The organism is Mesorhizobium sp. CA5 (assembly GCF_020165105.1).
GTDB lineage: Bacteria > Pseudomonadota > Alphaproteobacteria > Rhizobiales > Rhizobiaceae > Mesorhizobium.
Map to the genome: position 1 here is coordinate 1 of NZ_JAIUHJ010000019.1, position 57671 is coordinate 57671.

General features: G+C 62.9%; 51 protein-coding genes and 2 pseudogenes. 32 read left to right on the forward strand and 21 right to left on the reverse strand.

Going from position 1 to position 57671, the window contains the following annotated elements:
• Together LB529_RS22275 and LB529_RS22280 are read left to right on the forward strand one after the other, a co-directional pair.
• Positions 1-767, forward strand: a 767-nt coding sequence (locus tag LB529_RS22275) for an autotransporter outer membrane beta-barrel domain-containing protein (protein ID WP_224712358.1), incomplete at its 5' end; no start/stop codon positions are given.
• Positions 768-938: 171 nt separating this feature from the next.
• On the forward strand, positions 939-1427 hold the full coding sequence (locus LB529_RS22280) for an invasion associated locus B family protein (RefSeq protein ID WP_224608165.1): 489 nt from the start codon (positions 939-941) through the stop codon (positions 1425-1427).
• A 6-nt stretch (positions 1428-1433) separates the two neighbouring features.
• Here the strand turns inward: LB529_RS22280 and LB529_RS22285 are convergent, their stop codons facing one another.
• The 10 genes from LB529_RS22285 to LB529_RS22330 all read right to left on the reverse strand — a co-directional run bounded on the left by LB529_RS22285 (position 1434) and on the right by LB529_RS22330 (position 11444).
• Positions 1434-1640, reverse strand: coding sequence for a hypothetical protein (locus LB529_RS22285; RefSeq protein ID WP_224638825.1), 207 nt, complete (start codon positions 1638-1640; stop codon positions 1434-1436).
• A 523-nt stretch (positions 1641-2163) separates the two neighbouring features.
• Positions 2164-2979 (reverse strand): IclR family transcriptional regulator, encoded by an 816-nt coding sequence (locus LB529_RS22290; RefSeq protein WP_224608208.1) that lies wholly within the window; start codon positions 2977-2979, stop codon positions 2164-2166.
• 63 nt (positions 2980-3042) lie between these two features.
• Positions 3043-4242 carry an aminotransferase class V-fold PLP-dependent enzyme gene (locus tag LB529_RS22295; RefSeq protein ID WP_224608160.1) on the reverse strand — a complete coding sequence of 400 codons (1200 nt, stop codon included), beginning with the start codon at positions 4240-4242 and terminating at the stop codon, positions 3043-3045.
• Between the two features lie 24 nt (positions 4243-4266).
• Positions 4267-4758, reverse strand: a complete 492-nt coding sequence (locus tag LB529_RS22300) for a RidA family protein (RefSeq protein ID WP_224544535.1) — start codon at positions 4756-4758, stop codon at positions 4267-4269.
• Between the two features lie 15 nt (positions 4759-4773).
• Positions 4774-5769: an ABC transporter ATP-binding protein gene (locus tag LB529_RS22305; protein ID WP_224608153.1), complete on the reverse strand. Its 996-nt coding sequence runs from the start codon at positions 5767-5769 to the stop codon at positions 4774-4776.
• Positions 5766-6773, reverse strand: coding sequence for an ABC transporter ATP-binding protein (locus LB529_RS22310; protein WP_224608206.1), 1008 nt, complete (start codon positions 6771-6773; stop codon positions 5766-5768). The genes LB529_RS22305 and LB529_RS22310 overlap by 4 nt, the downstream gene beginning before the upstream one ends.
• An 8-nt stretch (positions 6774-6781) precedes the next feature.
• The gene (locus LB529_RS22315) at positions 6782-7999 is read right to left on the reverse strand and encodes an amidohydrolase/deacetylase family metallohydrolase (RefSeq protein WP_224608150.1); all 1218 of its coding nucleotides are present in this window, start codon (positions 7997-7999) and stop codon (positions 6782-6784) included.
• Positions 7999-8862 carry an ABC transporter permease gene (locus LB529_RS22320; RefSeq protein WP_224608147.1) on the reverse strand — a complete coding sequence of 288 codons (864 nt, stop codon included), beginning with the start codon at positions 8860-8862 and terminating at the stop codon, positions 7999-8001. The genes LB529_RS22315 and LB529_RS22320 overlap by 1 nt, the downstream gene beginning before the upstream one ends.
• Complete coding sequence (locus LB529_RS22325; RefSeq protein WP_224608144.1) at positions 8862-9803, reverse strand: ABC transporter permease; 942 nt, start codon at positions 9801-9803, stop codon at positions 8862-8864. Before LB529_RS22325 ends, LB529_RS22320 begins: the two co-directional genes overlap by 1 nt.
• A gap of 111 nt (positions 9804-9914) precedes the next feature.
• Positions 9915-11444, reverse strand: a complete 1530-nt coding sequence (locus LB529_RS22330; protein ID WP_224608142.1) for an ABC transporter substrate-binding protein — start codon at positions 11442-11444, stop codon at positions 9915-9917.
• A gap of 454 nt (positions 11445-11898) precedes the next feature.
• Here LB529_RS22330 and LB529_RS22335 point away from each other — a divergent pair, with 454 nt between their 5' ends.
• From LB529_RS22335 to LB529_RS22355, 5 genes are all read left to right on the forward strand, one after another.
• Positions 11899-12606 carry a 4'-phosphopantetheinyl transferase gene (locus tag LB529_RS22335; RefSeq protein WP_224608140.1) on the forward strand — a complete coding sequence of 236 codons (708 nt, stop codon included), beginning with the start codon at positions 11899-11901 and terminating at the stop codon, positions 12604-12606.
• Positions 12607-12706: 100 nt separating this feature from the next.
• Complete coding sequence (locus LB529_RS22340; RefSeq protein WP_224712359.1) at positions 12707-19024, forward strand: non-ribosomal peptide synthetase; 6318 nt, start codon at positions 12707-12709, stop codon at positions 19022-19024.
• Positions 19017-20714 carry an AMP-binding protein gene (locus LB529_RS22345; RefSeq protein ID WP_224608135.1) on the forward strand — a complete coding sequence of 566 codons (1698 nt, stop codon included), beginning with the start codon at positions 19017-19019 and terminating at the stop codon, positions 20712-20714. The genes LB529_RS22340 and LB529_RS22345 overlap by 8 nt, the downstream gene beginning before the upstream one ends.
• A gap of 152 nt (positions 20715-20866) precedes the next feature.
• The gene (locus LB529_RS22350) at positions 20867-21925 is read left to right on the forward strand and encodes an alpha/beta fold hydrolase (protein ID WP_224608132.1); all 1059 of its coding nucleotides are present in this window, start codon (positions 20867-20869) and stop codon (positions 21923-21925) included.
• Positions 21926-22245: 320 nt separating this feature from the next.
• Positions 22246-22608 (forward strand): hypothetical protein, encoded by a 363-nt coding sequence (locus LB529_RS22355; protein WP_224608129.1) that lies wholly within the window; start codon positions 22246-22248, stop codon positions 22606-22608.
• Between the two features lie 494 nt (positions 22609-23102).
• Here the strand turns inward: LB529_RS22355 and LB529_RS22360 are convergent, their stop codons facing one another.
• From LB529_RS22360 to LB529_RS22380, 5 genes are all read right to left on the reverse strand, one after another.
• On the reverse strand, positions 23103-23921 hold the full coding sequence (locus LB529_RS22360; protein WP_224601177.1) for a transglutaminase-like domain-containing protein: 819 nt from the start codon (positions 23919-23921) through the stop codon (positions 23103-23105).
• Positions 23915-24205, reverse strand: coding sequence for a DUF1488 domain-containing protein (locus tag LB529_RS22365; protein WP_224601174.1), 291 nt, complete (start codon positions 24203-24205; stop codon positions 23915-23917). The genes LB529_RS22360 and LB529_RS22365 overlap by 7 nt, the downstream gene beginning before the upstream one ends.
• A 124-nt stretch (positions 24206-24329) precedes the next feature.
• On the reverse strand, positions 24330-24554 hold the full coding sequence (locus LB529_RS22370) for a hypothetical protein (RefSeq protein ID WP_318012005.1): 225 nt from the start codon (positions 24552-24554) through the stop codon (positions 24330-24332).
• An 83-nt stretch (positions 24555-24637) separates the two neighbouring features.
• A complete protein-coding gene (locus LB529_RS22375; protein WP_411962569.1) occupies positions 24638-24988 on the reverse strand; it encodes a hypothetical protein in 351 nt (116 codons plus the stop codon).
• A gap of 11 nt (positions 24989-24999) precedes the next feature.
• Positions 25000-25260, reverse strand: coding sequence for a hypothetical protein (locus LB529_RS22380; RefSeq protein ID WP_140721212.1), 261 nt, complete (start codon positions 25258-25260; stop codon positions 25000-25002).
• 492 nt (positions 25261-25752) lie between these two features.
• Here LB529_RS22380 and LB529_RS22385 point away from each other — a divergent pair, with 492 nt between their 5' ends.
• The 5 genes from LB529_RS22385 (at position 25753) to LB529_RS29230 (ending at position 29388) form a co-directional block, all read left to right on the forward strand.
• Positions 25753-26091: a co-chaperone GroES gene (locus LB529_RS22385; protein WP_224544547.1), complete on the forward strand. Its 339-nt coding sequence runs from the start codon at positions 25753-25755 to the stop codon at positions 26089-26091.
• 56 nt (positions 26092-26147) lie between these two features.
• Positions 26148-27782: a chaperonin GroEL gene (gene groL, locus LB529_RS22390; RefSeq protein WP_224544548.1), complete on the forward strand. Its 1635-nt coding sequence runs from the start codon at positions 26148-26150 to the stop codon at positions 27780-27782.
• 23 nt (positions 27783-27805) lie between these two features.
• Positions 27806-28021 (forward strand): hypothetical protein, encoded by a 216-nt coding sequence (locus LB529_RS22395; RefSeq protein ID WP_224601169.1) that lies wholly within the window; start codon positions 27806-27808, stop codon positions 28019-28021.
• A gap of 356 nt (positions 28022-28377) precedes the next feature.
• Positions 28378-28518, forward strand: coding sequence for a hypothetical protein (locus tag LB529_RS22400; protein ID WP_224601168.1), 141 nt, complete (start codon positions 28378-28380; stop codon positions 28516-28518).
• 747 nt (positions 28519-29265) lie between these two features.
• A complete protein-coding gene (locus LB529_RS29230; RefSeq protein WP_411962570.1) occupies positions 29266-29388 on the forward strand; it encodes a DUF6527 family protein in 123 nt (40 codons plus the stop codon).
• Positions 29389-29622: 234 nt separating this feature from the next.
• Here LB529_RS29230 and LB529_RS22410 read toward each other — a convergent pair whose 3' ends face one another.
• Positions 29623-30600 carry an AraC family transcriptional regulator gene (locus LB529_RS22410; protein ID WP_318012578.1) on the reverse strand — a complete coding sequence of 326 codons (978 nt, stop codon included), beginning with the start codon at positions 30598-30600 and terminating at the stop codon, positions 29623-29625.
• A 12-nt stretch (positions 30601-30612) separates the two neighbouring features.
• Here LB529_RS22410 and LB529_RS22415 point away from each other — a divergent pair.
• From LB529_RS22415 to LB529_RS22460, 10 genes and pseudogenes are all read left to right on the forward strand, one after another.
• Positions 30613-31362, forward strand: a pseudogene (locus tag LB529_RS22415) (SDR family oxidoreductase).
• A 203-nt stretch (positions 31363-31565) separates the two neighbouring features.
• Positions 31566-31811, forward strand: a pseudogene (locus tag LB529_RS22420) (SDR family NAD(P)-dependent oxidoreductase); the annotation flags it as partial.
• Positions 31812-33040: 1229 nt separating this feature from the next.
• On the forward strand, positions 33041-34087 hold the full coding sequence (locus tag LB529_RS22425) for a DUF3991 and toprim domain-containing protein (protein WP_224608197.1): 1047 nt from the start codon (positions 33041-33043) through the stop codon (positions 34085-34087).
• A 44-nt stretch (positions 34088-34131) separates the two neighbouring features.
• Positions 34132-34731, forward strand: coding sequence for a DUF1419 domain-containing protein (locus tag LB529_RS22430; protein WP_224608120.1), 600 nt, complete (start codon positions 34132-34134; stop codon positions 34729-34731).
• A gap of 11 nt (positions 34732-34742) precedes the next feature.
• Positions 34743-35141 carry a DUF3085 domain-containing protein gene (locus tag LB529_RS22435; protein ID WP_224544558.1) on the forward strand — a complete coding sequence of 133 codons (399 nt, stop codon included), beginning with the start codon at positions 34743-34745 and terminating at the stop codon, positions 35139-35141.
• A gap of 82 nt (positions 35142-35223) precedes the next feature.
• Positions 35224-40332, forward strand: coding sequence for an N-6 DNA methylase (locus tag LB529_RS22440; RefSeq protein WP_224712360.1), 5109 nt, complete (start codon positions 35224-35226; stop codon positions 40330-40332).
• A gap of 315 nt (positions 40333-40647) precedes the next feature.
• Entirely contained in the window at positions 40648-42318 is a 1671-nt protein-coding gene (locus LB529_RS22445) for a ParB N-terminal domain-containing protein (protein ID WP_224638816.1), read from the forward strand.
• Between the two features lie 508 nt (positions 42319-42826).
• Complete coding sequence (locus LB529_RS22450) at positions 42827-43414, forward strand: hypothetical protein (RefSeq protein WP_224608111.1); 588 nt, start codon at positions 42827-42829, stop codon at positions 43412-43414.
• A gap of 590 nt (positions 43415-44004) precedes the next feature.
• The gene (locus LB529_RS22455; protein WP_224712361.1) at positions 44005-44190 is read left to right on the forward strand and encodes a hypothetical protein; all 186 of its coding nucleotides are present in this window, start codon (positions 44005-44007) and stop codon (positions 44188-44190) included.
• Positions 44191-44459: 269 nt separating this feature from the next.
• A complete protein-coding gene (locus LB529_RS22460; RefSeq protein ID WP_224608194.1) occupies positions 44460-45389 on the forward strand; it encodes an ArdC family protein in 930 nt (309 codons plus the stop codon).
• A gap of 168 nt (positions 45390-45557) precedes the next feature.
• Here LB529_RS22460 and LB529_RS29235 read toward each other — a convergent pair whose 3' ends face one another.
• Entirely contained in the window at positions 45558-45773 is a 216-nt protein-coding gene (locus LB529_RS29235; protein ID WP_411962572.1) for a hypothetical protein, read from the reverse strand.
• Between the two features lie 150 nt (positions 45774-45923).
• On the opposite strand from LB529_RS29235, the gene LB529_RS22465 reads away from it, so the two are divergent.
• Positions 45924-46250, forward strand: a complete 327-nt coding sequence (locus tag LB529_RS22465) for a DUF736 domain-containing protein (protein ID WP_224608085.1) — start codon at positions 45924-45926, stop codon at positions 46248-46250.
• Positions 46251-46324: 74 nt separating this feature from the next.
• Here the strand turns inward: LB529_RS22465 and LB529_RS22470 are convergent, their stop codons facing one another.
• Entirely contained in the window at positions 46325-46585 is a 261-nt protein-coding gene (locus LB529_RS22470) for a helix-turn-helix transcriptional regulator (RefSeq protein WP_224638814.1), read from the reverse strand.
• A 95-nt stretch (positions 46586-46680) separates the two neighbouring features.
• Between LB529_RS22470 and LB529_RS22475 the strand changes: the two genes are divergently transcribed.
• The 3 genes from LB529_RS22475 (at position 46681) to LB529_RS22485 (ending at position 48234) form a co-directional block, all read left to right on the forward strand.
• Positions 46681-47349: a hypothetical protein gene (locus LB529_RS22475; protein WP_224638799.1), complete on the forward strand. Its 669-nt coding sequence runs from the start codon at positions 46681-46683 to the stop codon at positions 47347-47349.
• A 131-nt stretch (positions 47350-47480) separates the two neighbouring features.
• Positions 47481-47675 carry a transcriptional regulator domain-containing protein gene (locus LB529_RS22480; protein WP_224544569.1) on the forward strand — a complete coding sequence of 65 codons (195 nt, stop codon included), beginning with the start codon at positions 47481-47483 and terminating at the stop codon, positions 47673-47675.
• A 178-nt stretch (positions 47676-47853) separates the two neighbouring features.
• Positions 47854-48234, forward strand: coding sequence for a DUF2285 domain-containing protein (locus tag LB529_RS22485; protein WP_224608097.1), 381 nt, complete (start codon positions 47854-47856; stop codon positions 48232-48234).
• A 278-nt stretch (positions 48235-48512) separates the two neighbouring features.
• Here the strand turns inward: LB529_RS22485 and LB529_RS22490 are convergent, their stop codons facing one another.
• Entirely contained in the window at positions 48513-48962 is a 450-nt protein-coding gene (locus tag LB529_RS22490) for a cupin domain-containing protein (protein WP_224608094.1), read from the reverse strand.
• Between the two features lie 110 nt (positions 48963-49072).
• Here LB529_RS22490 and LB529_RS29145 point away from each other — a divergent pair, with 110 nt between their 5' ends.
• The 4 genes from LB529_RS29145 to LB529_RS22510 all read left to right on the forward strand — a co-directional run bounded on the left by LB529_RS29145 (position 49073) and on the right by LB529_RS22510 (position 55026).
• Positions 49073-50239: a helix-turn-helix transcriptional regulator gene (locus LB529_RS29145; protein ID WP_224712362.1), complete on the forward strand. Its 1167-nt coding sequence runs from the start codon at positions 49073-49075 to the stop codon at positions 50237-50239.
• Positions 50240-50872: 633 nt separating this feature from the next.
• Complete coding sequence (locus LB529_RS22500; protein WP_224608085.1) at positions 50873-51199, forward strand: DUF736 domain-containing protein; 327 nt, start codon at positions 50873-50875, stop codon at positions 51197-51199.
• A gap of 317 nt (positions 51200-51516) precedes the next feature.
• Positions 51517-51645, forward strand: coding sequence for a DNA -binding domain-containing protein (locus tag LB529_RS22505; RefSeq protein ID WP_224608191.1), 129 nt, complete (start codon positions 51517-51519; stop codon positions 51643-51645).
• A 210-nt stretch (positions 51646-51855) separates the two neighbouring features.
• Complete coding sequence (locus LB529_RS22510) at positions 51856-55026, forward strand: CheR family methyltransferase (RefSeq protein WP_224608088.1); 3171 nt, start codon at positions 51856-51858, stop codon at positions 55024-55026.
• 7 nt (positions 55027-55033) lie between these two features.
• Here LB529_RS22510 and LB529_RS22515 read toward each other — a convergent pair whose 3' ends face one another.
• Positions 55034-55519, reverse strand: coding sequence for a response regulator (locus tag LB529_RS22515; protein WP_224532377.1), 486 nt, complete (start codon positions 55517-55519; stop codon positions 55034-55036).
• Between the two features lie 679 nt (positions 55520-56198).
• Between LB529_RS22515 and LB529_RS22520 the strand changes: the two genes are divergently transcribed.
• Complete coding sequence (locus LB529_RS22520) at positions 56199-56525, forward strand: DUF736 domain-containing protein (protein ID WP_224638795.1); 327 nt, start codon at positions 56199-56201, stop codon at positions 56523-56525.
• A 102-nt stretch (positions 56526-56627) separates the two neighbouring features.
• A complete protein-coding gene (locus LB529_RS22525; protein ID WP_224638793.1) occupies positions 56628-56942 on the forward strand; it encodes a DUF2285 domain-containing protein in 315 nt (104 codons plus the stop codon).
• Between the two features lie 250 nt (positions 56943-57192).
• Here the strand turns inward: LB529_RS22525 and LB529_RS22530 are convergent, their stop codons facing one another.
• A complete protein-coding gene (locus LB529_RS22530; RefSeq protein WP_224532376.1) occupies positions 57193-57498 on the reverse strand; it encodes a hypothetical protein in 306 nt (101 codons plus the stop codon).
• Between the last annotated feature and the right edge of the window lie 173 nt (positions 57499-57671).

Sequence of the window (57671 nt, forward strand, 5' to 3'; positions counted from 1 at the left end):
CCGACTACGACGTGACGACCTGGAAGCTCAATGCCGGCGTCGACGGCCTGCTGCATGAGAGCGAGGCCGGCATCCTGTTGGGCGGCATCACCGTCCATTACGGCACCGTCTCGTCGGACGTGTCGTCGACCTTCGGCACCGGCTCGATCTCGGCAACCGGCTACGGTGTCGGCGGCACGCTGACCTGGTTTGGCAACAGCGGCTTCTATGTCGACAGCCAGGCCCAAGCGACCTGGTATGACAGCGACATCAACTCGGCCGTGCTGGGTAAGCTTGCCGACGGCAACAAGGGCTTCGGCTATGGCTTGAGCATCGAGAGCGGGCAGAAGATCGCGCTGCGCTCCAACTGGTCGCTGACCCCGCAGGCGCAGCTTTCCTACTCGGCCGTCGACTTCGACAAGTTCACCGATCCGTTCGGCACGATCGTGTCGCCCGGCAGCGGCGACAGCCTGATCGGCCGCCTCGGCATCTCGGCCGACTATGAGGACCAGTGGGCCGACAGCGCCGGCCAGGTGAGCCGGGCGCATGTCTACGGCATCGCCAACCTCTATTACGACTTCCTCGGCGGAACCGATGTCGATGTCTCAGGCGTCAAGCTTTCCAGCCAGAACCAGAAATTCTGGGGCGGCGTCGGTCTCGGCGGCTCGCTCGACTTCGGCGACGGCAAATACTCGGTCTATGGCGAGGCGCTGGCCAGGACCAGCCTGGCGAGCTTTGGCGAGAGCAATGTCATCAGCGGCAAGCTCGGCTTCAGCGTGCGCTGGTAGCGGCATCGACGAGGCACCGGCATAGCTTGGTTAAGCAATACAATGCGCGCTGTTGTGCGCATTCTCTGTAGTTCGCATTCCCGGCGGTCCGACTTTTTGAGAGATGGAAACGAGATGAAACGAAACAGACGAATTGGACGTGTCACTCTGGTAGCGGCAAGCCTGCTCTCAATGGCAGCCGCATTCGCGCAAGAAACCGCGGCTCTGCCCGGAGGGGCGACCTCACTCAGGGAAGGGCATGGCGACTGGGCCGTCTCTTGCAATCTTGCCGCCCAGAACGGCACCAACGTGAAAGTCTGCGCGCTGTCGCAGGAGCAGACCGACAGTCAGTCGCGTCAGCGCGTGGTGGCGATGGAGTTGCGCCCGGCCGCAGAGGCCGTCCAGGGAACGCTGGTGCTGCCGTTCGGCCTGGCGCTCGACCAGGGCGTGACGCTGCAGATCGATGACGGCCCGACCCTGCCGCCGCTGCGCTTCCGCACCTGCCTTCCCGGCGGCTGCCTGGTGGATCTGAATTTTGATACCGATACGTTGGCGACCCTTCGTGAAGGCAAAAGCCTCAAAGTCAAGGTGGTCGCCGACGGCGGCAAGGAGACCAATCTGGCGCTCTCGCTGAACGGCTTCCCCAGCGCGGTCGACAGGACGGTGGCACTGTTGAAGTAGACGTTTCTATTTCCCGTATCGCTGCTCCAGGGCTTCGGCAATGTGTTCGCAAAGCAGGTCTCCGGTGACGATGGTGACGTGGAGACGGATGCATGCACCCTGCGGATCAACCATCGTGACCACCGCGCCGCCGTCGGAGTATTCGAACGTGTCCAGAACCTTGTGAATGACGAACTCAGCTATATTGGGCGCAGAGCCTGCGGGATCTTCCACGGCCTTCCTCCATCCCGAAATCAGCGGGTCATGCCTTGGTCAACAATCGTGTATCGACGCGGTCTCCTCCGACAGCTGCCCGATCTTTAAATATGTAGCGGATTGCCCTAGCGTCCAGGAGAGTACGCGCCATCGCGCACACCTGTTGAGCGGGGAGTATCTCTTTGCTCACAAGGGCAAAGGGTAAGCGTTCCGCAAGAGCGGCGTGAAAATGCTCGCGGCGCGTTGAACCAAGGCGGCTCGGTGAACCGGAAGTGGCACCAGGGACAGGGTGCGCTCGGCCTCAAACCGGCGCTGGCAGGGCAGACGATCGTGTGGTGGAGCAGGACCTAGCCGCGACGCTCGCGCTCGCGAGCCGCGTCTATATTAAAAGCAGCGGCCATATCGCCCACGAAGTGCCGGCCGCCGAGCTCAGGAGTCAACTGGACCTGCTGCAGCGCTGTCTTGGCGTCTAGTCCAGGTCGAGGCGCGGTTGCCAGCAATGACGGACGCGCGTGCGATGCCGATCGGTCGCCGTTGTTGGTCACCTTACACTGCGCCAGCCCAACCGTGATTCGATGCGCGAGGCGCTAGCTTTGACCAGATGGATCAGATCCGGGTTCTTCTGTTTCAGCTTGATATCGGGAACCACGATAGAGATCGTCGCCCTGCAAGCCCCCTCGCCGTCGCATATGGGGGCGGCGATGCAGGCCACAGAGAAGTCGGATTCACCGGCCTGGATCGAGAGGCGTTGTTCGAGCGCCGCGGCGGCCGTGCTCGCCAGCACCTTCTCATCCGTTTCGGCTCGGCCGGTCGGGGAAGCCGTTGCGGAGCGCGCAAAAATGGCGCGGCGTTCCTCTTCCGGCAAGTGGCCGACCAGCATGCGGCCGGAGGCGGTCCAGTTGAGGGGGCTGCGAGTGCCTACGCGCGAGGTCACCTGGAAGTGGTCCTTGCCCTCCTTCATGGCGAGCACCACCATGTGATCGCCATCGCGCCCGCAAATCTGGATGGTCTCGCCCGAGTTCTGGGCGAGCTCGTGCATCTCCTGGATCGCGACGTTGAGAAGATCAAGGGTGCGGGCATAGGTCAAACCATAGTGGTAGAGGCGAGGCCCGAGCCACAGGAGCCCGTTGTCCTGCCGGTCAAGCAACTCCTTCTCCACCAGGTCGTCAACGATCACATAGATGGTCGACAGCGGCGCGCCTATGTCGCGGGCGATCTCGTAGGCGGTCGCCGGTCGCTCCACCTTCTGCAGATAATCGAGGATCTGCAGCGCCCGGTCGATGCCGCTGGTGCGCGAGCGGCGCGGCTCAGGCGCCGCAATTGGCGCCGCTTCGATTTGGGCCACTATCCTGGTCATTGGTTCGGACATCTTTCTCAAGGCGAGTGTAGAACGGGATGGCTGTTTGCGATACCTGATACATCAATCCGGCCATTTCAGGATCGCCGCTTCCCGTGCGCGCAGGCGCTCCTCAAAGGACATGGCGGCCATCACGTTCGACTTGCGCGCCTGATCCAGTTCCACGGCCAGCCGCTTTGCCACGACAAGCTCCTCACCCGGATGCAGATTGCAGGGGTCGAGGAAGAAATAGCCGTGCTCGACCTCATGGTCGCGCACGACGACCGGAGGGTCGCCGGCAGCCAGGCGGTCGGCCAGATCCCAGGCGGCAATGCGGGCTTCAGCAGGGTTGACGGAAACTTTCAGGCGATCGAGCGGATTTTTGGTCGGATCCGGGGCGATTTCGGCGATTATACCCGGTCGGCCATCGAGCGCCTCGACCCAGCAGTCGAGCGCCTTGCGTTCGCGGGCGCGGATGCCGTCATGGTCACGTGTTTTCCATGCCTGAAGTGCCGCCACAGCGCCGACGATGCCTTCCTTGCCCACCTTCATGCCGCGGCCAATGCCGCGATTTTGCAGATAGACGTCGCGCACCCTTGCCTTGGATCCGGCAACGATGCCCGAGGTTGGGCCGCCGAGAAACTTGTGACCGGAATAAAGAACCAGGTCGGCTCCATCGGCCAGGAAGCCCTTCAGGTCGTATTCCGACGCCGCATCGACGATCACCGGTACGTTGCGCGCGTGGGCCACTTCGGCGAAAATGTTCAAGGGGATTTGCGCGTAGCCCACCACGTGGTGTGACACGACGTAGACGGCGGCCGCGGTGTTTTCGGTAAGGGCGCCGGCGAGTTGATAGGCCGCGGCACTTGTCGCCTGGCCGACCGGCACGACCTTGGCTCCGGCAATGCGGATCGCCTGCTCGATAGGCGCGCCGTAGCTCACCATATGGCCGGACTGGATGACCACCTCGTCCTTCAGCCCGGCCGCGTCGGGCAGGCGTTCGATCGCGACCAGATCAGGTCCGGTCATGCAGGCTGCCACCGCCAGGCTGATCGCCGCCGAGCAGGACGCCGTGACAAAGCCGGCTTCGGCGCCGGTCAGGTCGGCGATCACGGCGCTGGCGCGACGTTGTAAGTCACTCATTTCGACGAATTCGCTCAGGATCGCCGCCACTGCTTCGACGGCATCCGGCACCACGATGGAGGCGCCGAGCCCAGTCATCGTGCCGGAAACATTGATGACCGGTCTCAAGCCAAGGCGGCGACGAATGTCCTCAATCGGCATGGCGGTGCTCTCCTTAGTGGGAATTCAATCGATGGCGATGATGGCTTCGATCTCGACGGTGATTTGGCCAGGCAGCGAACCGTGCCCGACGGCCGATCGCGCGTGAATTCCGGCCGGACCGAAGACGTCGATGAACAGATCCGAGCAGCCATTGATGACGGCAGGATGGTCGGCGAAATCGGGCACGGCATTGACCATGCCGAGCAGTTTCACCACACGCCGCACACGGCTCAAGTCGTGGAGCGCGGATCGCATCACGGCAAGCAGGTTGATACCGGTCAGCCGTGCATGTGCATAGGCCTGCTCCACCGTCACGTTGCCGCCGACCTTGCCGGTGTGCTGCATGCCGTCAGCCTCGGTCGGCCCCTGACCGGACAGGAACAGAAGCTTGCCTTCCTGAACGTGGGTGACAAAATTGGCGATTGGAGGTGGTGCCTGGGGCAGGGTGATGCCCAGCGCCTTCAGGCGGTCATTGGGCGAGCTTTCCGATCGCTTCATCGGCTCGGAAAAAGTCATGTAAGCGAACTCCAGTCAGTCATTTCTTTGGTCGTGGCGAATGCAGGCCACATGATGTCCGCCGCCGATGGGCGAGACCGGCGGGATTGCCGCGGCGCAGGCTTCGATCGCTTCCGGACAGCGAGTGCGAAAGACACAGCCCGATGGCGGATCAATCGGGCTGGGAATATCGCCCAGGAGCGGGACCCGAACGCGCATGCGCGTTGGATCCGGCACCGGTGCGGTTGCCAGTAACGCCCTGGTGTAGGGATGCCGTGGCGCCGCATAGACCAGCCTGCTTGGACCACGCTCCATCACCCGGCCGAGATACATGACGACGACTTCGTCGCACAAATATTCAACCACCGACAGGTCATGCGCGATGAACAGCAGCGTCAGGCCAAGCTGCTTTTGCAGATCGCCAATCAGGTTGAGCACTTGGGCCTGCACCGAGACGTCGAGCGCCGAAACCGGCTCGTCGGCAACAATGAATTCTGGTTCCACCGCAAGTGCCCGGGCAATGCCGATCCGTTGGCGCTGGCCACCTGAAAATTCATGCGGGTAGCGAGAGGCATGATCGGGTGAGAGGCCGACAAGCGCAAGAAGCTCGGCAATGCGGTCCTGCCGCGCCTTGCCACGCAAATAGCCGCGCGCGTCGAGAGCTTCGCCGAGTATCGCGCTGACACGCAGGCGCGGATTGAGGCTGGAGAAAGGGTCCTGAAAGACGATCTGCAGCTTTTGCCGATAAGCGCGCATCTCGCGCGCCGACAGCGAGAAGAGATCGACGCCATTGAACAGGGCTTTGCCGCTGGTCGGCTCGATCAGACGCAAAATGGCGCGACCGGCGGTGGTCTTGCCGGATCCGGATTCACCGACCAGACCGACCGTCGAGCCGCGCTTGACCTCGAAACTGACGTCCTCCACGGCGTGCACGACACGGCCGTTGCGCGCGGGAAACCGCTTTGTCAGTGCCTGGACGCTGAGCAGGGGGGCTGCTTGTGTCGTGTCGTTGGTTTCAGCGTCGGCAATCATAGTTCGGCGCTCCGGATGCAGCGGGAGAACCCTGCCGAGCCCGCCGGCATCAACGGTGGCGGGGCGGCCCGGCACGGGGCGATTGCGTAATCGCAGCGCGGCTCGAAGGCGCAGCCGGGCGGCAGGGCGGTGATCGCCGGCACGCTGCCGGGAATGGAATAGAGTATTTTGCGCTCGCCGGCCGCATCGACGTCGCGCGCCGCATTGGGAGTGCAGGCGAGCAGGCCGCGCGTATAGGGATGGCGCTGATGCGCGAACAGATCGTTGACGGGCGCCTGCTCGACGACGCGGCCGGCATACATGACCACGACGTTGTGCGCGATCTCGGCGACGACACCGAGATTGTGAGTGATGAACAGGATCGACATGCCGAACTGCTGCTGCAGCCGTCGCAAGAGATCAAGAATTTGAGCCTGGATCGTCACGTCGAGCGCCGTCGTCGGCTCATCGGCAATCAGCAGCGAAGGATTGCAGGCAAGCGCCATCGCAATCATCACGCGCTGGCGCATGCCTCCTGACATCTGATGCGGATAATCATCGAGACGCGATGCGGCATCGGGAATTTCCACATGCCGCAGCATCTCCAGCGCCCGCTTGCGCGCTTCCTGCCGGCCGACCGGTTCATGCAGCGCGATCATCTCGCCGATCTGGTCGCCGACGCTATAGAGCGGGTTGAGGCTGGTCATCGGCTCCTGGAAGATCATCGCGACCTCCTTGCCGCGGATGCGGCGGAAATCCTTCGCCGTGAAGCCTGCGAGATCGTCGACTTTGCCGGCCCGGTTGCGAAACAGGATTTTGCCGCCGGCAATACGGCCCGGCTTCGACAGCAGCCCCATGATCGACAAGCTGGTGACCGATTTTCCCGAACCGGATTCGCCGACCACGGCCAGCGTCTCGCCGCGCTTTAGCTCGAAGGTGACGCCGTCGACCGCCTTGGCGGTGACGCGCCGGGTCACGAACCAGGCCTTGAGGTCCTGGACCGAAAGGATCGTGTTCTGGGCCAGCGCCTCGCTCAAGCTTTCCATCCGCAATGAGGACAAGCGCCGTCACCGGCATCCGTGGCGGGCACATGCCGGTGGGCAGGTATCGCGTTCGCGCCCAATATTGCGTAGCGCGGTTCGAACAGCTGGTGCAGCACGCTCGTCGCACCCTGGGAGTCTTTCACCGTCAGTTCGGCATCGGCCAGTTCGAACAATGTGAATTCCGCCGGCTTGCCCTTTTCCAGCAAGCTGTCGGCTGGCAGTCGGATGGCCCGGCGTGGTGCCACAGTCGACGCTGTCACTACGTCCTCGAACGCCATGCCCAGCGGCAGAAGCTTCGACATGGTCGTCGCCATGTCCCACACGGAACCGTCGAGCGAGCGGTTGTGCAGATCGGTCGAGATCGTCTTCGGCGGCAGGCCGCGTTCCAGAGCGGCCTTGGCGACATCAAACGAGAAGGATGCCCCGCCATGGCCGACATCAAGCACGATGCCGCGCGACGCCGCGTCCTCGGCCAGACGGTAGAGATCGTCATCCTCGAGGATCGAGCCGCCGGCCTTGCCATTGAAGCAATGGGTGACGATGTCGCCTTCGGTCAGCAGGCCGAGAATGTCGTCATAGAGCGGCGGCGGCTCGCCAACATGCACCATCACCGGCAGCTTGACGATGCGGCCGAGCTTCTTGGCCAGCCTGACCGGCGTCAGATCCCAGCCGCCGGTGATGACGTGGCTTGCCCGCACCTTCAACCCGACGATGACGTCGCGGTTGGCTTCGATGGTGGCGATGGTTCGGTCGATGTCGATCGAGCGCATGTCGATCAGTTCGCTCACCCGGTTGCAGGCGACAAGCCCGATCGAGCCGATGTTCAAGAATGCGTAGATGTTCTCCTGTGCCGGCTCGACGATGAATTCGCGAAAGCCGTGGAAATTCGCCTCGCCGGCAGAGCCTGCGTCAACCATGGTGGTGACGCCGCTCGCGGCACCACATTGCTGGGGCCGAATGGAGATATCAGTGCCGCCATACCAAACATGGACATGCAGATCGGTCCAGCCGGGCGACAGGAAGGCGCCGTTCGCCTCCACCACCTTGACGTCGTCGCCGGCGCCAATCATCGAGCCGATCTCCGCGATGCGCCCGTCCTTGTCGACGAGCACGTCGATGGCGGGACCGAAACGATCGCCGAACGCCACGGGCCTGGCGCCCCTAATCAGCAGCGGCTGCTTCATTTCGAGAAAACGATTGCCGAACATCAGATGTCCTTTGCCAGACGGGGATCGAGAAGGTCGCGCAGGCCGTCGCCAACCAGTTGCAGGGCCAGCACGGTGATGACGATGGCAGCGCCGGGGAACATCATGATCCAGCCGGCCTGGTCCATGTACTGACGGCCGACCGCAATCATCGTGCCCCAGGTCGGGATGTCGGGAGAGATGCCGACACCGAGAAACGATAGCCCGGCTTCGGCCAGGATGGCGTTGGCGAAGATGAAGGTTCCCTGCACCAGGATCGGCGAGGCGACGTTGCGCAGCACGTGACGCACCAGGATGACCGGCGTCGGCACGCCGAGCGCGCGCGCCGCTTCGACATAGGGCAATTCGCGGATCACCAGCGTTGAGGCGCGCACGACCCGCGCCAGCCTCGGCGCGTAGACGATGCCGAGCGCGACAACTACGTTGACTGCCGTGGCGCCGAGTGCCGCCACCAGGGCGATGGCAAGCAGAATATCGGGAAACGCCATCATGGCGTCGATCAGCCGCGAAAGCGGGGTGTCGAGCTTCCTGAAGAAGCCGGCCATCAGACCAAGGACGATGCCGATCGCCGATGAAAAGACGACGACTGAGAAGCCGACGGAGAGGGAGGTGCGCGCGGCATAGAGCATGCGCGTGAACACGTCGCGGCCGAGATCGTCGGTGCCGAACAGATGCTCGAGGCTTGGCGGATGCAGCCGGCTGGCGATCGAAAGCTTGGTCGGCGCATAGGGCGCGATGATCGGCGCCAGGATCGCCGCCAGTGCGATGACGACGAGCAGGGCCAGCCCCACCGCCGCCGTCGGGCGGCCGAGCAGCCGTGACAGAAGGTTGGGCTCCTGCTGCAGCGGGGTTGCGATCGCGGCCATCAGTAGCGCACCCGCGGATCGATGAGGATGTAGAGCATGTCGATGACGAAATTGACCAGCACGTAAAGGCCAGCGATGACCAGCAGCGCGCCCTGGATGACCGGATAGTCGCGCCGCAGCACCGCCGAGACGACGAGGCTGCCGACCCCCGGCAGGCCGAACACGGTCTCGGTGACGACGGCTCCCGAAATTAGCAGCGCCGCCGTCAGGCCGATCACGGTGAGGATAGGGATAAGCGCATTCTTCAGCGCGTGTTTGAGCACCACGCGCCACTCGCTCATGCCCTTGGAGCGCGCGGTGCGGACGTAATCGTCGTTGAGAACGTCCAGCATCGAGGCGCGCGTGAAGCGCGTGATCAGGGCCGAACTGACAAGGCCGAGCGCCAGCGCCGGCAGCATGAGATGAGCGATGCGATCGCCGAACGAGGCGCCGGGTCCGCCATATCCCGACGTGTCGAACCAGCCGAGCCTGACGGCAAAGACCTGGATGAACAGCAGGCCGAGCCAGAAGCTCGGCACGCTGGCCGCGAACATGGCGATCGTGGTGGCCGCCTGGTCGAAAAGCGAGCCGCGCCTGTAGGCGGATAGGATGCCGACGGGCAGGGCGATCACAGTCGCGATCATGAGCGAGAACACGGTCAGAAAGAAAGTTGGTTCGGCGCGCTGGAGGAGTGCCGTGGTGACCGGCTCTTTGAGGAAGATTGACTGGCCGAAATCTCCCTGCATAACCCCGGCGAGGTAGTGCAAGAACTGTTGCGGGATTGAACCATCAAGTCCCAGTTTGGTGCGAAGGGTAGCGATGTCGGCGGCCGTAGCGTCGGGACCGAGCATGACCGCGGCCGGGTCGCCCGGCGTCACCCGCACGATCACGAAGACGATGGTGGCAACCAGCGCCATCACCACGATCATGCCGAGGAGCCTGTTGAGAACCGAGCGCAGCATCCGCGTTGATATCTCCGGGGCCGGTTTTGCGGGAATGGCCGCCGGACCGCGGCGCCTCCCGGATCATGCCAGGCTGCCTTCCCGCGACGGAGCGGGAAGGCAGGGGATTGGCTATTTGCCTTCCAGGTAAGCGTTCCAGAAATAGGGCCAGGGCGCCGGCGTGACGCCCTTGAGGTTCGGCGCCTCGGCAGCGAGCGCGTTGAAATCGCCGACCTTGTAAACCGCCGCTTCGTCGTAGATCACCTTCTGCACGTCTTCGTAGAGCTTGGCGCGCTTGGCCGGGTCGGTCTCGGAGTTGAAGGCATCGAGCACCTTGTGCTTCGCATCGCTCGACCACCAGCCAGGCGTGTTGTCGGACATGAAGCCGTTGAGCGACGGTTCGGCGAGAAACGGACTGTGGGTGATGTAGATGTCCCACAGCGCCGGATCGGTGCGGTTCTTGGTCAGTGTCGCCCATTCGACGACATCGAGCTCGACCTTGAAGCCGGCCTGCTCCAGATAGGCCTGAGCCACTTGTGCCATCTTGTAGTGGAACTCGTACTGGCGGCTGGTCAGGATGCGCAGCGGCTTGCCGTCATAGCCGGCGTCCTTGAGCAGTGCGGCGGCTTTCTCGGTGTCGCCCTGGGGCTTGTAGGCCTCGGTACCTGTGTTCGAATGCCAGGCGAAGCCTTCCGGATACATGGCACCATCGACCGCATAGAAATCCTTGGACCCGAAGGCGGCGAGCAGCATATCCTCAGGCGCCAGCGCCGCCTGGATGGCCTTGCGGATACGGATGTCGGAATTCAGCCCCTGTTTGGTGTTCATCACGAACACGGGCCAGCCGAACGGCTTCAGGATAAGCGGCTTTGTCTTGCCGCCGGAAATCTTGTCGTAGGATTCGACAGGAAGAGAATCGGCATAGGCGAACTGGCCGGCGACGGCGCCCTCGACGCGCGTATTGGGATCCGGAACCGGCACGAAGCGAATTTCGTCCAGATATTGTTTCCTCGCCCCACCATAGCCATCCGGCTCTCCGTCGCGGGACCTGTAGCCATCGAAGCGGGCGAGTTGGATGAACTGATCCGGCTTACGGTCCTTGAGCATGTAAGGCCCGGTTCCGATGAACTTTGTCAGCGGATCTTCGTCGGCATTCTCAGAGGGGATGATGATGGCCGCCGCATTGTTCAACGACAGCAGCGACAGCAGCGGCGCGTAGGGTTTCTTCAGTGTAATCTTGACCGTCTTCTCGTCGAGGGCGTCGAGTGAGCTTATGACGTCCGCCGCCTGCTTGCCGCGCGTCGCCACCTTCATCCAGCGTTTCAGCGAGGCCATGACATCGGCCGATCTCATATCCGAACCGTCGTGGAACTTGACGCCCGTCCTTAGCGGGATCGTGTAAGTCAGGCCGTCCGGCGATATCGTGGGCATGTCGGCGGCCAGGAGCGGCGTGATGCCCCACTTGTTGTCGAACGTATAAAGCGTCTCGTAAATGTGCTGGGTGATGATGCCGACCAGATCGGCGGTCGATGCCATTGGATCCAATGTCGGAGGCTCGCCGACGGTGGCGACGTCGATCACTCCCCCCTTCTGCGGTTCAGCCCATGCCAGCGCCGGCAGCAATGCGGCGAACGACGCGACGACTTGCAGTACGCGCTTCATTCGTTCTCCTCCAGGTTCCATTTTTATGGAATATATAGTTTAGTTACGCACTAAGCTTACGCCGATGGCTCGTCGCGTCAAGCGGCGAAGCCATTGCTGGTCTCGGGGCAAACAGGCGAGTTTGCGCCAGAAGCTGTCCCTGCCGGGTCGATCGCACAAAGTCAGCCGCAAGCGGACGGGAGGTGGATGTGTCGATATAAAGCTGCTTCCGGTTTGAAGGCCGGTTCATTACGCACTACCCGGCAACTATTGCCGTCCGCTGCGACTGGCTATCCATTCGGCTCCGCGCCAGATTCTTAACGTCGCCGCGCCAGCCGAGCTCTCGTCCCGACCCACCATGGCCCAGCGAACGGCCGGGTGACCTCTGCTAAATGAATGTCGTTGGCGACTTTGCGTCGACGTTCTGGTATAAGGCTAGACAGCATAAAGGACTGCGGTTGGGGCCGGCAAAGAAATGGTATTGCCTGTTGGGTCGGACATCCGCAGCGACTGTTCGGCCGCCCAGTTCGTGGCATCTTTTCGGGAGTTGGTGGCCGATGATATCGGCATCGAGGGTGGTGATTTCAAACCAGCCGATCGGGACCTGCCGCTCAAAGAGGAAGCACATCTGGGCAATGTTGTACCGGCGCGACGGCGTGAGTTTCGGGCTGGACGCCTTTATGCAAGGAAGGCCCTCCGGGGCCTAGGCATTCCTGAAACCGTGATTCCGATAGGGCCCGATCGAGCGCCGATCTGGCCGACAGGTGCCGTCGGTTCAATCTCTCACACCAGAAGCCTGTGCGCTGTCGCAGTCGGATTGTCCGCCGATTATCTTGGCATCGGCATCGACATCGAAGAAAATTCTTCGCTTTCCGGCGAACTGGCGAAACTGGTGACGCACACTTCGGAACTGAACGAGCGGGACGTGATCGAAGCGCGGCTGGGCTACGATCTTCCAAAGCTTCTGTTCGTCATAAAGGAAGCTTTCTACAAAATGCATTTCCCGCTCAACCGGCGCTTTTTGGCGTTTCGGGATGTTCGCGTGGAACTTGACGTGGAGAGACACGCAGCGAAAGCCGTGATCGTTTCGTCAAGCCGCTTTGTAGCGGCCGATACTTTCGACGGCCGGTTCGGCAGCAGCCATGGCACGTTGTTCTCGTGTTTTGCTCTCTCCGCGCCTTGACAGCCACGCGGCCAGCAAGCACTCAGTGATCCGAGCCTGGTGCTCCATTGGATTGAACGGTGCTGTTGCTGAATAACGTCCGATCTTGGAGCATGATCTGATGGACACGATACGTGGCCATGTGGATCGGCATGCGGGACAGAATTCGCGAACGGTGGCCCTTCTGGCTGCGGGACGCGCGCCTCTTACCTATCAAGGGTTGGCGCTCAAGATTCGCCGCATCGGTGAATGGCTGGCGCTGGAAGGCATCGGACCAGCCGACCGCGTAGCGCTTCTTCTGCCCGAGTGCACGGAAGCTGCTGCTGTGATCGTGGCGGTCGCAGCCAACGCGGCTTGCGCTCCCCTAAATCCCGCATGGCCTGCCGACGAGCTTGAATCGCAACTAAGCGCGGTGCAGCCCAAGGCGCTGATCGTGTCGGATGGCTGGCAATCGCCAGTGCTCGCCGTGGCGATTTCGTTGAACATACGCATCCTGCGACTGCATGTGGCGCGCGACGCGGCTCTCGAGCAATTCTTGTTAGCCGGCGCCAGCGGGGCACGTCGCGATGACCAGCCCAGGGCCACGCCAGACGATGCCGCGCTGCTACTTTTCACGTCGGGCACGTCGGCGCGGCCGAAGCTAGTCTCGCTGACACATCGAAACCTTTGCGTTGCGGCGCACAACATCTGCTCGGCGCTGGATCTCCGGCATACCGACCGGTGTCTGGGCGTGATGCCACTGTTTCATATTCACGGCATAAGCAGCCTTCTATCGTCGGTGGTATCTGGGGGCTCCTACATCAGTATGGAGGGTTTTTCCGCCGACAGCTTCTTCAGCTGTCTCAGCGAGTTCAGGCCGACCTGGTATTCGGCGTCGCCCGCCATACATCGCACCATTCTCGATCAGATCCGTCTCTGCCCGGATGACCCTCGCCAGAGTGGACTGCGCTTCATTCGCTCGGCTTCGGCACCAATGCCGCCTCAGCTGATCGCGGATACTGAAAGAATATTCGGCGTGCCGTTTGTCGAGGCCTACGGAATGACCGAGGCAGCGCCGCAGATTGCGAGCAACCGGCTTCCGCCGTTCGAACGCAAGCTAGGCTCCGTGGGCAAAGCCGCGGGGCCGGAAATCGCCATCATGGACGAAACCGGGCGTCTCCTGCCGCCCGGCGCAAATGGCGAGGTGGTCATTCGCGGCGCCAATGTCATGCAGGGCTACGACGGTGACCCCGCCGCCAACCAAGCCGCATTCATCGATGGCTGGCTGCGGACGGGTGACATGGGCCATATCGACGCCGACGGCTATCTGTTCGTCACCGGGCGCCTGAATGACATCATCAATCGCGGCGGCGAAAAGATATCGCCGCTGTTGGTCGAGCAGGTCCTGCTCCAACACCCCGCGATCGCGCAGGCGGCTGCCTTCGGCGTTCCACATCCGGTGCTCGGCGAGGCGGTCGCCGCATCGGTCGTGCTCAAGCCAGGGTACGAGCAATTGGTGTCGGATCAGCAGATACGCGGCTTCGTGGCCGAACGGCTGGCGCGCTCGAAGGTACCGCAGAAGATCATTGTGGTGGAGGCAATCCCTGTCGATTCCGGCGGAAAGGTCAATCGCAGACATCTGGCCCTGACGCTCGATCCGCAACGACAGCTCGCGCAAGTCGATGCGCCACGGACCGGCAAGGTGGTTGCCCGAACCGCCACCGAGCGCCGGGTGGCGGCGGTGTTTGCCGAAGTGCTGGGGACCGAACCGCCCGGCATTCATGACGACTTCTTCGATCTCGGCGGTCATTCGCTGATCGCCATGCAGCTTCTCGCCAGGCTGCAGGACATATTTCAGGTCGGATTGCCGATCGACAGCATGTTTGAACGCCCCACCGTTGCGCGACTTTCGGAACGCATCGGCGAGCATATGGCCAATCTCGTGGCCGAGGGCACGGTGCGGCTGGAGCATGGACCGGTATCTGAGCCCGGCACGACACGCATCCCGCGGCGGCAAGTGGCGACGCCCGCACCACTCTCGTCCGCCCAGCAGCGCGTCTATTTTCTCGACGGAATGGGCGCCGGCGGCGCTTACAACATGTCGGCCTCGCTGCGGTTGACAGGCTCGCTCGACGAGCGCGCACTGGCAGCGGCCCTCGATGAGATTCGTCGGCGTCACGACATCCTGCGCACGACCTTTCACATGCGCGACGGCGAACCGGTGCAGGTGGTTTCCGAATTTCAGGAAACCAGTCTGATGGTGATCGATCTGACCGGCCACAATGCGCAGGTGCGCGCCGCCGAGGCAATGCGCCTTGCCAGCCAGGATGTCGCGGAACCGTTCGATCTGGCACAGGGCCCGCTTTTTCGCGCCAGGCTGATCCGGCTGGCATTCGACGAGCACTTCCTGCTGCTGACGATGCACCATATCGTTTCCGACGGCTGGTCGGTCGCTGTCCTCCATGCCGAACTGAAGCAACTCTACGACGCCTTTCATCACGACACGACGTCGCCGCTCGAAGACTTGCCGCTCCAGTATGGCGATTTCGCGGACTGGCAGTGGCGCGGCGTCGAGGCCGGGGAACTCGAGCGCCAGACCGGTTACTGGGTCCGCCGGCTCGAAGGACTGTCGCAAGCCTTCACGCTTCCGACTGACCGCCCGCGCCCCGCCATTCAATCCTATCGCGGCGGAACTCTGCAGGCCGTGATCGACCGTCAAACCACGGATCGCTTGAAGGTCCTCGGCCGAAGCCAGGACGCGACCCTGTTCATGATCTTCCTGGCGGCCTTCAAGACGTTGCTCTTCCGCTACAACGGGCAGGACGATTGCGTCGTCGGCGTGCCGATCGCAAACCGCCCGAGGAAGGAGCTGGAGCCGCTGATCGGGTTTTTCGCCAACACGCTGGTCCTGCGGACATCGCTTGCCGGCGACCCGCCCTTGCTGGCGTTGCTCGGCCGCATCCGGTCGACGGCGCTCGATGCCTATGCACACCAGGATGTTGCGCTCGAACGCATCGTGGAACAGCTGAAGATTCGGCGCGATCCCGGCCACACGCCGTTGTTTCAGGTGATGTTCGCGTTTCAGAACGTCCCGGAATTGCCAGGCTTGCCTGCACGATCGGCGACCGGCCACGCGACAGGACCTTGCTTCAATCTCGCGCCGGGCCTCGCGGCACAGCCTTTGAGCATCGACAAGGCGACGGCGAAGTTCGACCTCGCTTTGTACCTGTCGGAAAGCCCGGAAGGGATGTCCGCAACCTGGCAATTTAACGCCGATCTGTACGAGCCGGCCACCATCGACCGGCTGGCCCGGCATTTCCAGACCTTGCTCGAAGGCATAGCAACCGATCCCGGGCAAAGACTGTCGGAATTGCCCCTGTTGCCCGACGCCGACCGCCGCCAGATCGAAGTCGACTGGAACCGCACCGAAGTCGGAGAATTGCTTGGTCAGGATTGTGTCCAGCTGTTCGAGGCGCAGGTGGAACGAACACCCGAGGCCGCCGCCGTGTTGGGCAAGGACCGGCAGTTCACCTACCGCGAGCTCAATGAATGGGCCAACCGGTTCGCGCGGTACTTTCGCAGCCGCGGGGTTGCCCGCGAGACATTGACCGCGATCTGCCTGCCAAGATCAGGCGAGATGCTGGCGGTGCTGCTGGGAGTGTGGAAGGCCGGCGGCGCATTCCTGCCGGTCGACTCCGATCATCCGTCCGAGCGCATCGCCCTCATGCTGCATGATGCCGGCGTGAGCCTGCTCGTCACAGAAACGTCGCTGCTGGCAAAGTTCCCGGCCGCGTTCCAGATTGCGGGCGATCTTGCGGAGTCCGGCCGGACGATCTGCCTGGACGCCTGCAGGGCTTCCGTGGCGCAAGAGGATCCGCGCAATCCCATAGGCCTCTGCGCACCCGATGCACTTGCCTATGTGATCTACACGTCGGGCTCCACCGGCAAACCCAAGGGCGCTATGATCACGCAGGCCAATGTCGGCCACTATGCGCAGGCGATGATCCGCGCACTCGCTATCCGTCCGGACGACATCTATCTGCACACCGCTTCATTCTCGTTCTCCTCCTCGATACGGCAGTTTGCCGTCCCGCTTTCCTGCGGCGCTGCCGTGGCAATAGCATCGGCCGAGGAGTTGCGCGATCCGTATCTGCTGTTCGAGACGGTGCGCCGTCAGCGCGTCTCGGTGCTGGACCTCGTTCCATCCTTCTCGGCCAGCTGCCTGCAGGTTCTGACGTCGCTCGACCAATCCGTGCGGATAAGCTTGCTCGACAGTCATGTGCGGCTCGTGCTTTCCGCCAGCGAGCCCTTGCCCAGCGCCTTGGTCGAAAAATGGCGGCGGCTCTGCAAACCCGCGACAGAATTCATCAACATGTTCGGCCTGACCGAAACGACGGGGATCGTGACGGTCTACCCCATTCCGGCGGAGGGCGGCGTGGCGGGGATCGTCCCAATCGGGCGGCCGATCGCCAACACGCAGGCGTACGTGCTGGACACGTCCGGCCATCCGGTTCCGATCGGCATCGGAGGCCACTTGTACATTGGCGGGGCAGGAATCGGACTCGGTTACCTCGATCGTTCGGAGCAGACCGTCTGCAACTTCGGGCCCAATCCGTTCAGCCCGCATAAGGGCGAGCTGCATCGAACCGGCGACCTCGCCCGCTACCGGCCCGACGGGACGCTCGAAATTCTCGGCCGCGCCGACGAACAGGTCAAAATTCGTGGCTTCCGCATCGAACCGGGCGAGATCGAGGCTGCGATCTTTGCTTACCCTGAAGTACGCGAATGTGTCGTCGGTGTTGTGGAGGATGCTGGCGAGGACGATGATCTCGGCGATCGAAAACGCCTGGTCGCCTTCGTTGCGGCCAACGAGCCGCGTGATGCGGATACGGTTGCCCTGTCGCTACGGTTGCGCGAGCTTCTGAAGCGGCAGCTTCCGGAATACATGCTGCCGCAACGCATCGTGATTCTGCAGCGCCTGCCCCGCACCCCGAACGGCAAGATCGACCGGGGGGCTCTGCTCACCAGGGAGCCGCAGCCGTCGGTTCGTTCCAATGCTGTCGCGCATCCCTCGATCCGGGTCGATCCGCACGGGGTCGCACCTACCGACGTCGAGACGATCTTGGTGGAGATCTGGAAAAGGGTGTTGCGGCTCGATGAGATCGGGCTCCACGACAACTTCTTCGACCTGGGTGGCAATTCCATCCTGAGCATCAATATCGTTGTCGAAGCCGGCAAGGCCGGCCTGATCCTCGATTTGCGTCAGCTTTACCGGCACCAGACGATCGCCGATCTGGCGCGCGCTGTTGCCGTGGCACGGCACGATATCGGGCCAATCGTGGCCGCCGCACCGGTATCGAGCGAAAATGGCACGAAAGTTTTGGTGACGATCGAGAGCCTTCGCGCCTATGGCCGCGATGCGCTGACACGGGCCGGACTGAGCTCCGAGGGTGCGGCGATTGTCACCGAAGTGCAGCTTGAGGCAAGCCTGCGCGGACAGCCGACACATGACATGGTCAGCATTCCGCGTTATGCCTCAAGGATTGCTTCGGGCAAGATCAAAGCTCGTCCGCAAATCCGGGTCGAACACGAGAGCGCCACCATCGCGCGGATTGACGGCGACAACGGACCGGGCCAGTGGGTGAGCATGGTGGCAATGGACCTTGCCATTGAAAAGGCGAGCAGGCACGGCGTCGGAATCGTCGGCGTCCGCCGCTCCAACCATTTCGGCGCCGCCGGCCATTATGCATGGCAAGCAACGAAGCACGGTTTCATCGGACTCTGCACAACCAACGGACCGCTGATCCTGGCGCCGACAGGCGGCGTCACGCCAACATTTGGCAACAATCCGCTTGGTGTAGGCATTCCGGCAGGACGGCATTTCCCCATCCTTCTCGACATCGCCATGAGCGTCGCCCCGCGCGGCAAGATCGGCTTGTCCGTGGCGGAAGGCAGTCCGTTGCCAGCTGGGTGGATTCTTGACCAGTCGGGGCGTCCTTCTACCGATCTGGGCGATCTCGCCGCAGGACTTGGCGTGCCGATCGGCGGATACAAGGGCTATGGGCTGGCACTGGTGATGGAAGTGCTTGCGGGCGTGCTCAGCGGCGCGGGTTTCGGCCGTGATCATCAGCGAGACACGCTGCACGACAGCCGCCACGCACCGGACTACGGCCACTTCTTCATGGCACTTGACCCCGAGCGGTTCATGCCGGTTGGGGACTTTATCGAGCGCGTCGATCGCCTGATCGAGCAGACCAGGAACGGGGAACGCGCCGAAGGCGCCAACGAAATCCTGATCCCCGGTGAAATGGAATTGCGCGCCCGCCGGCAGAGCCTGAAGGAAGGTGTGTGGTTGCGCTCATCCACCTATAGTGCGCTCATCGCCTATGGACGCAAGGCAAAGCTCGAAGCTGAACTGGATGTCGTGACCGAAATCCGGCTTGCAGAGGGTCATGGCTGATCAGTTGCACGATCTTGCGCCAAATCAGAACGATCACATGATGACGTTCGACCGGGCCGAGCTGGAGGAGACCATCCCGGCGCGTTTCGACAGAGTTGTCCGCAGTCATGCCTCACACGTGGCGATCGGCGGCGAGCGGCAACAATGGACTTACGGGGAGGTCGACCGGCGTTCCAATCAACTGGCTCGCGCAATCCTTGAGCGCACGCAGCCAGGGCAAGGATGCGTCGCCTATCTTGTCGACCATTCGCCGGACATGGTGATCTGTGCGCTGGCGACGCTCAAGGCGGCAAAGGCCTTCCTTTGCGTTCATCCTGGAATGCCGCTTGCAGCGCAGCGCGACATCATCAGCGATGCTGCGCCGGATCTGCTGCTCGCCGGCGCGTCTCACGCAATGACCGCGCTTAGCCTTGTCGATGACCATAGGCGGGTTCGCCTGATCGAGGACATCGACGCGCGATATTCCGCGGATGCGCTGCATGTCCCGGTCAACCCAGGCGACCCGGCCGCAATCTTCTATACCTCCGGGAGCACCGGGCGGCCGAAGGGCGTGGTGAAAAGCCATCGCACCGTACTGCATCGGGCCTGGCTTTGTGCCCGATATGACGGGGTAACCTTCTCGGACCGTCAGTCTCTTCTGACATATTGCAGTTTCGCCTCATCGGAAGCGGACGTCTTCGGCGCGCTTCTGAACGGCGCCACGCTGGAACTCTATGACGCGGCATCGCGTGGTCTCGCCGATCTGAAGGCGTGGATCGACGAGCGCCGCATCACCCTGCTGCATCCGCCCGTCATGCTGTTTCGCAAGTATCTGTCGATGCTCGAGGGCTCGGGCCTGCATCCGTCGGTACGCCTCGTGGCGCTTGCGGGCCAAACGGTCATTGCCTCGGACGTTGAGCAATGGCGCCTTCGCTTCACCACGTCCTGTGCCTTGCGCCACCGTTTCTCTTCCACCGAAGCTGGTCACATCGCGGTGGCATCGGTGGCCCCAGGCGAGACACCTGCGGCAGGTACGGTACCGGCGCCGCGCCCGGTCACCGACAAATCTCTTCTGGTCATCGATGAAGATGGCCAGCCAGTCGAACCGGGAGGTGTGGGCGAACTCGTCATCCGCAGCGCTTTCCTGGCAGATGGTTATTGGCGGCAGTCCTCCGAAACGGCAAGGCATTTCGGCACCGACTCCAATTTTCCCGGCCAGCTTCTGTTCCATACCGGCGACATCGGGCGGCTATCGAGCGACGACAGTCTTGAATTCCTCGGGCGGCGCGACGAACAGGTCAAGATTCGCGGGTATCGCGTCGAAACGCGGGAAATCGAGCAGGCTTTCATGCTGCTTCCAACCGTGAACGAAGCAGCGGTCGTCACCGAGCTTCGGCAGGATGCGCACTCCCTTGCTGCCTTCGTCGTGATGAGGCAGGGAGCGTTGTTTGAGACTGGCGCCTTAAGAGCCGGGTTGAGGTCGATCCTCCCTCAATGGAAAATTCCAGGCCGAATCCAAGCGGTCGAGTCATTGCCTTTGACGCCGACAGGCAAGATAGACAAGCCACTTCTCCAGCAGTTTCTTCAGGCACGTGGCGGCCCCGTTGGGGATGGCCAGACCGTGCAATCGTCCGACAAGAAAGAGAACGCGCCGTCTGCAAAACTGATCAAGATCTGGAAAGGGCTTTTTGCCAGGACTGTCATTCGCTGAATGCGAATGACAATTCAGACCGGCTCAGGGTGTTTGGTCTCCCTGGGTAAGAATCCCTGTTAGTCGCACAGGCTGTACGTTAAAAGCAAAGGCATTCGATGTACCGCCCTGCTTGCAATCGGCGGAAAATCAATCGGTTCAGGGGCTTGCCGATGAACGTGCAGAAAATTATCCGCGCTGCTCAGGCAGCGCCAAGCATTGGGCCGGCGCATCTGATCGCAGGCATCTTTGCTGCGGAACTGCAAATTCCGAGTGCAGACATCGACGATAATTTCTTCGATCTGGGTGGCGATTCACTGACCGCGGAAACTGTCGTTCTTGCCGTTCAGAGCCGCTTCGGCATCAAGCTCCAGACCTCGGTCTTGCTCGCGGCGCCGACGCCGCGCGAATTCGGTAGCCTGGTCGCGTCCTTGAATCAGGTTCATCCGGCCCTTCAGCTCATCGTGCGCGTGTCCGGCAGCGCCGGCCATGAGCCGATCGCCATGATACACGGCATTTCGGGATCCGCCCTGTTTGCCAACCGTTTTGGCAAGCGCCTCAAGGAAAAATACGCGGTGATGGCGGTGCGTGGCATGGGGCTCGAACCCGGAGAGACGCCATACTCTAGCGTCGCCGAGATAAGCGCCAATTATTTCGACGGTCTGACCTCGGCCACCGGCCGACATCCGCATGTGGTCGGCGGCATATGTTTTGGCGGTCTGCTGGCCATCGAGGTTGGACGCCTCACCTATGATGCAACCGGCGAGCGACCGGCGCTACTGCTCATAGATCCACCGCCGCTCGGTTCGGCTTGGCTGAAACCGATGGCCGACAATCGCATGACCGCTCAGAGGCGGCGTCAGATCACGCGCAAGGTCGTCTACTGGCGCACGCTTCGCGACGGTTTGAAGGCAGTCGGGATGGGGCAGACATGGATTGGGCGCCATACGCGCCAGAAGGCGTTCAAAAGTATGCTCATCCACGCCGCTGCCGGCTTCTCGCCCTCATCCTATCCTTGTGACATCCTGGTTCTTGCCAGTTCAGAATGGGGCGCCGCAACCGTCGAGCAATACAAGGGCTGGGCGTCTGAAGAAACCAGGATAAAAACCGTTGTCTTGCCAGGCGCGCACGAAAACTTTCGCGAAGCCAATATGGAAGCGATCGACCACGAGATCATTGTGTTCCTGGCCGACAGAGATGTTAGACATGAGCCGCTTCCCTCCGGTTTTTGAGAACGTCCCTAGATTGGTGTTGGCCTTTGGCGGCCTGCTTTTCCAATGAGTGGTGAAAGTGAAGGCTCCACGGTCGAGGAATAGGAGTTGCTTGGGGTCGAACGGGAGCCCGGAAAGCCGGCTTTCGCGCTGACGGCCGACCGGACGAGGGGGCAATATGTCGGCTCGGCCTTCATCAGTTCAAGCGGGCCATCCGGGAGCGCCTATGGAATCGTTTCAAGAGCATGCCGGCCCAGCGCCGAAGGGCGTGAGGTGGTCATCGCCGTGTGAAGCACTTGCGCGGCGAGGAGGATAGGCGACCCAGGTCCGTTGGCAGAAAGGTGCTCGGCGACAAGATCAGCACGGCGAAGTGGCGCTCAAGGCGAAACTGGTACGTCGTCGAGGCACAAGACGAAACCATCGCTCCCGCAATGCGGGTGATGGAGAAGCGGGAGGGGAGCGACACGAATCTCGCTGGTCGAGAACACCCACCACGTAGCGATGCATCCAATGGACGAGGTTATCGCATCGCCGACGTGCTCCGCGCGGCCGGTTGCAGTGAAGCCGTCGCCAAGGCGGTGGAACGCTCGCCCAAGGGCGAGGCGGTTGGCCGAGAGGAACTGGCAGGCAAGGGATGGTTGCCGGGTATTCTGCGTTCGGCAGTAACCGAAGCGCCAGATAGCTTGGCCATGGCCGCCGAATAACCTCGGCACATTCACGGCAAGCCCGGACCGAAATCGATCCGGGCTTGCTTTTTGGGCAGCGAGGGTGCCCCGAAGCCCCGCCCTCGCGCTCCTTCCCGCATCGAGCACTTATTCGGAAGGAAAGAGGTTAGCTCTTAATCCAGCGCCCATTCAGGATATGTGAGGGTTTGAAGTGGCAGCGGAGAGGGCTACCGCCTTTCCCCCCACTCGGAGAGCGTGCGATACTTCTTACAGTGTCGGGCGTGATGGGCCTGTCTCGGTGCCGCAAAGACCGGTAAGGAACGGGAGAGTCTGAGCCGAAAGCTATCGAGACGTGAACGGCAGCTTTGCGCCTCACTTTGGTCATTAAAGTTAGCTGTGCCCCTGCCTAAAAGCGGACGTCGCAGGCGACCGCGCTGGAAGTCATCATAGCGCCACTAGCAGACGATCCGCTTGGCGCCAGAAACGGCCCCTACTTCAACAGGTCGAGAGGCCGCGCCCCGCCTGCAAATTGTTCATGTGAGATGAAGGTTCTGCACTTCGTAGGTCCAGACCCGAAACCCTTTGAGAACATGCGGGCCGAAGGAGTTGATGAGCGGAATGTCGGCCGCATCGCGGCCGCGGGCGACGACGATCCTGCCAATCCTGGGCGTGTTGTTTCGGGGATCAAAAGTATGCCAAGCACCGTCCAGGAAGACCTCGATCCAGGCGCTGAAGTCCATGGGGTCGACGACCGGGACCCCGATGTCGCCGAGATGTCCGTTGACGTAGCGTGCAGGAATATTGAGGCAGCGGCACAAAGTCAGCGCGAGATGGGCGAAGTCGCGGCAGACGCCTATGCGTTCCTGGTACGCCTCGAAGGCCGTTCGCGTCGATCTGGCCTGCATGTAGTCGAATTGAATATGACCGTGGACGAAGTCGCAGATTGCTTGCACGCGGCCCCAACCTGGGGCAGTGGCGCCAAACATGTCCCACGCCGCCTGGCTGAGACGATCGGTTTCGCAGTAGCGGCTGCCCATTAGGTAGACAAGGCAGCCGTCCGGCAAATCCCACACCGCTACTTCGCGGGCAGCTGGCAGCAGCCTGTCTATCTTGCCGTCATCCTCGATCGTTGCATCGCCCCATATCGTCAGGTCGCCCGCGGGCGCGACAAGCCGGCGGCATCGGTTGCCAAAGAGATCATGGTAGGTCGATGTCGGAACATCGGGCGTGGTGAAGACCGTTTCGGGGATCCTGATGTCGGCCGCGCGGTCGTCGTGGACCGATAGCAGGCATACCAATGCGGTCGGTTGCTGGCAGGTCAGCGTGATCTCATAGCCGTAGCGGATCAGCATGTGGATCTTTCCTGCCGGAAATCAGCGGGGGTCAGAGTGCAGGATTCGCGACGGTTGCGGGAGTAGGCTTGGCAAGCAACATCATGGATGGACATCAGCAAGGCCTCGAATGCTGAAAGGTATCTTGTTTCAGCAGGCCCGGTCTCGGCCAAGGCGATATCCGATTTCGCGAGCGCCTGACATCGACCAAGAAGCAAGCCGTCATGATCGGTGAGGCCGACGGCGTTGCGCGCTGAAAACGTGGAAGTCGGTCCAGGAGCGACCAACTTCCACTCGACGGCCATTTGATGGTCCATAGAAATTGCGCCCGGACGCGCCGCCCTCATTTTCCCAGACCGCAAGCGCGGCGACGTTGCGGGTCCGACAGCTTTCGTCGTTATGGCCACTCATGATGTTAGCCGATCCTCATTACTCGCCTTCCCCGGCGAGAACGCCCGAATAGAGCGTTGCGCCATTCGCATCGGCGATCGTCATGGCGTCCGGCCGCTGCGGCATGTTCAGGGTCCCAGCCAAAAGCCTGGCGATTTCGATCGCATCGTCGAGGTCGGCGGCTTCCGCGGCCTCGCGGCCGAGCACGGCATGCGCATCGTCCGCTTCTCGGGTGCGATAGAATTCGATCATGATCTTCATCATCATCCATCTCGCTGTGTCAGTTCTCGCCTTAGCCGCGAGGGGTACTGATGTCAGGAAGTCTGGTGTGGGCGCCGAACACGCTTTTAGGCTTGGGCAGGGCCTTTTCCTGCTTCGGCTTCCTGATTTCCCGGCTCGAGCGTTTCGGTCCCTTTGCCATGTGCGAACGTCCTTTCGATGAGCGTTATGGTGTCACCCGGCGATGTGGCGACCGGTTCGAGACTGTCTTGCGTCGCCACCCGTTCATGAGGTTCGCCGTCGTTGCGGATGCGGTACTGCGCCGAATCTTCCCTCGGCGGGAGTCTGGCTGTGATCCGGTAGATTTCCGAAGTCTTTGGAAACGTGCCGAAGCCGCCCTTCAGCCGGACAGCCTGTCCGAGAGCAAATAGATGCGTTGCGGCTTCGCGGCGGACCGGGTGTGGGTTGCGTTGCATCATCGTGGTTCTCATCATTGTCTCTGGTCCTGCTCCAGTGCGGCTTTGAGCGATGCCGGTTCGATCGGCACCATCTGCCGCGTAGCACCGCTTGCGGAGATCGCCGGCAGGTGAATGAAGGTGGCGACGCGGCGCCACGCGATCAGGGAAGCTCCTTCGAGGGCTTCCTCGTCGTGATCGACGCGGTAATCCCCGGGTGGTTGCGGTGCATCAAAGCCGGGCAGCGAAAACGCCGACTTGAAGCGAACGATAGTTGGTGTGGTGCGGCTGGTCATTTGTTGCGGCTTTCAGCGGAAACCCGCGCCTGCGCGTTTCCCTATCATTCCCACTCGAACCACCGGAATGATGCCCGACGCTGCCAGTACATTCGTGGTCAGCGTCGATGTCATTCCAGGGGTTCGAACGGAACGAAATGTGCGCCGGACCGGCGCTGCACTCGTTTTCGAGAATTCGGTGGTGAATGGCGGGGCTCTGACACAAAGCCAACTCGACCAAATCAACGAGTTTTACCTATGCGCCTCATTTGAGTTCTAAACAAGGTCGAGACGCTTTTTATTTGTCCCTTGAAATAACAGACGCACGCCCGCAGAATTCAAGCCGGCAGAAAATTTCCCACAAGTACGGATGAATTTCTGCGCGGCTCGAATTATTTCATTCGAATTCTTGGCCATCGGCGAGAAATAATTCTGGCACTCCTATCTATCGAGTGCCAACCCGCCTATACAGAGGCAGGGGCCGCCCAATGCCGGCCACAGAAAGAAGTTCCCATGAAATTCCGGCCACTCCACGACCGCGTCGTCGTTCGCCGCGCCGAAGGCGATACCAAATCCAAGGGCGGCATCATCATTCCCGACAATGCCAGGGAGAAACCGCAGGAAGGCGAAGTGATCGCCGTCGGCCCGGGAGCACGCGACGAAAGCGGCGCCTTGATCGTGCCCGATGTGAAAGCCGCCGACTTCATCCTGTTCGGCAAATGGTCCGGCACCGAGGTCAAGATCGATGGCGAGGACCTTCTGATCATGAAGGAAGCCGACATCATGGGCATCATCGACAAGAGCGAGACCGGCATCGTCGACAAGACAATGGCCGTCAAGAACGCCGCCTGACCGGGCAGTCTTCACGGCAAGCCGCGCACTCCAATTTTCGAACGGGATCAACGATCATGTCTGCCAAGGAAATCAAATTCTCCACCGACGCGCGCGACCGCATGCTGCGCGGCGTCGAGCTCCTGAACAACGCCGTCAAGGTGACGCTCGGCCCCAAGGGCCGCAACGTCATCATCGACAAGGCTTATGGCGCGCCGCGCATCACCAAGGACGGTGTGACGGTGGCCAAGGAAATCGAGCTTACCGACAAGTTCGAAAACATGGGCGCCCAGATGGTGCGCGAAGTGGCCTCGAAGACCAACGACCTTGCCGGGGACGGCACGACCACCGCCACGGTGCTGGCCGCCTCGATCCTGCGCGAAGGCGCCAAGCTGGTCGCTGCCGGCATGAACCCGATGGACCTCAAGCGCGGCATCGACCAGGCGGTCACCGCCGTGGTTGAGGAAATCAAGGCGCGGGCCAAGAAGGTCAAGTCGTCGGCCGAGATCGCGCAGGTCGGCACCATTGCCGCCAATGGCGATGCCAGCGTCGGTGAGATGATCGCCAAGGCCATGGACAAGGTCGGCAATGACGGCGTCATCACTGTCGAGGAAGCCAAGACCGCCGAGACCGAGCTCGACGTCGTGGAGGGCATGCAGTTCGACCGCGGCTATCTCAGCCCGTATTTCGTCACCAATGCCGACAAGATGCGCGTCGAACTGGAAGAGCCCTATGTGCTTATCCACGAAAAGAAGCTCGGCAACCTGCAGGCGATGCTGCCGATCCTCGAAGCAGTGGTGCAGGGCGGTAGGCCGCTGCTGATCATCTCCGAGGACGTCGAAGGCGAGGCGCTGGCCACGCTGGTCGTCAACAAGCTGCGCGGCGGCCTCAAGGTCGCGGCCGTCAAGGCGCCGGGCTTCGGCGATCGCCGCAAGGCGATGCTGGAAGACATCGCCGTGCTCACCGCCGGCCAGATGATCTCGGAGGATCTCGGCATCAAGCTCGAAAACGTCACCATCGACATGCTCGGTCGCGCCAAGCGCGTGCTGATCGACAAGGACACCACCACGATCATCGACGGCGCCGGCGCCAAGGCCACCATCCAGGCGCGCGTCGCCCAGATCAGGGGTCAGATCGAGGAAACCACGTCCGACTACGACAAGGAAAAGCTGCAGGAGCGGCTGGCCAAGCTCTCCGGTGGCGTTGCGGTGATCCGCGTCGGCGGTGCTACGGAGTCGGAAGTCAAGGAAAAGAAGGACCGGATCGACGATGCGCTGAACGCCACGCGCGCGGCTGTCGAGGAAGGCATCGTGCCCGGCGGTGGTGTGGCGCTGCTGCGCGCCAGGTCGGCGCTCAAGGGCCTGACCAGCGCCAATGTCGATGTCACCGCAGGCATCTCGATCGTGCTCCGGGCGCTCGAAGCGCCGATGCGCCAGATCGCTGAGAATTCCGGCGTCGAAGGGTCGATCATCGTCGGCAAGCTTGCCGACAGCAAGGACCACAATCAGGGCTTTGACGCCCAGAACGAGGTATATGTCGACATGATCAAGGCAGGCATCGTCGATCCGGCAAAGGTGGTGCGCACGGCACTGCAGGATGCCGGCTCGATCGCAGCGCTTTTGATCACCGCCGAAGCCATGATCACCGACATTCCGGCCAAGGATGCCGCACCTTCACCTAGCGGCGGCGGCATGGGCGGAATGGGATACTGAGACCTTGGCGCCAGGAGACGGCCGTGCGTGAACCGACGCTACCCCCAGCGTTCGGCAGGCTTGGGGTCAAGTCGCCGGTCGCCATCGTGGCGGCTTCGGCCACATCCAGCAATATGACGAACCTGGCGGCCCGTATGCGAGAAGGTCTCTCGTCGCGCAGGGGCCTGGCTTTGAACCTCGGCGTGGCGCTGTGGACAGTACTTGTCCTGGCGGCGGTATTTTTCATTCTGCAAACCTGAACCGATCGGCGGCGGGCGAAAACGAAAGGACGCGGAATTTGGTAAACCGCCACGGGCTTCGTATGGACCATCCGGACAGCTGGACCGTTTTCGACGTCTTCACCGGCCAGGCCGCCGAGTCCGATCACAAGATCATGGTCGGCATCAATGCCGGCCAAGCGTACGAGATGGTAGCCGGCTGAGCGATCAAGACGCCAAGCGGCGGGAAGAGGCCGGCCGCTGACTTGTACCGATGTACCAACGAATAAATCCGCCGGAATGTCGGGGGCCTACAGTGCCATTGTCGCTGGCCAGAACATGGGCACCGGCGCTTGAGAGCGTCCATCATACTCCCGCCCCTCGATGGGAGCCGGATTATGGACAACGATCATTCCGCCGATGTGATTTCGACTTTTGACTGCAATATCGTGCGCGACGCCTTCAGAACATCGGTCATCGAAAATCACATCCCTGAGAATCAATGGCAGGGAAACGCCGCGCTTCTGATCCGCGATTAGGCCGGCAACTCCGATTTTGATTCGGCACTGCTGGCCTGGATCGTACGAAAGTAACCTTGTCGCCGTGCATAACTTGCCGGAGCGGGCAGCTGCTCCGCGCTCGCTTTCATTTTTTGCCTGAAAGGATAACGAGATACTTGAAACCCCGGATGCTCCGGTCGTAACGATCGAGCCAATCGTCGAGGCCGCAAAAGTCCTATCGAAGCGGCTGACGACCAGAAGCGACGAAGCCGCAAGACGAAAGATCGCCGACACCGACGGCACGATGCGGTGGGCGCGTCACCTTGCTGAAAGCAACCGCCTGCTTTAATGCGCCTACGTCGGCTTTGGATCAGGTCGAGACTTCAAGGCGCTCACGGTAAACGTCCGCTATCGCGCATCCGAAGACCTGAAGCTCCCTTTCGGCATCCGGCCCCGAATGAGAAAAAATCGACTTTCCCTTCAATCGCACCGGGATCATGTCGCACCGTCATCTGGGTGGCGTGGTCGTTCCGGTGGCTGCCACGAACGGCAGATAAGCGCCTAAGCGGACGTTTTGCGGGGCGGACCGGAAGGACGGCACAGCGATGCTCGTCGGTATCGCGCAGTTCGGCTGCGCCAGGACCTGAGGATACTAGCGACCGTAGGCGAACTTCGGGGTGTAGCTCGCGAGCTATACGTGGCCGATGAGTTCGACATCGCTGTGCATCTTTGCGCCTGCGGTTGCGGTACGAAGTTACGACGCCGCTCGGCCCTCCTGAATGGCGAGTGACCTATGCGAACGGTGGGCCTACGGTCGTTCCCTCAATCGGGAACTGGCAGTTGCCGCGCCGCTCGCACTCCGTCATCACAGGCGGAAAAGTCCTGTGGGCAGGCCAGTGGAGTGAATAGAACATCAACGCGGGCCGCATCGCGGAACAGCACCGAGGCGAGACCTACTATGCCGCTCGCCCGCACAATCGCAAATGGTGGGTCCGATTTGGCAAGTGGCTGCGCGGCCTGTTTAGTGGTGGCAGGAACTAAGGTCGGTTACCGAACGGCAGCTATCTGCAGGGTCCGCTCCAGGACCGGACAGTCAGCAGTCGGCCCCCACTGGCACAGCTATGAATACCTGATTTCGCCGCTTCAAGCACCGCGGGCGTATTGCGCTGGCGGCGCCCCCACGCACCGCGAGAAGGCTGAGCTGAAGGCACTCGTCGAGCCATATCCGGTCTTCGCCGCAATCTGCGCGATGCTGTGCTGCCGCGCTCTAAGCATGTGCTTGGCCAGCGTCATCCTCCAGCTTTGCAGGTATTCCATCGGCGCCATGCCCACCACTCGGTTGAATCGCGTGAAGAAGGCCGAGCGGGACAGCCCCGCCCCACGTGCCATCTCGGCGACGCTCCATGCGCGATCTGGCGCCGCGTGGATGGCGCGCAGCGGGCCGGTCAACCGGTCGTCCGCCAGCCCGCGCAGCAGGCCTGGCGTGGCACTCGTCTCGGTCGCAGAACGCAGAGCTTCGATCAGTAGCACCTGCAGCAGATGTTCCAGAACCACGTCGCGTGCCGGGCGATCCGCTCTCGCCTCGTCCCGCACCAGTCGCGCCAGGTCGCCAAGACGCTGCTCGCCCCGCACCATGGCCATATCGGGAAGCAGCGACACCAGCAGCTCCGCATCCGGGGCGCCGAAGCTGCAATACCCGATGAGCTGCTGCACCTCGACAGGGGCATCCTCTGGCCCGATCCGCACTGATCCGTCCGGACGGATCAAAGGGCGGCTTTCCAGCCCAGGCGGCGGTTCGGGATCGGCGCTCGACATGGAAAAGCTCTGCACCGCCGGCACCAGCACGAAATCGCCTTGGCAAAGGTTCATCGGCGGCTTGCCGTCCACCTCGAGACGCGCCTGACCGGCAAGGAGCAGACAATAGTAGACCTGTCCAACCTCGGTCCGCCGTACGCGCCAGGGGCCGGAAGCGTCCACCAGCTTCGAAAAGGGCGCGCGCGGACGCAAAAGGGCGATCACTTCTGAAAGCGGATCTGACATTTCGGACTTTCGATAAACAATCACGGACATGCGATTATAGAAAGTTCGCTCCGCAAGGTCGATATCCAAAGCATCCAACAACGGAGACACCCCATGAATACCGTGATGATCACCGGATGCTCCTCTGGCTTCGGGCTGGAGACCGCGCGCCACTTCATCGACAAGGGCTGGTCGGTCGTCGCCACGATGCGCAGCCCGCGCGAGGATGTCTTGCCCGCCTCCGATCGACTGCGCATCCTGCAACTCGACGTGACCGAGCGCGATGCGATCGGCCGCGCGGTCGAGGCAGCAGGTCCGATCGATGCGCTCGTAAACAATGCGGGCATCGGCTGGATGGGACCGCTGGAGGGCACGCCGGAAGAGATAATCCGCGAAATTTTTGAGACCAACACTTTCGGCACGATCGAGATGGTCCGCGCCGTGCTGCCGCAGTTCCGGCAACGCGGAGCGGGGACGATCGTCAATGTTTCCTCCAGTACAACGCTGAAGGCGCTGCCGCTGCTACCGATCTACACGGCCAGCAAGGCTGCGGTGAATGCCTTTACCGAATGTCTCGCGCTGGAGCTCGAGCCCTTCGGCATCCGCACGCGGCTGGTCCTGCCCGGCCAAGCTCCAGGGACCCGTTTCGGGGCAAACGCACGCGGCAAGATGGCAGAAGCGGGGGGCATTCCCGAAGCCTATGGCCCCATTGCCTAGCAGGTCTTTGCCGCTCACGCGGCGGCGGCGACCACGAAGATCACCGAGCCGGCGGACGTGATTGCGGCCATTTGGCGGGCAGTGACCAAGCCGGACTGTCCGTTGCGCCAGGCCGCAGGCGCTGATGCCATGGCTCTTGCCGCATGACGGCAGGAATGCTGGGGCTCCGGCACTTCGGGTCAGGCGGCGGAACACTTTGCCGGTGTCGCGAATCTTCCGCTTCGCCGGCAGAACCTGTCTGAATGGTGGGGTCTGCCCACATGCGGCAAAGGGCTGGATCGAGCCGTTTATCGTGTCCGATTCCAATGACAGCAAGGCGTCGTGAGCTGAATGGCTGATTTACCAATTGGTCGGTTGCGCGCGAACTGGCTGGAAAGAAGGTGCGCATCAACGCCCTCAATCCGGGGCCGACCGACTCACCGATGCACTCCCATATCGACCCGGCCCTCAAGGACCGCATCGCGGCCAACCTGCCGATACGCCGCATGGGCCGGCCCGAGGATATGGCTGCCGCGATCCTGTTCCTGTGCTCCGACGCCGCGAGGTTCGTCTACGGCGCGGCCCTCGACGTGGATGGCGGCTCGATGTTCCGCTGAGCGGCATGGCGTCAGTCATAGGAGAGTTTTACGCGGCTATATGGCGGTGGCGTATTTGGCTTTGGATGCCATCAGCATCCAGAAATTGCCTTGGCGACGCACGACTCCGCGGCATTTCTCACCCGATTTCATTTGGGTATCGGTGACATCGAAACCAGGATTGCTGGAACCGGGACTGGTCGTTTCATATGGTGCCCTTCGCCGGGGGCTGTCGGTCCCGCATCCCGCCTTGACGGCGGCGCTATGCTGATGCTCCTTCGGCCGCCCTGTTGAACCGGTCTCATGGCCACGAACCTGCTCCAGCACCGAACTGACTTGTTTGCGCTTACGGACATTTCGGTGCCTTCACCTTGTACGCCCTTTTCACATTGGTCAGGAGAGCAGTGGGCTCTCCCGACGGAGAGGCCTAGAAGGGCTGGATTTTTAGCGACGGGTTGATAACAGAAAGCGAGGAGCAAAGGCCTTGCTCTCCTGCCGAAGAATGCCAGTACGGATCGCACCTACAGCGAAACCAACGTGCTTATCGCGGGGTGCCGTCGCGGAAAGCGGATTTCCAACTCAAAGGGTGGTTAACCTATCGGGTCTCGCGCTCAGGAGGCGTATGGCGTGGCGATCTCTCGGCGCGAAAAATCATAGCTCTAAAGACATTACATCGCTTCGGCCCGGCAAGGCAGAACCTGCGCCGCCAGCCTGTCGAGCAAGGAGGCGATTGATTTGGCATCGGGGCCGCCGCATCTGGCTTCCGGCGTTCAGGGCTTTCTCGATTCTGCCGGGCCGAGGCCAGAACATCATCAAAGCTCGGTGCCGCGCCGAAAATCATGGCGGTCGTGTTTACATAGTCGCGGGCGAGCGTCAGCAAGGTTCGCAGTCCGTAGAATGCTACAAGTTTCAGACAAGACCGCGCGCAGCGCCAGGCTGCCCGTGCCGACTACCATTGGGTCAAGATGGGCTGCGAAGTCGCCCGAATCGCTCAGTTTGCGGAAATGGACATCGACGCGGTGCGTGCAGTGGTCGCGGAGGAAGAGCATCACCGAAACTGACGGCGGCGCACCGTGCCGCTTGCGCGCCAAGGCCGGCAAGGGAAGCTGCGCCGCGGCGCAACCCGTCACTATCATCGCGTTGCATGCCGCGCCCTTGCCCGCCTTGCGCTTCGCGGCCTCCTGTTCCTGCCTGATTGTTTGGGCGAGGACCGAATAGAAGGGAGGCGCTGCGAAGGTGCGCGGGCGGAAATGGAAAAAGCAGAAATTGAAGGGCTGAAGGACAAGGTACCCTGCGCTGCGGTGCTGGAGCGCGCGGGGTTCGCCCTCGACGTCAAGCAGAGCACGCGCAAGGCGATGAAGTATCGCCGTGAGGCGTCGATCATCATCGTCATCCATGACGGCAAGGGCTGGTTCGACCCGCTTGGCGACGACAAGGGCGATGTCTTTCGCCTGGTCGAACATCTTGAGAAGGTGCCGTTCGTCGAAGCCATGAACGACGTCGCCAACCTTGTCGGGTTCGTGCCGTCCGAGCCGGTCTGGCAGCGGGTGTCCCGCCAGCGGGAGCCTGACCTGTCGATACCGGAGCGCTGGCACGCACGGCGCAGGCCGTGGTGCGGATCGGCGACCTGGCGCTATCTCACCAAGGCCCGCCATCTTCCCGACCGCATCGTCCGCGCCGCAATCAGCGCCGGCGTCCTGCGCGAAGGCCCGCACGGCTCGATGTGGGCTGCCCATATTGACACCAACGGCACCGTTACGGGCTGGGAAGAACGCGGACCGGACTGGCGCGGCTTTGCCACGGGCGGCGCCAAGGTGCTGTTCCGCCTCGGCAGTCCCGATGCGTTGCGCCTTTGCGTGACCGAAGCCGCGATCGACGCTATGAGCCTTGCCGCGCTTGAGGGCTTCCGCGCCGACACGCTCTATCTCAGCACCGGTGGCGGCTGGTCGCCGGCAACCGATGCGGCGCTCCGCGCGCTTGCCGCCAAGCCGGGTATTGAGCTCGTCGCGGCTACCGACAACAACAAGCAGGGCGACATCTATGCCGACCGCCTGCTCGGACTGGGGGAGGAAGCTCAGTGCGGCGGTGATCGCCTTCGACCTATAGCGGATGATTGGAACGCCGATCTGAGAATGAAAGCGGAAGCAGGAGCGGAGGAAGGAGGAAGCTGCCGCATGCCCGCCGGTCGCGTCAAGGGTGAAGCTTCGCCCGGCTCGCGCCGGCCCTTGACCCGCCCGGGCGGAGAGGCGGCCGCGGGGGGAGGGTCCGGAAGAGCCGAAGGGGATGGTGATCCATAGGGGATGAACCGCGCTCCGGCTCCGCACAAGGCCAGGAGCCTCCCATGACCCAATCCTTCATCCGCAAGGTCTACTTCGGCGTCGCCGATCGCCGGCAGATGTTCCGCCTCTTCGACCGCCACGCCCAGCGGCCCGATCGCTGGGAGAATGACGACAGCGGCCTGTTCGCCGGCGAGTGGTTCGAGATCGCGCGAGCCGAGCACGATTACATGCTCGACCTGCTGCCGCCGCTCTGGATGCGCGGCGAGATGTTCGCCCTTCGCGAGTCCCTCACCGAGAGCCTGACCAGCGTCTTCTACACACTGCGCATCAACGGCAGGACGCGCTACTTCCATGCCTATTGCGACCTCGCGCGGCTCCGCTCGCCGGTCGAGATGCGCGACGCCATCGTCGAACGCGAATCCTGGCCAGTGAAGGCGATGACGCGTGCGGAGCGCCTCGAGCATGTCTGGAGCGCAACCCATGACGAGTACCGCGGCTACGCCGGGGAGCGCTTCGGAGCCGAGCATCGCGGCAAACGCACCATCCTCGTCTATGGCCTGGGGACGCCCGAGCAGAAGTTGCTCGACGACCTGACCGACGACGAGATCGCGGCCAAGCTGCCGGTGCATCTCAGGAACCTTCCCGTCCGCGCAGCGGCGTGAGGGAGGCGGCGATGTTTACCTTTCCGATCGTAGCGGTCCGCAAGGTCATAGAGCGCGGCATCGAGGATGCCGCGGCCAATGACGGTTTCCGCAATCCCTACTACGGCACCCGCCCCGGCGAAGGCGAGAGTCCGGGTCTGTGGCTGGTCGGCGACGAGGGCGTCTACATCATGTCCAACGGCAGGCTCGTCGAAGGGACACGCGCGCTCGTCGTCTATTCCGAGCAATGCCACCCCAGGGGCGACGTTGACTGGTGGGACTACAAGCGCCGCCACTTCGGCGCCGATGACGGCCTCGAGTTCATCGAGGCCGAGCGTCTGCTTCCGCTGTTCGACCGCAACCTGCGGGCTACTCACCTCAATGTCGAACTCACCGAGACCGAAATCGCGCTCTCGCTGATCACCCGCTGACTTCCCAAGCCGCGACATCGATCGCCTGGCCGACCCGCTCGGCCGGGGGCTCGCGCGCGCCTTCAAGACGAGGATTCTCCAGATGTCCAACGACGATCCATTCACGCTCGATCTGTTCAACACCACCACGCTCTCGTCGGGCCTCGGTCTCGGCGTCACCGCCTTCGGCAACGACTTCGGCGCTGGCGAGCCCAAACCTAAAGAGATTACGACGCCCGCCGTGCCGGAGTCGCAGCCGGCCTTCCAAACCGTCCACTCGCTGTGCCGCGCGGCCGAGGCCGGCCTGGATGGCAACAACTTCTTCCTCGAGACCGATCGCGGTCTTGCCCGGAGCTGGAAGCAGCGAGCCCGCGATAATCTCGATGCAATCCGACTCGCCGCCGAAATCGAGCGCGCCGATCGGCCGGCGACGCGCGAAGAACAGGCGCGGCTGATCCGCTTCACCGGTTTCGGTGCGTCCGAGCTCGCCAATGCGGTGTTTCGCCGTCCCGGCGACCGTGCTTTCCGCGCCGGCTGGGCCGCGATGGGCGCCGAGCTCGAGGAGATGGTGTCGAGCACCGACTACGCCTCGCTCGCGCGCTGCACGCAATATGCGCACTTCACGCCAGAGTTCATCGGTCGCGCGATGTGGGCAGGCCTCGTGCGTCTCGGCTGGCGTGGGGGCAGGGTGCTCGAGCCCGGTATCGGCACGGGATTGTTTGTGGCACTGATGCCGGCAAAACTGCGCGACGAGGTGCACGTCACCGGCGTCGAGCTCGATCCGGTGACCGCGCGGATTGCCAGGCTACTCCAGCCTCGGGCACGCATTGTAAACGCCGACTTAGCCCGCACCGACTTGCCGGCTGACTTCGATCTCGCCATCGGCAACCCACCCTTCTCGGACCGTATCGTCCGCTCGGATCGCTTCTATCGGTCGATGGGGCTGCGCCTGCATGATTACTTCATCGCCCGCTCGATCGACCTTTTGAAGCCCGGCGGTCTCGCCGCGTTCGTCACCAGCTCGGGCACCATGGACAAGACGGATTGTTCGGTGCGCAAGCACATCGGCAAGACCGCCGATCTCGTCGCCGCCGTCCGCCTTCCGGAGGGCAGCTTCCGGGCCGACGCCGGCACCGATGTGGTGGTGGACGTCCTCTTCTTCCGCAAGCGAGGGCACGGCGAGGTCGAAGGCGATCTGTCGTGGCTCGATACCGACGAGGTCCGTCCTGCCGATGGCGGCGATGGCGCGATCCGCATCAACCGCTGGCTTGCCCGGCAGCCGGATTTTGTGCTCGGCACGCACGCGACCACGTCGGGACGGTTCGGCGAGACGTATACCTGCCTCCCGTGTCCCGGCATCGATCTTGAACCGGCCCTGTCGGATGCGATCACCCTTCTTCCGCAAGCCACCTATGACGGCGAGCCCGAGAGGATCGATGTCAAAGGCGGGCACACCGAGCACCTCGGTGAAGACCGCCCCGTAGGCCCCTCGATCCGCGAGGGCAGCTTCTTCGTCGCCTCGAACACCGCGCTGATGCAGATGGTCGACGGCGCGCCAGTGACCCTCACCGTTCGCAAGGGCCGGTCGAGCGATGGGATGCCTGACAAGAACGCCCGCATTATCCGCAAGCTGATCCCGATCCGCGACGCGGTGCGCGAGGTCCTCAAGGCGCAGGAGCTGGATCGGCCGTGGAAGGCGGCGCAGGTCAAGCTGCGCATCGCCTGGTCAAACTTCGTCCGTGCCTTCGGTCCGATCAACACCACCGTCGTGTCGACCAGCGAGGACCCGGAGACCGGCGAGGTGCGCGAGACGCATCGCCGCCCGAACCTCGCCCCGTTCCTCGATGATCCTGATTGCTGGCTCGTGGCTTCGATCGAGGACTACGACCTCGAGACGGACACCGCCCGGCCTGGTCCGATCTTCACCGAGCGGGTGATCGCACCGCCCGCGGCCCCGATCATCAATTCGCCAGCAGACGCCCTCGCGGTCGTGCTGAACGAGCGCGGCCTAGTCGATATCGATCAGATCGCCGAGCTGTCGCATGTCGATCCCGACCTGGTCATCGCCGATCTGGGCGACGCCATCTACCGCGATCCGGAGAGCGGCGCCTGGCGGACCGCCGACGACTATCTCTCCGGCCAGGTCCGCGGCAAGCTCAAGGCCGCTGAAGCCGCCGCGGCTCTCGATCCCGCCTTCGAGCGCAACGTCCGCGCCCTCGTAGCTGTCCAGCCCGCCGATCTCGGCCCATCCGACATCACCGCGCGTCTCGGCGCACCCTGGATTCCGGCCGCCGATGTGGTCGCCTTCGTCAAGGAGACGATGGGCGCCGAGATCCGCATTCACCACATGCCCGAGCTCGGTTCTTGGACGGTTGATGCCCGCCAGCTCGGTTACATGGCGTCCGGCACGTCCGAATGGGGCACCGAGCGCCGGCATGCCGGCGAGCTCGTCACCGACGCGCTCAACAGCCGCATGCCGCAGATCTTTGACACCATCAAGGATGGCGACAGCGAGCGGCGCGTGCTCAATGTCGTCGACACCGAGGCGGCCAAGGAGAAACTCACCAAGATCAAAACGGCCTTCCAAAACTGGATCTGGTCCGATCCCGACCGCACCGACCGGCTGGCGCGGGTCTATAATGACCGGTTCAACAACATCGCCCCGCGAAGGTTCAACGGGGACCATCTGCAACTTGCGGGCGCCTCAGGCGCGGTTTCTCTTTATGGACACCAGAAGCGCGGCATTTGGCGCATCATCTCGGCCGGTTCGACATATCTCGCGCACGCCGTAGGCGCCGGCAAGACCATGACCATGGCGGCCGCCGTCATGGAGCAGAAACGGCTCGGTCTCATCGCCAAGGCCATGGTGATCGTCCCAGGACATTGCTTGGCGCAGGCCGCGCGCGAGTTCCTGGCGCTCTATCCGATGGCCCGCATCCTCGTCGCCGACGAGACCAATTTCAGCAAGGACAAGCGGCGCCGCTTCCTCAGCCGCGCGGCCATGGCGAATTGGGACGCCATCATCATCACTCATTCGGCCTTCCGCTTCATCGGCGTTGCGTCCTCGTTCGAACAGCAGATGATTCAGGACGAGCTCGCGCTCTATGAGTTCCTGCTCACCAAGGTCGAAAGCGGCGATCGCGTGTCGCGCAAGCGCCTCGAGCGGCTGAAGGAAGGCCTCAAGGAACGTCTGGAGGCCCTCGCAACCCGCAAGGACGACCTGCTCACCATCTCCGAGATCGGCGTCGACCAGATCATCGTGGACGAGGCGCAGGAGTTCAGGAAGCTCAGCTTCGCGACCAACATGTCGAGCTTGAAGGGGATCGATCCGAACGGCTCGCAGCGCGCCTGGGACCTCTATGTAAAATCCCGCTTCGTCGAGACCAGGAACCCGGGCAGGGCGCTCGTCCTCGCCTCCGGTACACCGATCACCAATACGTTGGGCGAGATGTTCTCGGTGCAGCGCTACCTCGGCTACGCGGCTTTGTCCGAGCGTGGCCTCCACGAGTTCGATGCCTGGGCTTCGACCTTTGGCGACGTCACTACCGAACTCGAGCTGCAGCCCAACGGCAAATACAAACCGGTCACCCGCTTCGCCACCTTCGTCAATGTCCCTGAGCTGATCGCCATGTTCCGCACCTTTGCGGATGTGATCACGCCCGAGGATCTGCGCGACTACGTCAAGGTGCCGGCGCTCTCGACCGGCACGCGGCAGATCAGGACCTGCAAACCATCTGTCGCGTTCAAGCGCTACCAGGCTCTCCTCGACGCCCGGATCAAGGCGATCGAAGGGCGCGAAGCGCCACCCGAGCCCGGCGACGATATCCTGCTCTCGGTCATCACCGATGGCCGCCATGCCGCGATCGACCTCCGCCTCGTCGATCCGGACAATGACAATGAGCCGGGCAATAAGCTCAACGACCTGATCGCCAATGCTTACCGCATCTGGCGCGACACCGCAGACGCAGCCTACGTCCGGCCGGACGGCACGCCTTTCGAACTGACTGGCGCCGCGCAGATGATCTTTTCCGATCTCGGCACGCTCAATGTTGAGCGGACGCGGGGCTTCTCGGCCTATCGTTGGATCCGCGACGAGCTGGTGCGCATGGGCGTGCCGGCGGCCGAAATCGCCTTCATGCAGGACTTCAAGAAGTCGGAGGCCAAGCAGCGGCTGTTCGGCGACGTCCGCGCGGGCAAAGTCCGGTTTCTCATCGGCTCGTCCGACACCATGGGCACCGGCGTCAATGCCCAGCTCCGGCTCAAGGCGCTGCATCATCTCGACGTGCCATGGCTCCCCTCGCAAATCGAGCAGCGCGAGGGACGCATCTTGCGGCAGGGCAACCAGCACCACATCGTCGACATCTTCGCCTATGCCACCGAAGGCTCGATGGACGCCCAGATGTGGCAGAACAACGAGCGCAAGGCTCGCTTCATCGCCGCTGCACTCTCGGGCGACACCTCGGTGCGCCGCCTCGACGACCTCGGCGAAGGGCAGGCCAACCAGTTCGCCATGGCCAAGGCGATTGCCTCGGGCGACCCGCGCCTGATGCAGAAGGCCGGGCTCGAGGCCGACATCGCCTGGCTCGAACGCCTGAGAGCGGCGCATCAGGACGATCAGTTCGCCATCCGCCGACAGATCCGCGATGCCGAGCGCGACATCGAACACTCGACACGTCGCATTGGCGAAATCGGCCAGGACCTCGCGCGGCTGGTCCCGACGACGGGCGAGGCGTTCCGCATGAGCGTGGGCAACAGGACATATGTGGAGCGCAAGCTCGCCGGCCGCGCCCTGATGACCGAGATCCTGACTTTGATCCAGCTCCAGCATGCCGGTACCCGCACCATCGCCGCGATCGGGGGGTTCGAACTCCAATATTGCGGCGAGCGCTTTGGCCAGGACAGCTATGGCTACATCACCACGTTGCTGCGCGCCGGCGCGGCGACGGAAGTCGAGTTACCTGTGACCACCACGCCGCTTCGCGCGATTGCAAAGCTCGAACATATGCTTGGCAATCTTGAGGAGGAGCAGGAGCGCGCACGCCACAGGCTCGCGGAGGCCGAGCGGCGGCTCGCGTCCTATCGCTCACGCGCGGGCAGTACCTTCGCCTTCTCGGACGAACTGGCCGACAAGCGCCGCCAGCTCTCCGAAATCGAAAGATCGCTGTCGCAGGAGATCGATGGTGTACGCCCCGCTGAGGTGCAGGCGGCGTAACCCGCCCCCACGTTCTGAGCAGCCGTCGCCGGCCCGGTGGAGGGGCCTTCCCGAACGAAGTAGGGAAGCGAAAAGGCAAGGAGGACTGCTCGCAGATCGGGCGGCCCGCCGACGCTGACGCTCAATCGCGCCGTCGCCATCCCGGCCCGTCATCCTGCGCAGGGCTGAAGAAGCCCCGCTTGGCCAGCCGGGCAGGGATGCTCCAACGCAATTGCCCCGTCCCGCCCGCTCCGCGGGCCGGGGGATGTCTTCGGAAAGAAGACGAAAAAAGGCCCGGCGACGGGGCCTGTCCATAACCCACCAAGGAGCATTCCAATGGAACTGAAATTTGTCGATCCGCGCTCGCTCAAGGACAATCCCGACAAGGCGCGGCGCTCCAAGTCCAGCCCTCAGGCCGACGCCTTGCTGCTGGCAACGATCAAGGCCATCGGCGTTGTCGAGCCGCTGATCGTCTTCGCTGAGGCCGATGGCGGAAATGGCTTCGTCATCGATCAGGGTCATCGCCGGGCGAAGCAGGCGATCGCTGCAGGTCTCGAAGAGATCGCCGTTCTGGTCGTGCCTCGAGCCGAGGACGGCGGCGCGATGCGCTCGCTGGCCACCTCGATCACGCACGAGCAGCTTAACCCGGTCGATCTGTGGCGTGCGATCGAGCGTCTCGTTGCGCTGAACTGGACCGAAGAGGCCATTGCGATCGCCCTCGCGCAGTCGGTGCGCCAGGTCAAGAAGCTGCGCCTGCTCGCCAATGTACTGCCGGCGATGCTCGACGCCATGGCCAAGGGCGATATGCCGAACGAGCAGCAGCTCCGCACTATCGCGGCCGCTTCGCTTGAGGAGCAGAAGGAGGTCTGGAAGGCCAAAAAGCCGAATAAGGGCGATCCGCAGGTGCCGTGGTGGAGCATCGCCAACGGTCTCACCAAGCGCCGGATGTACGCGCGCGACGCAAGCTTTGGCGACGAGCTGCGCGAGGCCTATGGCATCGCCTGGGTGGAGGATCTGTTCGCACCGGCCGACCAGGACAGCCGGTACACCACCGACATCGACGCCTTCCTCGGCGCCCAGCAGGAATGGATGACTCAGAACCTGCCCAAGAAAGGCATCATCACCGAACCGAACACGTATGGAGAGGTGAAGCTGCCGCCAAAGGCGGAACGCGTTTATGGCACGCCGAAGAAGTCGGATCACGCCGCGATGTATCTCGACCGCGAGGGAAAGGTGAAGACCGTTCACTTCCGTCTGCCCGAGGCCAAGAAGAAGGCCAACGCGACGGAAGCCGCCGAGGCGGTCGTCATGCCGAAATCGCGTCCCGATGTGACCCGTAAGGGCATCGAGATGATCGGCGACCTGCGCACCGATGCTCTCCATGAGGCGCTGTCACGGGCGCCGATCGAGGACGACACGTTGTTGGCGTTGCTCGTTCTCGCCTTCGCTGGCCAGAACGTGCGCGTTGATTCCGGTGCCGGCGGCGACCATGGGTTCGGTCGCCGCATGCCTCGGCACGCCGCCACCCTCTTCGATGCCGAGGGCAAGTTCGCTTTCGACGCCGAGACTTTGCGTATCGCGGCCCGGGGCGTCCTCATCGATGCGCTCTCCTGCCGCGAGGGCATGAGCAAGTCGGGCGTGGTGGCGCTCGTCGCAGCGGGCGCGATCGGGGCAGACAGCTTCCTCGCCAATATGGGCACCGAGGACTTCCTGTCCTGTCTGTCGCGTCCAGCGCTCGAGGGCTCCTGCGCCGGTACGCCGGTTCTGCCGCGGGCGCGCGTAAAGGACACGCGGGCCGCGCTCGTCGAGCACTTCAAGGAGGGGCACTTCGTCCACCCGGCTGCGCTGTTCGCTGCCGATGCGGCAAGCCTGACCGAGTGGCTGTCCAAGAGCACCGTCCCCGAGGCCGAGGACGACGTTGGGCCTGAGGTCGACGGTCTGAGTGGAGAGGACCAACATTCCGAGAAAGGCGAGCTCGGGGAAGGCTATCGCGAGGCCGCCGAATAGACCTCGCGTCCTTTTGATCGCTCTGCCGCCGCCAGGTTCGCTTGGCGGCTGCAGGTGCACGGCCGCGGCAGCGAGCGCTGGCGATACAATGGAACTCCGGCGTGGGCCCACGGCCATGATGGTGTGACCCTGTTGTGCGTGCCGAGACACCTTCGGTCGATGAATAGGCAGGTGGCCATGATCACCCGTCCTTCGGTTCCAATGTCGAAGTCGAGGCCCGTGCCGGTCCTCACTCGGGCTTCATGCGGTCCTGAACCTGCGGCCGTCCGCTTCAAGGCCGCGTTCCGCGCCGCGAGGCGGCCGGATCGGTCCGGTCTCGGCATGGCAGGCCCGCGCCCCGCGCGAGGGCTGAAGAAAGCCCTGCTTGGCCGCAAACCTTCCATGCTCGTCTCGGTCCGCCCGGGCCCTGAAGCGCCCGTCATTCCGCCGGTTCTTTTTGGTCCGCGCCCGAGGGAGGGCCGGCACGGAGCCGGTCCTGGCCTCGAGAACCAGAAGAAAGGATATGCCAATGACCAGGAAAGCCGCCAATCCCCGCGCAACCGCCCGCGTCGCTCCGCTGCGCAAGGGCACTACCTTCCAAATGGTCCGTCTCGTGTGTCCCGACGCCGCACAGTGCGCGCTCGTCTCGGAGAGCTTTGGCCTCCCGGTGCTCGACAGCGACGGCATTCGCGACTTGCACGAAAAGCTCGTCGTGGACACGGCCGCAGCGCTCGACGAGGGGCTTGGGGAACGCGCCATGCAGATACACCTGCAACGCGTCGCCGGTGCCTTTGTCGGGTCCGCCTACGGGGCCGGCCAGTTCTACAGCCGGTCGGTATCCGAAGCTCGGGACGCGACGGCCAAGTCGGCCTGCGACGATCGGAACGAAGACGTCGCAGGTCCGGTCGGCTTCGACAGCGCTGCCCAGCGCAAGCGTGAGTTCGCCGCCGATATGGCACTACAGGCCCATGCGCTGCGCATGGCCGCCGAGGGGGCTATCGCGGCCTACGAGCAGGTCGTAGGCGAGGTCTGGAAGCCCTTCGAGCGTCCAGTCGAAAACCCCGGCCAATCCGTCGACCGCAAGGCGGCCGAATTGCAGATGGCGGCCCTCGGATGAACGTCGAGGGCGGGGCTCCGGTCCCGCCCTCCTTCCATGTTGAGCACGTCCGGCTCATCCGTCCGTCGCATCGACTGCACGGGGCCCAGCCGATTTTCATATGCCGAACATGCCGCTTTCGATCGTGGCTAAGTGAACCTTTCGTTGCGAGCGCCGTCTCCTGGCGGACGAAGAGAGACAACCTGCTGCCATGCAGTGCGCCGGAGCAAATAGGGCCGCATCGTCTCCCAATTTCCCGCCCGTGGCGACCACGTCGACGGCAAGTTCTTGTTCCAGCGATTTCATGTGTGCGACTTTGCACCCAGGTTCGGATGTCGCTTCCGGTGCACGACGTTCCGGGGACGGCCGCCGACGCCAGCTCGTTCGCCAGCCTCGGCCCGATCGGCATTGCTGGGCTCCTTCACGGCCCAACTCCGGCTCTCTGGTGATGGCTTTCCTGGTGCGGCTGCGGATCTTCCCCGATCAACCCGCAAGGGGTCCGCTAGCATGCTGCGGCCGCTCGGCTGGCGCCTTCGGGTGATCGCGCCCGCCTCCGCACACTGACGGAGCCATCGAGCGGGAATTGGCCCGCTCCAAGATGGAGCCCTCAGATGTCCCACGATCTCATACTCGCCCAAAAGGCCGCATGGTCTCTCGCCCGCACTCTCATGGTCCCGGTTATCCTCTTCCAGGTCGACAACAAATTTGGTGTCATGCCCGCCGATGAACTCGACGACGCCGATGTCGAAATCCTCTTCGAATACGATCCATATGGCGATGGCCGGTCGGTTCATTGAACCGACATTCTCTCGACGGCATTCAGGCGGCGCCCAGCGCCGCTTTCCTATTTTCTGACGGCCGCTCGCGCCCCCGTCCTTCCCGAGGTCCTGGCGGAGCCAGGCAGTCAGCGCAACGGCTTCGCCGTCCTCCGCTGTCGCTGCGGCCCACCCCATCGTGCAAGCACGATGGGACCCGGTAGGGTGCGCGGCCCGCCTTCCTGCTCCGCCCAAGCGGACCCCGTGACGGGGCCGCGATCGGCGCGGCCTACAACCGGAGGTTCATGAAAATGACCAGGAAAGAAAATGCAGAGCGCATGGACGTCTATGCGCAGATCACGGACCGCATCGTAGCCGAGCTGGAGAAGGGTATCCGTCCTTGGATGCAGCCGTGGCAACCGAGCAATGCCTCCGGCCGCGTCACCCGGCCGCTCAGACACAATGGTCTGCCCTATAACGGCATTAATGTGCTGCTGCTTTGGTCGGAGGCTGTCGCACGCGGCTTTTCCAGCCCGATGTGGATGACATTCAAGCAGGCGCTCGACCTTGGCGGCGGGGTTCGCAAGGGCGAGACCGGCTCTACAGTGGTCTTCGCCAGCCGCTTCACCAGGACGGAGACGAACACCAGGGGCGAGGAAATCGACCGCGAGATCCCGTTCCTCAAGGCGTATTCTGTTTTCAACATTGCGCAAATCGATGGCCTGCCGGACCAGTTTTATCGACGGCAGGCGGAGCCGGTGCGCAATCCGATCGCCCGGATCGGGCATGCCGACCAGTTCTTCGCCAATACTGGGGCGCTAATCCAGCACGGCGGGGATCGCGCCTACTTCGCCCCGGTGACGGACCACATCCAGATGCCGCCTTTCCAGACGTTCCGGGACGCCGCGTCATACGTTGCCACACTCAGTCACGAGGTCATCCATTGGACTTCGGCGCCGCATCGCGTGAACCGCGACCTTAGCCGCTATGCCAAGGATCGCAGCGAGCGAGCGCGCGAGGAACTGATTGCCGAGCTCGGAAGCTGCTTCCTCTGCGCCGATCTTGGTATCGCGCCCGAACTCGAGCCCCGGCCGGACCATGCGAGCTACCTCGGCTCGTGGTTGAAAATCCTCGCCGACGACAAGCGCGCGATCTTCTCGGCCACAGCCCATGCGCAGCGCGCCGTCGGTTTCCTGCATGGACTTCAGCTGGAGACCGCAGAAGAACGCAATGCTGCCTAATGTTTCACGCATCAACTTTGGAAGGGGAGGTCATGTGCCTCCCCTCTGTTTCGCTCGGCCGTGCCGGCCGATGGCTAAGCCGGAGATGCTTCCCAGACAATCGCGAAACCGATTCCCGCTCTGGCTGATCGACAGATCCGGGCGGCCGATTTCCTTCTCGCGGCCATCCTAAAGTTCGAACCGAAGTTGCCGTTGTTCCGGCGGCAACACATCGACTAGCGACGAAAGCCTGACACCCAAGAGCCGGATTGCCTTCTGTACCGGAAAACACCGACCCCAGGAGATCGGCTGCGAAACATTTGAATCAGAGAACTCGATTGGCACCGAAACGGTGCGACTGCGCGTGGTCTGGTGGCAATCGGCAAATTTGACCCAAAGCGCGATCGTCCGGCCCCGGCCATTGCCGTGATGAAAGGCATCGCGGAGCGACCGCCGAAGGCGCGAGCCTCGTAGCTTGCGGCAGCCATCACGCCTGCCGCGTCAGCACCACAAGGCCGCATGGTGCGGGCTCGGAAACGAGAACGGAGACTGAAAATGGCTACCATCGGCAGCTTCAAGAAGACCAATGCGAACGAGTTCACCGGCGAGATCGTCACCCTCAGCGTCCAGGCCAAGGGCGTGCGCATCGTCCCCGACACCCGGGCCAGCGGCGAGAACGCTCCAAGCCACCGTGTCGTGGTCGGCAAGGCCGAGATCGGCGCCGCCTGGTCCAAGCGCTCCAACGAGGGCCGCGATTATCTCGGGCTCAAGCTCGACGACCCGAGCTTCACCGCTCCCATCTACGCCAACCTCTTCGCCGACGAGGAAGGCGAGGGCCACAGCCTCATCTGGTCCCGCCCCAACCGCCGCAACGGCGAGTAACAGGTAGCCAGCCCGTTCGGCTTCGGCCGGACGGCTTCGGCGCCTGATACCGGGTTTCAGCGGTGAAGCCGCGATCAACTGCTCTTTCGCAACAGAATTCCATTGTCGGGCAGTACTTCAATTCCAGCCTTCTCGAGCGCATCCACAATCGCTAATATATTGTTTGCGATCGGAATCCGCGCCCGGCGTTCGAAATCAGCGATTGTCTGCCGTGCGACGTTTGCCGCACGGGCCAAATCATCTTGGCTCCATCCCAACATTGCACGCGCGCCGCGACACTGTTCGGGGCTGAAATTCGCAGCCCTGTTGCCAACATTATGATTGACGTCAATCAATTTGTATATTATCCCTGACCGAACTAGCGGTCGAAGAGGGTGCGCGAACACCCTTTTCGACCTGACCAAAGCCAAGCTGTGTGGGAGCTCGGATCATGGCTGATTCCGACAATACCACGACTTTGCCTTCCGTCACGCTTGGACGGGAGACGCGGTCTCCGTTGACCAACGACCGTACCGTCCCTTCAGCCGAAGCCCCGTTGTCACCCGATCCCGCACTTCTCCTGTCCCTTGCCTGGATCGACGCCCATGTTGCGATGCTGGCTTCCTGCGTCCGGCAGCAGCAGGAGGAGGAGAGAGTCCTGGAGCGCGGCGCGCTCTTGCCCACCGGCGCAGTTATTGGGCGCGGGGATGGGGCTAGCGCCGACTGCGACGGTCTCGATCCCCGGGAACAGCATGATGCCGAGAAGGCCGACGCCTTGCTGGCTGAGCTTGCTTCGACGCCTGCTCAATCGTTGACAGGCGTGATCGCCAAGCTCGCGGTCATCCTTCGAGAGGCGACTGACAACACCGACATCTTCGAATTTCCGCTGCCGCAGATCCGCTCGGCCTTGGCCGATTTGCGGCGGCTCACGCATGAAGCGACAAGCGACCAGCCGGCCGGCTGGCCCGCCGGCGACCAATCGATCGGCTCGCTGTTCGAGCTGTCCGCATCATCCTTCGCGGCCTGGCGCGCATTCGGTGCGTGGAGCCAAGGCGATGACGAGGCCTATCGCAGCTGGACGAACACATTCAAAATACTGCAGGGCGGCGCAAGCCAATAGGCCTCGCTAGGCCCCCGGGCCTGATCGCTCGTCGCCGGGTTCCCTCCTCGTCCATTCGTCAATGACGGAATCCAAGGATTTCGCTTAACGCCGCGTCCCCCTATCAAATTCTCGAGAAGGGAAGGATGCGGATGAAGCCGGATACATCGCAGTGGCGTGACCCACAGGCATATGCATTCGTCAAAGGCGCAACCGCCGATGAGATTGCCTGGGAATTCCTGCGACGCAATCCGCAATATCAGCAGGACTTCGCGACCTCACGCTCGGCTCAGGCGATGCGCGCATTACGCAAACGCTGGGGTTTGCAGTTTCGCCGCCCGGCCTGACCAGTCCGCGGTGGAGCAACCCGTCTATTGGGCGCCTCAGATCAACCCTGGGGTCGTCAACCTTGTCGCGCTTCCGCGGGGCCTGCGCACGGGTCAAGGCAGCGCCTCCGACGTCCAGCTGGCCGCGGCGGGCCGGCATGACGAGGTCGGCCTTCACGTGCGTTCGTCGCCGGGGGGTATGCAACTGGCACTTCTTGGCGACACGAAGCCAGACGAACCGCTCGCCGCCATCATACCGCTGGACGAAATGGCGCACGACCGGCTGCAAGCCATCGAGCGGTTCATCCGCTCGATCCACAGGCAGCACCTTCCCGACGCCCGCTTGACCGCGGGCCGGCGCCGGCGCCTTGTCCACATGCTGCGATGCCTCGATGGGCGGGAAGAGCAGGCATCCCATTTTGAAGTTGCGACCGCTTTGTTCGGCCGACGGCTGGTCAGCGCCGCCGACTGGCACGACTCGGCTTTTCGGTACCAGACGTATCGCTTAGTTCGCGACGGCCTGAAGATGGTCGAGCGCGGCTATCGCCAACTGCTACGTGCGCGACGGCGTCATTCCTGAAGGGGGCCTGACGCCAGGTTCACTTAATGCGGTGTGTGCAAGTCCAGGGTTACCATCCTGAACTGAATAGCGTTTTTGCGCTGCCTTGCGGCCGTTGAGGTCAGCTCTGCTGCTCAGCTAAGCGGAGAGCGCCAGGGCAGGGCTCGTTCGTTGCAAGTCTGACCCGAAGCAGCGTGAGCCAACGATCGAACTCAGGCATCACCGTCTTCGGGCAATAATCTCGACCGGTGCTGCCTCGCGATCCGATGAAGCCAAATGCGGTGACACGCCCAGTGCGGTTATGGCCCAGCGATCGTGAGGGGTGGCCCGGTAATCTCCATATCGAACTGGGCCGCGACGGCCTTGATTGCCACAAGGTCGCGCGGAATTTCCAGTCCCTGCGCGGCAACCGCCGGGAAAAAGCTCTCGAGACCACCCGGGGACAGGATGGCGATCCATCGCGCACGCTCAACGACGACGAATGTGTGCTCGACGCCAGCGGGAATGTAGAACACTGCCCCGGTGGTACGCTCGGAAATTTCCCCGGCGCGCCAGAAGCGCAGCCGCCCTTGGAGAATGACGAATATTTCGTCGGCCTCGAGATGGCGATGGCGTGGCGGTCCGTCGCCCGGACCAGCATCGGATGCAAATGCCCCGAGCTTGCCGCCGGTCTCGCGCGCCGTCAGAAGCGTTTCGTAGTGCGTACCGTTCCAATCGGTCTGAGTGCCAGGTGCTGCCCGCATTTGCATCTTCGCCACATGGGGTTGGAGTGAAGCTTGATGGCGTCACGATAGCTACACGCTGGCCTCAGGCGGTCGCCTCGTATGAACATACGAGATGCGCCGGGGAATGGTTGTCAGTGAAGCCGGCTTCCGGCAAACTGCAGATCCCTTCAGGTGAGGGAGCGGTGAATCCGGCACGCATGCACGACTTCGACGGCATGGTCGGGCAGATCTACGATGCGGCGGTCGAACCCGGCCGCTGGCCGCAGGTTCTCGAGACGCTGTCGGATTTCCTCGAAGGCGCTGCCACCAAGCTGACGTTCCAGAACGCAAGGACGTTGCGCAGCGAAGCGAGTTCGGTGCGCATGCCGCCCGAGGCGGACCTCACCTACGCACAGTATTACCACAAGACCAATGTGTTCCTGCCGCGTATCGCCAAGCTGCGCGCCGGCGCGTTGATTCCGGTGTGGGACCTCGTGCCGCGCGAAGTCTACCAGCGCTCCGAGTTCTATAACGACTTCTGCCGACCCGGCGACATGTGCCACCCGATCGGGGTCGTGCTGGCCAACGAACCGGACATGCGCGTCGTGTTCACCTGCGGACGCGCCAGGACAGCCGGCGAGTTCGAGCCCGAGCATCTCGAGCGGCTGCGCCGCGTCGGGCCGCATCTGGTTCGCGCGGCGAGCGTGGGATTGCGCCTCTCGCGTTCGGAGATCGCCAGGAGTGCCAATGTCGAGGCGCTCGACCGCATCGCCCAAGGCGTGCTGATCGTGGCGGCAAGCGGCGAGATCCTGTTCGCCAACCGAACGGCCGAAGCGCTGCTCAGTGAAGCCGATGGAATCAAGACAGAGAAATCGGCGCTGCGCGCAACCAGGCGCTCGGATGCCGCGCAATTTCAACGGTTGATCGTCGCGGCTGCGGAGCGGTCGGACACCGCGGGCGGCGTGATGGCGCTGGCGCGGCCGGCGCCGCGGCGACCGCTGAGCGTGTTGGTGGCGCCGCTGAAGATCGAGTCGACTTGGTTCGTGACCGGCCGCCCCGCCGCAATCGTGTTCGTGGCCGATCCGGACAGCGCGCCGCGGACCATGCAGGCCCAGGTGCGCAATCTCTATCGGCTGACCCCGGCCGAGGCCGCCGTGGCCATTGCAGTCGCCCGCGGCGAAGGACTTCAGGCGGCCGCAGACGAGCTCGGCATCAGCCTGACCACGGTGCGCACCCACCTGCAGCACGTGTTCGAAAAGACGGAGACGCGGCGGCAGGCGGAGCTGGTGCGCCTCATTGCGGCGAGTGGCGTTTACGAGTGACAATCTGGAGCGCAGCAAGGCTCGCCCAAGCTGGTTGTAAGTGCTTTCGAGATAGCAAGCCCGCTCATCCATGACTGATCCTCACTGTCCCTCTGCAGACTGCCGGTCCGCTGTCGGCCCAAGTGAGACGTCCGCAGCATACGGCCGCTCCAGCGCAAAGGCCGCCATTGGAGCGCGTGTCTGGACCAGCTTCGAGAGCAGTCAGCATTATCCGGTCGTGCACGCGAAGGCGAATCCCGATCCCGTCCGCGATCGCCAGATGGATCCAGGCTCTGATGCAGCACATGTCAGGCCGCGGCAACATCAGCACCGGCGAGACGGTCCACATCATCTCTTTTCGTCGCAGATGACGCTATCGTCTCCGTGATGCATTTTTCAGTGCGCACCGACGACCTCTCGAACGGGCTGATCTGGCCGAAGGACGGCTGAAGCCTCGACCGCCTATGCCGCAATGGCGCGACGCGGGTTTCTTCCCCTGGGCGAAGCCCATTCCTCGCGAAACCAAGAAACGCGCGCCTGCGCCGTCCTGCGCTGTGCTGCGGTCGCAAGCGATGCGGCAGCGGTCGCCTCCGGGCTCACGATCGCCATCGAGGCCGCATGGTGCGGGCTCGGAAACGAGAACGGAGACTGAAAATGGCTACCATCGGCAGCTTCAAGAAGACCAATGCGAACGAGTTCACCGGCGAGATCGTCACCCTCAGCGTCCAGGCCAAGGGCGTGCGCATCGTCCCCGACACCCGGGCCAGCGGCGAGAACGCTCCAAGCCACCGTGTCGTGGTCGGCAAGGCCGAGATCGGCGCCGCCTGGTCCAAGCGCTCCAACGAGGGCCGCGATTATCTCGGGCTCAAGCTCGACGACCCGAGCTTCACCGCTCCCATCTACGCCAACCTCTTCGCCGACGAGGAAGGCGAGGGCCATAGCCTCATCTGGTCCCGCCCCAACCGCCGCAACGGCGAGTGAATCGGTAGACGCCTCGCCCGGTACCGGGTGAGGCGTCTCCTGCCGGTGATTGCGCAAGCTCGCCTAGGATCGCTTGATTGTAGCGAGAGAACGCGGGAGGACAGCGCCTTCGACATACCGCTGGACCTAAGCCGGCGTCACTAGGTCGGCCTTCATATGCGGTCGGGCGGCATGCAACTGGCGCTTTTTGGCGAAGCCAAGCCAAGCGAACCGCTTACCGCCATCATTCCGTTCGACGGTGGCACACGACCGGCTGCAGGTCATCGAGCGGTTCATCGGCTCGATCCACAGGCAACACGTTCCCGACGCGCGGTTGACTGCGGCGCACCGCCGACTGGCACGACTCGGCTTTTCGATATCAGACGCATCGTCTCGTGCGCGACGGCCTGAAGATGGTCGAGCGCGGCCATCGCCAATTGCTTCGCGCGCGACGGCGCCGCTCCTGAGGCTTCCCCCCGCCGCCTTGTCCACTTATTGCCAGGAGTTTGGCCAGGCCGCCCGCGGGGCGACTGTTTCCCGGTCCGGGAGACAGCCTTCGCCGCGGAAACCCCGTCCGTGCACGAGGTGCTGGCCGACAGCCGCTGTCGGGCCGGGGGGTCGCAGCCGAAGGGAAACATCTATAGGCTAGAAACGACGCCAACAAGGACGGCAAGAACATGGCAGGGGCACTCCTCAAGGACGGCGACAGGCCTGCCGACGATAACGCTGAAGGGAAAGCGACGAACAACACGCCCCCCATCGTGGGGATCGGATCATCGGCCGGAGGCGTGGCCGCTCTGCAGAACCTTGTCAGCAACATACCGGCGGACAGCGGCATCGCCTGGGTGCTTATCCAGCACATGGCGCCGGATCGGCCGAGCGAACTCGCGAGCATTCTTGCGCGCAAGGCAGACTTACCAGTGGAGGAGGTTACGCACGACACGCGCATCGAAGCTGACAGGATCTATCTGATCGCGCCGGGGCAAGTGATGACGATCCGAGAGGGCGTGCTGCGGCCAGCGCAGGACGGCGACCCGCTCGCGCGGCGCACCAGCATCGACGCCTTCCTTGTCTCGCTCGCTGAGGACCAGGGGGAGCATAGCGGCTGCGCGCTTCTGTCAGGGGCGGGCACAGACGGGACTCTCGGCCTCAAGGCGGTGAAGGAGGCGGGCGGGCTGACGCTGACCCAGACACTTCAGACGGCCGAATACGACAGCATGCTGCTGAGCGCCACGCGCACTGGCCTCGTCGATCGCGAGGCCGACGTCGCCGACATGCCCGGGCTCTTCGCCGACTTCCTCGTACGGCGCAAGCCCATCACGCGCGATGTCGAGGTCGAAGATGGCGAAAGGCGCGAGATCTGTGATGTGCTTCGCCGCGCCACCGGTCATGATTTCACCGACTACAAGTCGAGCACGATCGACCGGCGCATCCGCCGGCGAATGCAGATGCAGGGCATCGACACGCTGTCCGCTTACGTCGACCTGATGCGCAACGACCGCCGGGAGCCCGAGCGCCTGTTCCGCGATCTGCTGATCGGGGTCACCCAGTTTTTCCGCGATACCGACTTGTTCGCGGCGCTGGCCGCGAAGGTACTCGGCCCGATCATGGAGAAAAAGACCGAGGACGACGAGGTGCGCGTCTGGGTTGCGGGTTGCGCCACAGGCGAGGAGGCCTACAGCTTGGCGATCCTGTTTCAGGAGGCCCGGGCGCGGATGGAGAGCCCGCCGGAGGTGAAAATCTTCGGCAGCGATATCGACGAGGCCGCCCTGCATTTCGCCCGTATCGGCCGCTATCCGCACAGCATCGCCGCCGATGTCAACGAGGAGCGGCTGGAGCGGTTCTTCGAGAAGGAGGATGGCCACTACACCATCCGTCCGCTATTGCGCGAGATGTGCCTGTTCGCCCAGCACAACCTGCTGCGCGATCCACCGTTCTCGCGCATCGACCTGCTCTCATGCCGGAATGTGCTGATCTACATGAACCCGGGATTGCAGGAGCGGCTGATGCCGGTGTTCCATTACGCGCTCCGGCCCGGTGGCTTCCTGTTCCTCGGCCCTGCCGAGAACGCGGGGCATGACAAGCTCTTCGGTGAATTCGACCGGAAGCACCGTATCTTCCGCCGGATGGGCGAGACCGCGCGGCTGCCCGAATTTCCTATCGCCGGCGGTGACGGCAAGAATCGTCAGGAGATGCAACGGCAGGATGCGGCCACGAAACCTGCCGTAACCGATCCGGCATTCCGCACTGCGCAAAAACTGCTTGAGCGCTATACGCCAGCCTATGTTATCGTCGATGGCGATTTCGAGATCCTCGATGCTTCGACGGGCACCGGCGGTTTCCTCGAGCTGCCGCGCGGCCGGCCGAAGGCGAACCTGGCCGCGATGGCGCGCACCGAACTGGCCGTGGACATCAAGGCGGCCGTCGCGAAGGTGCTGACCTCGGGCGAGCGGTTCGTGCGCGACGATCTAATCGTGGGCCATGACGACGAGCGCCGTTACCTCACGCTGATCGTGGAGCCGCTGACCGGGGCCGACGCGAGCGAACGCCGTTGTCTCGTCGTCTTTCAGGCGGGAGCCGCCGCGATGGCGCAGACCACCGAGCGGGCAAGGCAGCGAGGAGGCGACGAGGAACTCGTGCGTGCACTGGAGCTGGAGCTTCAGACGACGAAGGAACGGCTGCAGAGCACGCTGGAGGAGTTGGAAACCTCGAACGAGGAACTTCGCGCCTCTAACGAAGAACTCTCGTCGGTAAACGAAGAACTGCAGTCCTCGAACGAGGAACTGGAAACCTCAAAGGAGGAACTGCAATCGATCAATGAGGAGCTTCGCACGGTCAACAATGAACTTTCGACGCGGGTCGAGGAGCAGAGCCGCGCCAACAGCGACCTGAAAAACCTTTTCTCCAACACCCGTATAGCGATGCTCTTTCTCGATGCGGAGTTTCGCATCCGCAACTTCACCCCGCCCGCCAAGCCGCTCTTCCGGCTGCGCGACCACGACATGGGGCGGCCGCTGGACGAACTCGCCGGCCGCGTCGAGCTCGGATCCCTGAAGGAGCAGGTGGCGGAAGTCATCCGCAGTGGGGAGCAGATTGAGAAGGAGGTCGAGGCGCAAAACGGCGAGCCCCAGACGCTCATCATGCGCATGCTGCCCTATCGCGACGAGAACGACGTGATTCAGGGTGCTGTTCTCACATTCATCGACATCACCGCGCGCAAGCGGTCTGAAGAGCGGCTCTCGGACATGGTGTCCGAGCTGAACCATCGGGTGAAGAACAATCTGGCCAGTGTGCAGTCCATGATCCGTCAGGCGGCCCAACACACAGAGACGAAGGATGAGATATACAAGGTGCTCACAGGCCAGCTACACGCGATGGCCGCGTCGCACGACATCCTCTCGCGCGGCGACTGGAAGGGCGCCAGGCTGCATGACCTTGTCGGCGCCGTCCTGTCCCCCTTCGTGGGCGAGGGGCTCGACGGGCTGAGCCTCCAAGGACCCGAGGTCCACCTGAAGCCTCAGGTCGTGGTCGGGCTCGGGGTGATCCTGCATGAGCTCGCCACGAACGCGTCGAAGTACGGCGCGTGGTCCACCGGGGCGGGACGCGTTTCGCTGAACTGGACTCGGGTCACGACCGACGGCGACGAGCTGAGGATCGAATGGGCGGAAAGTGGCGGGCCGCCCGTTGCGCCGCCGAAGAGCAATGGTTTCGGCCTCAACTTCGTCTCGCGGTCTACCCAGCACGAACTTCGTGGCACCTGCCAGCATGAGTTTCCCTCCGCTGGCTACCGCTGCGTTATAGTCGCGCCTGCGAAGGCCATGTTGATGGATCGCGATAAAAATCGCTGAGGCCCTCTCATCGCCGCGCGAGACCGAGCGCGTCGAGCGCAGCAAAGAGAGCGGCCTCCGTCAGCGGTTTGTGCAGAACCTGGCACTCTTTGAAGCGCTCGGGCACTTCCACCCTGGAATAACCGGTCGCGAGGATGAAAGGAACGCCATGCTCGTGAAGCAGATCGGCGACCGGCCAGACGCGCTCATCGCCGAGGTTCACGTCGAGGACCGCGCCGTCAAGGTTGTTCTGCCGCACTGCCAACAGCCCTGCCTCGACGTTGGAGACCGGCCCGACAGGCACGCAGCCGCACTCGCCGACCATGTACTCGAGATCCATTGCGATGAAGAGGTCGTCCTCGATCACGAGGATTCGTGGTTTTCGATTTTCAAGTGAACGCACGTCCCATTGCCCCCAAAGAAAACTAACCACTTCGCCCCAAGAAAGTTCCGACATCGTTTGGCCGGCCGTCGCTTCCAGGAACTGCAGTCGAAGGCCAACTTGGGTCTGCACATGGCTTTCGAAGTAAATGATTGAGCATGTTCGGTGGCTTCACCTGGAGAACGTTGGAGCCGTCCGTCTCCTCCGCCGGAGAAGCCGCAAGCCATGAGCCAGGCAATAAGCCGGTCCGCTTTCTCAAGGCCACCAGCAAGGCGAGACCGTCTGGCGTCGGCCCCATATGACATGTCCGCTATACAGGGGCGCTCAATAGCAAAAGCCGGTATTTGGAGCGCGTGTCTGGACCAGCTTCGATAGCATCCAGCAACGGCATTACCGGTCATCACGCGAAGCCGAGGCCGATCCCATCCGCGAGCGCCAGATGGATCCAGGCTCTGATGCTGCACATGTCGGGCCCCGGTAACATCTGCACGGCGAAACGGTCCCACATCATCCTTTCGGCGCAGATGATCCAATCGTCCCCGTCTCTCCATTTCACGGCGGGCACCAACGACCTCTCGAACGGACTGATCTGGCCGAAGGACGGCTGAAGTCTCGACAGCCTATGCCGCAATGGCGCGTCGCGCGTTTCTTCCTCTGGGCGAAGCCATTCCTCGCGCAACCAAGAAACGCGCGCCTGCGCCGTCCTGCGCTTTGCTGCGGTCGCAAGCGATGCGGCAGCGGTCGCCTCCGGCCTCATGATCGCCATCGAGGCCGCATGGTGCGGGCTCGGAAACGAGAACGGAGACTGAAAATGGCTACCATCGGCAGCTTCAAGAAGACCAATGCGAACGAGTTCACCGGCGAGATCGTCACCCTCAGCGTCCAGGCCAAGAGCGTGCGCATCGTCCCCGACACCCGGGCCAGCGGCGAGAACGCTCCAAGCCACCGTGTCGTGGTCGGCAAGGCCGAGATCGGCGCCGCCTGGTCCAAGCGCTCCAACGAGGGCCGCGATTATCTCGGGCTCAAGCTCGACGACCCGAGCTTCACCGCTCCCATCTACGCCAACCTCTTCGCCGACGAGGAAGGCGAGGGCCACAGCCTCATCTGGTCCCGCCCCAACCGCCGCAACGGCGAGTAACAGGTAGCCAGCCCGTTCGGCTTCGGCCGGACGGCTTCGGCGCCTGATACCGGGTTTCAGCGGTGAAGCCGCGATCAACTGCTCTTTCGCAACAGAATTCCATTGTCGGGCAGTACTTCAATTCCAGCCTTCTCGAGCGCATTCACAATTGCTCACAGGCAGCACCTTCCCGACGCCCGCTTGACCGCGGCGCAGCGCCGGCGCCTTGGCCACATGCTGCGATGCCTCGATGGCCGGGAAGAGCATGCATCCCATTTTGAAGTCGCGATCGCCTTGTTCGGTCGGCGACTGCTCAGCACCGCCGACTGGCACGACTCGGCTTTTCGGTATCAGACGCTTCGCTTAGTGCGCGACGGCTTGAAGATGGTCGAGCGCGGCTATCGCCAATTGCTTCGTGCGCGACGGCCTCATTCGTGAGACCGCTCCGGCGCCGCCTGGTCCACGCGTTGCCTGCAGGCCCAGGCATACGATTCTGAAGTGAACGGGAGCTTTGCGCCTTCATCTCGGCCATTGAGATAAACTTAGCTTCTGCCCAAACGCGGACATCCCGGGTGACATGCTGGAGGTTCGTCATGCGCCTGAAGCACCCGATGCGAAGTGGATCCCCATCCGCATTGCTAGGGTTCGGCGTCCTGTCAGTCCCCACGCCTGGTTCGCCGCCGACCAACTATTGAGCGCCGGGCGTCCATTCGGGCAGCGGCGCCAGGCTGCGGTTGAACTGCTTCCACCACATGGTCTCATCGATCTCACAGCAGGCGCGAAGCATGGCGTGCGCCTTCTCGAAAGCCTGGGTGGCGAGTTCATCGAATGTCATCCGCGCATCATATGGCACCGATACCACCAGTTCCTGGCCGGTCTGTGTGCCGCCTTCATCAACCTGAAGATAAAGCCAGACGACGAAATGCGCGCCCTGGCCGCTTGCGTCCGCATTGCCGATCTTGATGCGGTCGATTCCTGCTGCGGTGACTTTCATGCAAGGGCCCCTTCATTCGAATTCATGATGAAGCCGAGAAGTCCGCTGCGATCATGAAGGTTCCGAAGCCGTTGTCATTATGGTGAAGAGCCGGTTAGGCCCCCTTGAGCTTTCTTATGAACTTCACATAGGTTGGTGAAAATCAGGAATTGCTGAAAAATCAGGCCGACTGA

Coding starts and splice junctions, on each gene's coding strand:
- LB529_RS22280 (WP_224608165.1), top strand. CDS start 939: ATGGCAGCCGCATTCGCGCAAGAAACCGCGGCTCTGCCCGGAGGGGCG.
- LB529_RS22290 (WP_224608208.1), bottom strand. CDS start 2,979: ATGACCAGGATAGTGGCCCAAATCGAAGCGGCGCCAATTGCGGCGCCT.
- LB529_RS22295 (WP_224608160.1), bottom strand. CDS start 4,242: ATGCCGATTGAGGACATTCGTCGCCGCCTTGGCTTGAGACCGGTCATC.
- LB529_RS22300 (WP_224544535.1), bottom strand. CDS start 4,758: ATGACTTTTTCCGAGCCGATGAAGCGATCGGAAAGCTCGCCCAATGAC.
- LB529_RS22305 (WP_224608153.1), bottom strand. CDS start 5,769: ATGATTGCCGACGCTGAAACCAACGACACGACACAAGCAGCCCCCCTG.
- LB529_RS22315 (WP_224608150.1), bottom strand. CDS start 7,999: ATGTTCGGCAATCGTTTTCTCGAAATGAAGCAGCCGCTGCTGATTAGG.
- LB529_RS22320 (WP_224608147.1), bottom strand. CDS start 8,862: ATGGCCGCGATCGCAACCCCGCTGCAGCAGGAGCCCAACCTTCTGTCA.
- LB529_RS22325 (WP_224608144.1), bottom strand. CDS start 9,803: ATGCTGCGCTCGGTTCTCAACAGGCTCCTCGGCATGATCGTGGTGATG.
- LB529_RS22330 (WP_224608142.1), bottom strand. CDS start 11,444: ATGAAGCGCGTACTGCAAGTCGTCGCGTCGTTCGCCGCATTGCTGCCG.
- LB529_RS22335 (WP_224608140.1), top strand. CDS start 11,899: ATGGTATTGCCTGTTGGGTCGGACATCCGCAGCGACTGTTCGGCCGCC.
- LB529_RS22340 (WP_224712359.1), top strand. CDS start 12,707: ATGGACACGATACGTGGCCATGTGGATCGGCATGCGGGACAGAATTCG.
- LB529_RS22345 (WP_224608135.1), top strand. CDS start 19,017: ATGGCTGATCAGTTGCACGATCTTGCGCCAAATCAGAACGATCACATG.
- LB529_RS22350 (WP_224608132.1), top strand. CDS start 20,867: ATGAACGTGCAGAAAATTATCCGCGCTGCTCAGGCAGCGCCAAGCATT.
- LB529_RS22360 (WP_224601177.1), bottom strand. CDS start 23,921: ATGCTGATCCGCTACGGCTATGAGATCACGCTGACCTGCCAGCAACCG.
- LB529_RS22365 (WP_224601174.1), bottom strand. CDS start 24,205: ATGGCCGTCGAGTGGAAGTTGGTCGCTCCTGGACCGACTTCCACGTTT.
- LB529_RS22370 (WP_318012005.1), bottom strand. CDS start 24,554: ATGATGAAGATCATGATCGAATTCTATCGCACCCGAGAAGCGGACGAT.
- LB529_RS22375 (WP_411962569.1), bottom strand. CDS start 24,988: ATGATGCAACGCAACCCACACCCGGTCCGCCGCGAAGCCGCAACGCAT.
- LB529_RS22380 (WP_140721212.1), bottom strand. CDS start 25,260: ATGACCAGCCGCACCACACCAACTATCGTTCGCTTCAAGTCGGCGTTT.
- LB529_RS22385 (WP_224544547.1), top strand. CDS start 25,753: ATGAAATTCCGGCCACTCCACGACCGCGTCGTCGTTCGCCGCGCCGAA.
- groL (WP_224544548.1), top strand. CDS start 26,148: ATGTCTGCCAAGGAAATCAAATTCTCCACCGACGCGCGCGACCGCATG.
- LB529_RS22400 (WP_224601168.1), top strand. CDS start 28,378: ATGGACAACGATCATTCCGCCGATGTGATTTCGACTTTTGACTGCAAT.
- LB529_RS22425 (WP_224608197.1), top strand. CDS start 33,041: ATGGAAAAAGCAGAAATTGAAGGGCTGAAGGACAAGGTACCCTGCGCT.
- LB529_RS22430 (WP_224608120.1), top strand. CDS start 34,132: ATGACCCAATCCTTCATCCGCAAGGTCTACTTCGGCGTCGCCGATCGC.
- LB529_RS22435 (WP_224544558.1), top strand. CDS start 34,743: ATGTTTACCTTTCCGATCGTAGCGGTCCGCAAGGTCATAGAGCGCGGC.
- LB529_RS22440 (WP_224712360.1), top strand. CDS start 35,224: ATGTCCAACGACGATCCATTCACGCTCGATCTGTTCAACACCACCACG.
- LB529_RS22445 (WP_224638816.1), top strand. CDS start 40,648: ATGGAACTGAAATTTGTCGATCCGCGCTCGCTCAAGGACAATCCCGAC.
- LB529_RS22450 (WP_224608111.1), top strand. CDS start 42,827: ATGACCAGGAAAGCCGCCAATCCCCGCGCAACCGCCCGCGTCGCTCCG.
- LB529_RS22455 (WP_224712361.1), top strand. CDS start 44,005: ATGTCCCACGATCTCATACTCGCCCAAAAGGCCGCATGGTCTCTCGCC.
- LB529_RS22460 (WP_224608194.1), top strand. CDS start 44,460: ATGACCAGGAAAGAAAATGCAGAGCGCATGGACGTCTATGCGCAGATC.
- LB529_RS22465 (WP_224608085.1), top strand. CDS start 45,924: ATGGCTACCATCGGCAGCTTCAAGAAGACCAATGCGAACGAGTTCACC.
- LB529_RS22475 (WP_224638799.1), top strand. CDS start 46,681: ATGGCTGATTCCGACAATACCACGACTTTGCCTTCCGTCACGCTTGGA.
- LB529_RS22480 (WP_224544569.1), top strand. CDS start 47,481: ATGAAGCCGGATACATCGCAGTGGCGTGACCCACAGGCATATGCATTC.
- LB529_RS22485 (WP_224608097.1), top strand. CDS start 47,854: ATGCAACTGGCACTTCTTGGCGACACGAAGCCAGACGAACCGCTCGCC.
- LB529_RS22490 (WP_224608094.1), bottom strand. CDS start 48,962: ATGCAAATGCGGGCAGCACCTGGCACTCAGACCGATTGGAACGGTACG.
- LB529_RS22500 (WP_224608085.1), top strand. CDS start 50,873: ATGGCTACCATCGGCAGCTTCAAGAAGACCAATGCGAACGAGTTCACC.
- LB529_RS22510 (WP_224608088.1), top strand. CDS start 51,856: ATGGCAGGGGCACTCCTCAAGGACGGCGACAGGCCTGCCGACGATAAC.
- LB529_RS22520 (WP_224638795.1), top strand. CDS start 56,199: ATGGCTACCATCGGCAGCTTCAAGAAGACCAATGCGAACGAGTTCACC.
- LB529_RS22530 (WP_224532376.1), bottom strand. CDS start 57,498: ATGAAAGTCACCGCAGCAGGAATCGACCGCATCAAGATCGGCAATGCG.